The following is a 57470-nucleotide window of genomic DNA, read 5'->3' on the forward strand; positions in this document are numbered from 1 at the left end:
ACGCTCCGCGTCCCACCCTCTAAAGCCGAACGCGGAGCGTCCGTTGAGGCATTCCCACGCGGAGCGTGGGAACGATCATCTAGACCAGGTAGTTCTTGAGTTCGCGGGCAATCACCATCCGCTGTATCTCGCTCGACCCTTCATAAATCTGCGTGATCCGCGCATCTCGGTAGTAACGCTCCACCGGGTAATCCTCCAGATACCCATACCCGCCATGAATCTGTATCGCCGAAGAGCAGACCTTTTCCGCGATCTCCGAAGCAAACAGCTTGGCCTGTGAAGCCTCCGACAGGCACGGCTTGCCGGCACTGCGCAAGCGCGCGGCGTGCAGGATCAACAGGCGTGCGGCGTTCAGCCGGGTCTGCATGTCGGCCAGCATATTGGCGATGCTTTGGTGTTCGATGATCGGCTTGTCGAACTGCACCCGATCCCGCGCGTAAGCCAACGCCGCTTCGAACGCCGCCCGGGCGATGCCCAAGGCTTGCGCAGCGATGCCGATGCGGCCGCCTTCGAGGTTGGAGAGGGCGATGGCCAGGCCTTTGCCGCGCTCGCCCAGCAAGTTGGCCTCAGGGACCGTGCAATTATTCAGGGTGACGGCGCAGGTATCGGAAGCGCGGATGCCCATCTTGTGTTCACTGCGGTCGACGATGAACCCCGCTGTTTCGGTCGGCACCAGGAACGCCGAGATGCCACGCTTGCCCAGTTCCGGATCGGTCACCGCGAAAACGATCGCCAGCTTCGCCCGTTTGCCGTTGCTGACGAATTGCTTGGCGCCGTTGATCACCCACTGGCCGTCGCGCAGTTCGGCGCGGGTGCGCAGGTTATGGGCTTCGGAACCGGCTTGCGGTTCGGTCAGACAGAAGCAACCGATGGCCTGGCCGCTGGCGAGGTCCGGCAACCATTGCTGCTTCTGTTCTTCGGTGCCGTAATTGAGCACCGGTCCGCAGCCGACAGAGTTGTGGATGCTCATCAGCGCGCCGGTGGCGCCGTCACCGGCGGAAATCTCTTCCACCGCCAGCGCATAGGCCACGTAGTCGACATAGGTGCCGCCCCATTCCTCGGGCACCACCATGCCCAGCAGACCCAGTTCACCCATCTTCGCCACCAGACCGTCATCGATCCAGCCGGCCTTTTCCCAGGCTTGTGCGTGGGGCGCGATTTCGCCACGGGCAAAATCCCGGGCCATGTCGCGGATCATCACTTGTTCTTCGCTCAATTCGATATCGTGCATGGCTCAGCTCCCGCTCTGGTCAAACCCGGTGAAAAAACTCGCGACGTGCTCGGCGTCCAGCGCCTGCAAGGTCGGCGGGTTCCAGCGCGGGTTCTTGTCTTTGTCGATCAGCAAGGCGCGCACGCCTTCGATCAGGTCGCCGCGTTCGAACCACTGGCGATCCAGGTGCAGTTCGAGGGCGAAGCACTGTTCCAGGCTCAGGTGCCGACCGCGCCGCAGCATTTCCAGGGTCACGCCCATGGCCAGCGGTGAACGGCTTTCCAGCAAGTCGGCGGTGGCCATGGCCCACTCATGGCTGTCGGCGACGGTTACTGCTCGTAGTTGTTCCACCATACTCGGCACATCGGGCAAGGCGAAGAAGTGGTCGATGGCCGGCCGCAGCGCTGCGAGCGGGGCGACCGGCAGTTGTTGCACGGCGAGTTTCGCCAGCGCGCCTTGCAGGTCTTTGAGCGGCGTGTCGTGCCATTCCAGATGGTCGAGTCGCTCGTCCAGCTCGTCCAGGCTGGCGCTCTCCAGATACCAGTCGGCCAGGCCGCAATAGAGCGCATCGGCGGCGCGGATCTGCACGCCACTGACGCCGAGATAAATGCCCAGCTCACCGGGAATGCGCGGCAAGAAATAACTGCCGCCAACGTCCGGGAAATAACCGATGGCCACTTCCGGCATTGCCAGGCGGCTGCGCTCGGTGACCACCCGCAAATCGGCGCCTTGCACCAGCCCCATGCCGCCGCCCAGCACAAAGCCGTCCATCAAGGCCAGGACCGGTTTGCGGTAGTGATGGATTGTGAGGTCGAGGGCGTATTCCTCGACGAAGAAATCTTCGTGCAGTGTGTCGCCGCTTTTGAAGCTGTCGTACAGCGAGCGGATATCGCCGCCGGCACAGAAAGCTTTCTCGCCAGCACCGCGCAACACCACCGCATGCACCTGCGGATCCTGTGCCCAGGCATCGAGCTGCTGTTGCAGGCTGCGGACCATGTCCAGGGTAATGGCGTTGAGGCCGGCGGGGCGGTTGAGGGTCAGGTGACCGATGTGATTGCGAACCTCGGCCAACACTTCGTTTTGCGTGGCATCCATGGACCGTGTCCCCGGGGATGAAACCTGAGCAGTCATCACTAACTCCCTGCTTTTATTGTTCTTTATAGAGAAGCTCGCGCGCGAGCGATGCAGGATCGTAACAGTGCAAATTTGTGATGTACAACCGGGATACGTGCAGGTTCTGTCTGCATTTTTACCTTAGTGCAAAATCAAAAGATCGCAGCCTTCGGCAGCTCCTACGTTGACCGAGTTCACCGCGAATTTTCGGTATGAACACCGATTGCGTAGGAGCTGCCGAAGGCTGCGATCTTTTGATCTTTCTTTTGATCTTTCCTTTGCGCTTTCTTTTGATCTTTAACCCCATCCAGCAATCAACGACAGATTCGGCTGTGAAAGCCCTTCGTTCAGCGCAGTTGAGCTGTCTGGACAGGGGCTTACGACACCCGTGCCCTCCAGGTAATTGGCATTCTGACGGTCCATTTCAAGCACTTGCGATCAAGCGCCTGGAATGGACTGCACCCCGACGACTGGCCCAGGTCAGTTGAAAACAACAACAAATACGGCTGCGGTGAATGCCGCATCGACTCTCTGCCCCTGTCAAAAAGTGTGGTGCGGCGCAGGCGCCAAGCCGCGATAAATCCAAATAATCCGGGACCTTAGAAGATGAACATCAAATGGCTGACCTTACCGGCATTGGCTTTGCTGTGCTGCTCCACGGGTGCTAGCGCCAAAGAGTGGAAGGAGCTGCGCTTCGGCGTTAACCCCAGTTATCCGCCTTTTGAATCCACCACCGCCGATGGCGGCGTGCAAGGGTTCGGCGTGGACCTGGGCAATGCGATCTGCGCCGAGCTGAAAGTGAAGTGCGTGTGGGTCAGCAATGACTTCGACGGGCTGATCCCGGCGCTCAAGGCAGGCAAGTTCGACGCCATCGAATCGTCGATGACCGTCACCGACGCACGTAAAAAACAGATCGACTTCACCGATCGCCTGTACGCCGGCCCGACCGCTATCGTCACCCGCAAGGATTCCGGCTTGTTGCCCACCGCTGAATCGCTGCAGGGCAAGACCATCGGCTACATGCAGGGCACGATTCAGGAAACCTACGCCAAGGCCAAACTGGCACCGGGCGGCGTGAAGTTGCGCGCTTATCAGAACCAGGATCAGGTCTACGCCGATCTGGTTTACGGGCGTCTCGATGCCTCGATCCAGGATAAGCTGCAAGCGCAGATGAGCTTCCTGACGTCGCCGCAAGGGGCGGACTTCAAGAACAGCGAAGGTATCAGTGACCCGCTGGTGCCGTCGGAAATCGCCATTGGCGTGCGCAAGGATAACGAAGAACTCAAAGGCATGCTCAACGCCGCCATCAAGGCCCTGCATGAAAAGGGCATCTACGCACAGATCCAGCAGAAGCATTTCGGCGATCTGGACCTCTACAACAACTGATCCTCGCGCCCCGAGCGCTGCGTCCTGGTAACAGGCGCAGCGCTTGCAAGCGGGCGCCTCAAGACAGGTGACTGGCGTGAACTCCTTCCTGAATCTGATCGGGGTCGATCTTTCGGCCTTGCAAGGCTATGGCCCATTGTTGCTGCATGGCACCTGGGTCACCCTAAAACTGTCGGCGCTGTCACTGCTGGTGAGCATGGCGCTGGGGCTGCTCGGTGCGGCGGCCAAGCTGTCGCCGCTGAAGCTGTTGAACCTGCCTGCCACTTTCTACACGACGCTGATTCGCGGCGTGCCGGACCTGGTGCTGATGCTGCTGATTTTCTACAGCCTGCAAGGTTGGCTGAGCAGCCTGACCGAGGCCATGGGCTGGCCTTACATGGAAATCGATCCGTTTGTAGCCGGTGTTGTCACCCTCGGCTTCATCTACGGCGCGTATTTCACCGAGACCTTTCGTGGGGCGATCCTCAGTGTGCCAAGTGGTCAGCAGGAAGCCGCCGCGTGCTTTGGCTTGAGCCGCTGGCAGCGTTTTCGCTTCGTGGTGTTCCCGCAGATGATGCGGTTCGCCTTGCCGAGCCTGGGCAATAACTGGCTGGTGCTGCTCAAGGCCACGGCGCTGGTGTCGATCATCGGTTTGTCGGACCTGGTCAAGGTGGCGCAAGAGGCCGGTAAAAGCACCTTCAACATGCTCGATTTCCTGCTGCTGGCAGGGGCGCTGTATCTGCTGATCACCAGTGCGTCGAACTACGTTTTGCGCGTGCTTGAACGACGTTATAACCAAGGCGTGCGGGGGATGGCGCGATGATCGAGTTGATTGCCGAATACTGGAAACCCTTTCTGTTCAGCGACGGTTATAGCCTCACTGGATTAGCGATGACCTTGTGGCTGCTGGTGGCGAGCATCGTGATGGGGTTCTTCCTCTCGCTGCCCCTGGCGATCCTTCGAACCTCACGCTGGGGCCTGCTGCGCTGGCCGGTTCAGCTGTTCACCTATGTGTTTCGCGGCACGCCGTTGTATATCCAGCTGCTGATTTGCTACAGCGGGATTTATGGCATCGCCGTGGTCCGCTCGCAACCGCTGCTTGAAGCGTTCTTTCGCGATGCGATGAATTGCACGTTGCTGGCGTTCACACTCAACACCTGTGCCTACACCGTGGAAATCTTTGCCGGGGCGATTCGCAGCATTCCCTACGGTGAAATCGAGGCGGCCCATGCCTATGGCTTGAGCGGCTGGCGCCTGTACCTGCGGCTGATCCTGCCGTCGGCCTTGCGCCGGGCGCTGCCGTATTACAGCAACGAAGTGATCCTGATGCTGCACGCCACGTCGGTGGCGTTCACCGCGACTATTCCCGACATTCTCAAAATCGCCCGGGACGCCAATGCCGCGACCTTCATGACCTTTCAGGCCTTCGGCATTGCCGGCCTGTTGTACCTCGCGTTGTCGTTCGGTCTGGTCGGCGCGTTCCGTCTGGCGGAGAAGCGTTGGTTGAGCTTCCTCGGGCCGGCGCACTAATTCCTCTTTTCATCCAGAGCAGCGCCGAGGCCGGCGCTGCTGCAGGAGACTCATGCATGTACAAACTCACGGTTGAAAATCTGTACAAACGTTTTGGTGACAATGAAGTGCTCAAGGGCGTCTCGTTGAACGCACGGGCCGGCGATGTGGTCAGCATGATCGGCGCCAGCGGCTCGGGTAAAAGCACCATGCTGCGCTGCATCAACTTTCTGGAGCGGGCGGACGAAGGCGCCATCGTGCTGGAAGGCGAGCGCATCATCACCCGCCCGGGCGCTGGCGGCATGCGCGTTGCCAACCCGGCGCAGTTGCAGCGCTTGCGCACACGTCTGGCGATGGTGTTCCAGCATTTCAATCTGTGGAGCCATCTGACCGTACTGGAAAACATCATACTGGCGCCGTGTCGGGTGCTGGGTGTCAGCCGCAAAGCCGCTGAAGACAGCGCGCGGGCGTATCTGGACAAGGTTGGTTTGCCGCAACGAGTGGCCGATCAATACCCGGCTTTTCTGTCCGGCGGCCAGCAACAGCGCGTCGCAATTGCCCGGGCGTTGGCCGTGGAGCCGGAGATTCTGTTGTTCGACGAGCCGACCTCGGCCCTCGATCCGGAACTGGTAGGCGAGGTGTTGAAGGTGATTCAGGCGCTGGCCGAAGAGGGCCGGACCATGTTGATGGTGACCCACGAAATGGGCTTTGCCCGGCAAGTGTCCAGCCAGGTGTTGTTCTTGCATCAAGGGCGGGTCGAGGAGCAAGGTGATGCAACCATCCTCGACCAGCCAAAGAGTGAACGGTTACAGCAATTTCTATCGGGTCGTTTGAAGTGAGGCAAGACGTACATGGCGGATATCCGCGATATGTCGATTGTGCTTGATCGTATTGATCAGGCCATCATCGAAGTGCTGCGCCACGAAGGGCGCATCACTTATCAAAAGCTGTCCGAGCGCGTGCACCTGACGCCCAGGCCGTGCCTGGAACGGGTGCGCAAGCTCGAACAGCTCGGGGTTATCCGTGGTTACGGTGCGATTCTCGATGAAAAGAAACTGACACCGGGGCTGTCGTTGCTGGTGTTGGTTGCGTTGTCGAACCAGAGCGGGCGGGCGGCGCAAAAGGCTTTTGAGGCCAAGGTCCGTGGTTGTCCGCAGGTGCTGGAATGCCGCTTGATCAGCGGCGCGTTCGACTACAGCCTGCGCATGCGTTGCCGCGACATGGAACATTACCGGGTGCTGACTGAAGTCTGGTTCGATGACCCGGAATTGCACATTGATAAGCTGGTCAGCCATCCGGAATTGGCGATGGTCAAGACCACGATGGAATAAGCGCCGAAAGATCAAAAGATCGCAGCCTTCGGCAGCTCCTGCAGGGACCGTGTTTACCGCCATTTTCGGGTATGAACACCACCCTCCGCAGGAGCTGCCGAAGGCTGCGATCTTTTGATTTTAAGCCCTCGCCGAATCGGCTGACCCAACCACGTTTTTCAGCCATTTCCATCACATCGCCGGCCCTTAACAACCGGGTTTTTCCGCCGCCGAAACAGACAATGAGCACCTCTCAACCCTCATTGAATCTGTGCCCATGCAAACCACCAATACCGTTTTGATGATTCGCCCGACACGTTTCTCGTTCAATCAGGACACGGCGGCGAACAACCGTTTCCAACGCCCGGCCGATGTGTCCGAGGACGTGCAGCTCAAGGCCTTGCAAGAGTTCGATGGCTACGTCGCCGCGCTGCGCAGCCACGGCGTCGAAGTCCTGGTGCACAACGACCGCGAAGCGCCGCATACCCCCGATTCGATCTTCCCCAACAATTGGTGGAGCAGTCATCCCGACGGCACGTTGGTGCTGTACCCGATGCAGGGCCACAACCGCCGTCTGGAACGCGACAAAGGCGTGCTCGACTGGTTGCGGGACGAGTACCGGGTCGAGCAGATGCTGGATCTTTCCAGCCTGGAACAGCAGGAAGTGTTCCTCGAAGGCACCGGCAGCATGGTGCTGGATCGCGAGCAGCGGATTTGTTACGCCGGCTACTCCACCCGCACCCACGCTCGGGCGCTGGACCAACTGGTCGACCATTTGGGTTACGAGTTGTGCGCCTTCAATGCGGTGGACCGCCAGGGCGTGGCGATTTATCACACCAACGTGATGATGAGTGTCGGTACTCGGCTGGCCATTGCGTGCCTGGCCTCTGTCACTAACCCGGCAGAACGCCTGGCGCTGCGTAAACGGCTGGAAGACAGCGGTAAAAAAGTGATCGCCCTGGACTGGGCGCAACTGGAGTCGTTCGCCGGCAACATGCTGGAAGTCCACAACGCCGCGGGCGAACCCTTGCTGGTGATGTCACGCACCGCCTGGAAATCGTTGGATGCCGATCAGCGCCGCTTGATCGAAACCCACGTCACGCCGCTGCCGGTGAACATCGACACCATCGAACGCATCGGCGGCGGCAGCGCCCGCTGCATGTTGGCTGAAGTCTTTCTGTCCAAACGTCAATCTGAACGTCAGCCGAAAGCTGCCCAGGAGCAAGTGCGATGATCGTCCGTCCTGCAACACCGGCAGATTTGCCAGCACTGTTGGCCCTGGCCCATAGCGCCGGGACCGGTTTGACCACCTTGCCGGCCGATGCGGCGCGCTTGAGTCATCGCCTGGAATGGGCGGCGAAAACCTTCGCCGGCGAGGCCGAACGCGCGGATGCCGACTACCTGTTTGTGCTGGAGAACGACCAGCAGCAAGCGGTCGGTATTTGTGCCTTGGCGGGCGCTGTCGGCCTGCGTGAGCCCTGGTACAACTATCGACTGGGCCTGTTTGTCGCCGCGTCGAAAAACCTCGGGATCAATCAGCAACTGCCGACGCTGTTCCTTGGCAACGACATGACCGGCCACTCGGAATTGTGTTCACTGTTTTTGCACGCCGATCACCGCAGCGGTCTGAATGGCCGCTTGCTGTCCAAGGCTCGCTTCCTGTTTCTGGCGGAGTTTCGTCAGCACTTCGGTGAAAAAGTAATCGCGGAGATGCGCGGTTATTCGGACGAAGAGGGCGTATCACCGTTCTGGGAAGGTTTGGGCCGACATTTCTTCAAGATGAATTTTGCCGACGCCGACTACCTCACGGGCCTTGGCAACAAAACCTTCATCGCCGAACTGATGCCCAAGTTTCCGCTGCCGACCTGCCTGCTGCCTGAAGCGGCACGCGCGGTCATCGGCCGCGTTCATCCCAACACTGAACCGGCCCTGGGCATGCTCAAGGCTGAAGGCTTCGAGCATCGGGATTACATCGACATTTTTGATGGCGGGCCGCTGATCGAATGCGCCACCGGCGACATCCGTGCGGTGCGCGACAGCCAGGTGTTGCAACTGAGCATCGGCACCCCAGGAGAGCACGCGGCGACCTACCTGATTCACAACCGCCAGTTTGCCGAATGCCGGATTACCGCAGCCCCCGCGCGAGTTGCTGCCGGGACCTTGATTGTCGATGCGCAGACGGCGAAGACATTGGGCTTGAGTGTCGGTGCTTCGGTGCGCGCAGTGAGCCTGGCGGTGCCGGCGCGGCAGCAGTCTGCGGCCTGAACTGTTGTCGAGTCCAACTTCAACCTGTGGCGAGGGAGCTTGCTCCCGTTCGACTGCGCAGCAGTCGCAGGCTCTGTGAAGGGGCCGCTTCGCAGCCCAGCGGGAGCAAGCTCCCTCGCCACAAAAGCCTGCTGCTGCCGTTGATGAACTCAGACTCTGCTGCTCAGCACTTCACCGATACTGCGCCGCTTGGCATGCAACTCACTGGCATGAATCAACTGCTCGAGGTCTTCAGGGGTGACGTCGTAGAAGGCCTCCATGTCGGCGAGTGCGCGTCGCAGATCTTCGGCGGTGATCGCCTGGCTGTCGGCCGCGGGCATTAGCGGGGCCGGTTCGGCGGGACGCTTGGGGTAACGAATGCGCGTGAAGTTGTTGTACGCCAACGCGCTGAGCAGCATCGTCGAACCGCTGAGCATCACGGGGCCGAGGGCTTTCCAGTCCATGGCGATGGTCGCCGGGTCTGCCAACACCATCAGCAGCGCCAGCGCCCCGGCTGGTGGGTGCAGGCAACGCAGCCAGCACATCAGAATCAGCGCCATGCCCGCCGCGAGGCAGGCGCTGCCGAGGGTGCGGCCGAGTACGTGAGCGACCAGCAGCGAGATCACCCCCGCGCACAGATAACCGCCAAGAATCGACCACGGCTGGGCCAGCGCGCCTGAGGACACGGCGAACAGCAATACCGCCGAAGCGCCCAACGGACCAATCAGGTGCAGCGCCACATCGATGCCGAACACCTGGCCGCACAACCAGACACTGAACATCGTCCCCATGGCCATGCCGATGGCGGCACGGCTCCATTCGGAGGGGCGGGTGTTGATGGCGGCGGGCAACCAGTGAGCGAGCATGACGAACATCGATCCTTTGACAAAAACCAGGGCAAAAAAAAGGCTTGTCCGGATACCCGGAAAGCCCTTGAAGTGGTTCCAACTATTGGGGGAGAAACGGCGCACAGTGTGCCGGTCATTACCGATGCTGACAAATTCATATTAATGCAGCTTCAATGCATTATTTTTGCAGCATCGCGACGCGTCGACCGCTCATGAAACAGAGAAAACCGCCCATCGCCGTCAACGCGCTCAGGGCATAGAACATAGTGGGCGCGGGCGTGTGCATCAGCAGGAAGCCGCAGATCACCGGGCTCAGCGCACCACCGAGGGCTGCGAGGTTCTGCGCGCCGTAGTAGCTGCCGCGCAGCTCTTCCGGGGCCAGGGTGTCGACGAAGAGGAATTCGGCCGGGTAAATGATCATTTCGCCGAGGGTGAAAATGAACATCGCGATGCACCAGCTCACCAAGCCGTCGGCCAGGCTGAAACCGATCAAGCCGAGGATGAACAGGCTGCTGCCGCCGACAATCCAGTACCGCAGTTGTTCGCGCTTGAGAAACCGGCCGATCTGGTATTGCAGCAGGATCACGCTGATCGCGTTGCAGGCGAGCAGGGCGGCCATGGTTTCCAGCGCTCGTTTGGAGTCGTGGGTCACCAGCAGGTATTGCGACAGGTACAAGGTAAAACGACCGTGGACCACGGTGCTGAGCAGGCAGCCGCAGGTGAACATGATCAGCGTGCGGTCGTTTTTCAGGGTGACCAGGGTTTTGAGAAAGCTTTGGGGCTGGCCGATGGCGGGTGTCTGGGCCGGGTCCTTGGGAATGCCGCTCATCAGGAAAATGCTAAAGAACGCGATGCCGCCGGCAATCAGGAACGGCGCAATCGGGTACACGCCGGCGATCACCACACCGAGCATCGGGCCGGTGGCATAGCCGATGTTGGTCAGGGTGTAGCGCAGCGAAAAGGCCTTGGCGCGCTGACCCATGGGCAGGTTTTCGCTGAGGATCGCCTTGGAGCCGATCAGAAACAGCGCCGAGGCGGTTTCGGTGATCACCAGGGTCGCGGTGGTCAGGTAGAGGTTTTCGGCGAAGGTCAGCAGCACGAAACCGATGGCGCTGGAGAGCATGGCCAGGATCAACAGCCGACGCTTTTCGAGGCGGTCGATGATGTAACCGCCATAGAGCGCGAGCAGGGTCGCGATGAACACCGCGATGCCGAGCAACAGGCCGACGTCCTGTTGGTTGAGGCCGAGCTTGGTGCTCAGGAATAGCGTGAGCAACGGGCTGGTGATGGCGCGACTGACGACGATGGTCAGCGAGCAGATCATCAGCCGGCGGATAACGAGCGAGTAAGTGGCCACGGTGGAACACGAGTCCTTGTTTTAGAGTTGATCGTTCCCACGCTCTGCGTGGGAATGCAGCCAGGGACGCTCTGCGTCCCAAGAGCGGACGCAAAGCGTCCGGTGAGACATTCCCACGCGGAGCGTGGGAACGATCACTGTGTGTTCAGCCATTGCTCCAGTGATTCGACAGCACTCAAATTTTCCAGTCGCCACAACTGTTCCAGCAGTTGACTGGCCTGCTGTCGCGGTATCACCCGCCCGGCCAGGCTGAAGAATTTCTCCTCCAGCGCCGCATCGCTCAGCGGATTGCCCGGCGCCCCCAACGGCACCTCAACGCACAGACTCGCTTGCCGACCGTCCACGGTCCGCACGCTGACGACAGGCTCACCATCCTCGGACAGTTGCGGGTCGACTTCAAGGCGAATACGCAACATCCAGTGTGCAATCTGCGGGTGGCGGCGCTGTTCTTCGTCATAGGCTTCCAATCGGCAATGACCGTGGTTCAGCCGGGCTGCCAGGGCATAGCGCAGACTCATCTGCGCCGCCGGCAACGTGCTGATGTCCTGACCGCCACACATGTCCTGAAGGAATCCGCACAGCGACACCTGAACGTCCTCGACCTGATCGGCGCTGATCTGCAATTGATCGAGCAACAGGCCCAACGCGTCGATCGCCGAATGCGTCCCCCGGCATGCCGCATAGGGCTTGATCGAGCAGCGCGCGAGTTTCCATATGTGGCCCAGTTCGGCGTCCAACGCCTCGGGCACGGCGGTGTCCGCCGCGAGGGTCTTGAGGAAACCGCCCCAGACGTCATCGAACAGTTTTGTCGGCCCGGTGATGCCTTGTTGGGCAAACCGCGTGGCCAGCAATCCACCTTCGGCGGCGCGTCCGCTGTGGAGTCTTTTGCTTTGCGAACCGTCATGGATAAACGCCCACAGACCACCGCTGAAGCTGCCGGCGATGCCGAGTGCCGACAAGGTTTGTTGTGCATCCAGCCCCAGAATCCGTGCACTGGCCGCCGCCGCGCCAAACACTCCGCACGTCGCCGTGGAGTGCCAACCGGCGCCGTTGTGGGCCGAGTAACTGCCGCAGGCTTCGAGCACCCTACGGCCGATTTCGTAGCCGATCACCACGGCAGTGATCAGTTCGCGGCCGTCTACTGGCTTCGTTGACATCGACAGCGCCGCCATCACCGCCGGCAGCACCACCGCGCCGGAATGGTCGCAGCCGCCGGTATCGTCCAGCTCCAGGGCATGCGCGGCGATGCCGTTGAGCATGGCGGCTTGCGCCGCGCCGACTCGCTGACCGGTGCCCCAGACCAACGTGCTGCCGGCTTCTCCCTTGAACACCTGACGCGCCTGTTTCGCCACATCGCTGCCGGCTCCGGCCAGGGCTGCGCCGAAGGTGTCGAGAATGTGTCGCTTGGCTTGCTCCACCAACGCGCCGGGTAAATCGTCGAAACGGGTATCGACGCAGAACTGCGCCAGCCGCGCCATTCGCATAACCCCATCCTGATCTCTCATACGCCGTAATCCCGATAATGACGCTCGTACACAGCGGCCGGGTGATCCTCAGTCACCGGCGCTGCCGACTCGGCCCACCACTGAGCCACTTCGGCACCGGTGGCGATCCACACGTCATTGTGCTGCTGAATGCTTTGCAGCAATTCACGCAACACGCCGATCCGCCCTGGCGTGGCGATGATTTCCGGGTGCAGCCGCAGCACGTAACACAAGCCGAACCGGTGAAACCCGGCGAAGTCCATCTTCAGATTGCCAAGGGTGTGGCTGTAGGAGGCGATGCGCGATTGCGCCGGTGGCACCGCCGGGCTGAGGTTGAAGGCGAAATAGGGCTCGTCTTCCAGTTCGTAGTGCAACGGCAGTTCGATCACCTCGGGAGCCGTCGGATGGGCGAAGGGCAAATCATCGCCGCGCCATGACGAGGACCAACGGATACCGTGCTCGCGCAACGCCTCGATGAAGCCCGGTGCGCCATTGCCGGCCGGGATGCGAAAGCCTGTCGGACGCTGACCGGTCAACGCGTTCAAGGCCGCGCAGCCCTTGGCGATTTCGGCGCTTTGCTCAGCCAGGGTCAGGTTGTCGTAGTGCTGATGGCGATAGCCAGCGCAGGCAATCTCATGCCCGCCGGCCTGGATCGCCCGGAGGTGTTGCGGTTTTTCCTCGGCAACGATGCCGGGCACGAACCAGCTGCTGGAAACCCCCAGTTCTTCTAACAGGCCCAGCAAACGCTCGACCCCGCGCTGGGTGCCATAGCGCCACACCGACAAGGTCTTGTCGCGCCCGGCGACTTCCGGCGCCTGGGTGAGGATGCCGTGGATGTCGTTGTAATCGACGGTCAGCACCACGGCGCAGCGGTAGCCGTTGGGCCAGACAATGGAATCAGCCATGGTGATGCTCCTTCAGCCACCAGTGGGCGACATCGCGGCAGGTGGCGAACCACACGTCGTCGCGTTGGCGCATGTGTTCGAAGAGTTTTTCCAGCAACAGGATGCGCCCCGGTTTGCCGGTGATCTTGGGGTGGAACAGGGTGGTCAGGCACAGGCCTTCAGCCATGGCGCCATCGAACTCGCGGCACCAGTTATCGAGGGTGAGTTCGTAGCTGGCGGTACGGTCCAGCCCGGAAGGAAAATCCGGCGCACGGGTGTAGGCGAGGGAGGCGTAGTCGTCCATTTCCCAGCGGCCGGGGATCTCCACCAGTGGTGTATCGAAGCCCGGCACCTTGACCAGGTAGGGCCGGTCATCGCCGCGCATGCTGCTGGAATAGGTCACGCCGGCTTCCACCAGCATGGCCGGCGTTTCGGCCCGCCAGTCGCCGGACGGAGTGCGGAAACCTTCAGCGCGGATGTTCAGGTACTTCCAGAACACCTCGCGGGATTGGTGCATCACGTCCTTCTGCTGCTCCAGCGTCAGGGCGTAAAAGGATTCGTGTTTGTAGCCGTGATAGGCCACCTCATGCCCGCGCTCGACAATCGCCTGGCATTGTTTCGGCCAGTTCTCCACGACCCAGGCCGGAACGAAAAACGTGGTCGGGATCCGGAACTCATCCAGCAGGTCGAGAATCCGCGGCAGCGCCCGATAGGGGCCGTAACCGCCGAAACCAAAATACTCGGGCTTGCGCCAGATCGAGCCATTGAGCATGGCATCGCCGGTGGGGCCATCGAGGTCGAAGGCCAGGGCGAGACAGGCCTTGTGCTGGTCGGGCCAGGTGGGTTGCAGCGAGGAGGACATCGTGGCGCTCCCTTCATCCATAGATAAAACACAGACCCTGTAGGAGCGAAGCTTGCTCGCGAAAGCGGTGTGTCATTCAACGTCAAAGTTGACTGGCAGGGCCTCTTCGCGGGCAAGCCTCGCTTCTACGGGGCAAGCATTACTTGCCGGCGTTAATGGTCACGGTCTTGATCGCGCCCAGTTCCAGGTCCCATTTCTTCAGGATTGCCTGGTAGCTGCCGTCATCGATCATGCTTTGCAACGCGACTTTCACCGCTTCGCTCAGCTCAGGTTTTTTCTTGCTCACACCCATGCCCGAGAACTGCTTGGAGATTGGCAGCCCCACGGTTTTGTACATGTCCTTTTCCTGGGTCTTGAGGTACGGCAGGGTTTCGCTGCCCTGCATGGCCGCATCGATACGGCTCTGACGCAGTTGCGCACGGGCGTCGGCCGAGCCTTCGGTGCCGATCACGTTGATCGCAGGCTTGCCGGCGGCTTCGCAGTTGGCCTTGCTCCACTCGGCGATTTCCGCCGGGAAGGTGGTACGGCGGCTGGTGCCGACTTTCTTGCCGCACAGGTCGACGATCTCGTTGGTGTCCTTGTTTTTCTGCAAGGTGTAGAACTGCGGACCGCTGGTGAAATAGTCGACGAAGGTCACGCTGGCCTGACGCTCGGCGGTGTCGGTCATGCCCGACAGCACCATGTCTACGCGGTCAGTCGTGAGCGCGTTGATCATTTGCTCGAAGCCGGTTTCCTGCCATTTGATCTTCACGCCCAGACGTTCGGCCAGGGCGTTGCCCAGGTCATAGTCAAGGCCGGTGAGGGTGTTGGTGGCCGGGTCCTTGAAATCCATCGGCGGGTAGTTCGGCATGATCGCGACAACGATCTCGCCCTTGTCCTTGATGCTGGCCGGCAACTCGGCAGCGAAGGCGAAACCGGATGCCAGGACGCTGGCAAGTACTGCAGGGATTACTAGGTTCTTCATGGTCGTTCTCTTATGAGTGTTGTGAGCGCCAAAGGGCGCTTAGGTTCGAACGGCAGAAATGAAGCTTTGGGTGCGTGGGTTTTGCGGACTTATTAGTATTTCTTCGGGGCTTCCAGCCTCCACGATCTGCCCGCCGTCCATGAACACCATCCGGTTGGAAACCTCGCGAGCGAAGCCCAGTTCATGGGTGACGACGATCATGGTCATGCCGGTTTGCGCCAGATCGCGCATCACCGACAGCACCTCTCCGACCAGTTCCGGGTCGAGTGCCGAAGTGGGTTCATCGAACAGCATCAGCTTGGGGCGCATGGCCAATGCACGGGCAATGGCGACACGTTGTTGCTGACCACCCGACAGTTCGATCGGGTAGCTGTTGCGCTTGTCGGCCAGACCGACGCGAGCGAGCAGTTCCACGGCTTCTTCGTGCGCCTCTTTGGGCGAACGCTTGAGCACCTGGCACGGCCCTTCGATGATGTTTTGCAGCACAGTCATGTGCGGGAACAGGTTGAAACGCTGGAACACCATGCCCGTGGCCAGGCGCTGACGAGCGATCTGCGATTCGTTGAGCTCGTGCAGTTTGTTGCCGACGATCCGGTAACCCACCAGTTCGCCGTCGACCCACAGGCCGCCCTTGTCGATTTTTTCCAGCTGATTCACGCAGCGCAGCAGGGTGCTTTTGCCGGAGCCGGACGGGCCGATGATGCACAGGACTTCGCCTTGCTCGACTTCGATGTTGATGTCCTTGAGCGCGTGGAAATGGTCGTAATACTTGTTCAGGCTCACGGCCTTGACGATGCTTCTCATGTTGGGCTCCTCAAGAACGCTTGCCGGCGCCGCGAGCGAAACGACGCTCCAGACGGCTTTGACCAAAGGACAGCACGGTGACCGTGGCCAGGTACCAGATACCGGCGACGATCAGCAGCTCCATCACACGGGCGTTGGCGTAGTAGATGTTCTGCGCGTTGTAGAGCAGTTCCGAGTACTGGATGACGCTCGCCAGGGAGGTCATTTTCACCATGCCGATGAATTCGTTACCGACTGGCGGAATGATGATCCGCATGGCCTGAGGCAGGATGATCCGGCGCAGCGCTTGCAGGCGCGGCATGCCGATCGACTTGGCGGCTTCGTACTGGCCGGTGTCCACCGACAACAGGCCGGCACGCACCACTTCGGCGGTATAGGCGCCCTGGTTGATGCTCAAGCCGAGGAGGGCGGCGACGAAGGGCGTCATCAGGCTCACGGTGTCCATTTCGAACAGGCCGGGGATACCGATGGTGGGGAAGATCAGCGCCAGGTTGAACCACAGCAACAGCTGCAGGATCAGCGGCGTGCCACGGAACAGCCAGGTGTAGGTCAGCGCCACATAGCGCAGGATCGGGTTGGCCGACATGCGCATGATCGCCGTGATCACCCCGAAGACAATGCCCAGCGCCATCGCCAGCACCGCCATGACGATGGTGTTGAGCAAGCCCCACATGATCGCTTGCGAAGTGAGGAACTGGCCGATGTACGACCATTCGATCTTGCCTTCGGCGAAGGCCCGAACCAGGCCGACGATCGCGATCACGATGACGCTGGCGAAGAAAATCCGCCCGTAGTAACGCCGTGGCACGTGTTGGTACTGGGTGATATCGAACTGGTTTTCCGCCAGTTTGCGCTCCGCCTGGAGTCGTTCTGCCTGTGTCTGGCTCATGTTGGTTCTCCGTACGCCGCCCTCGATACGGGCGGCGTGTGTGGTTTATCAGTTGCAGCGCTCGCGCAGGGTTTTCGCCCTGGATCAGAGGCGGAAGCCCTGATAGTTCTCGGTCCACTCTTGCTGCGCGACAAGGGCGGTTTTCAGTCGGCCGATCTGCTCGCGCACCTGTTGCGGCGCAGTACCGCCCCAGCCACTGCGGGCAGCGATGGCGGCTTCGAGGGTCAGGCTGTCGCGCACCTCAGGCGTCAGACGCGGATCGATCTCGGCCAGTAGCGCTGGCGAGGCTTCCCACAGTTCGATGTCATGTTTCTCGCAGGCTTGGACCAATGCGCCGGTGATTTCATGAGCTTCCTTGAACGGCACACCGCGCATCGCCAACCAGTCGGCGACTTCGGTGGCAAGGGTGAAACCCAGCGGTGCCTGACGGCGCAGTTCTTCGACGTTGACCTTCATGGTCGCGACCATCCCGGCCATGGCCGGCAGCACCAGCAGCAGGGTGTCGATGCTGTCGAGCACGCCGTTCTTGTCTTCGCTCAAGTCACGGTTGTAGGACAGCGGCAGGGATTTCAGCGTCGACAGCAGACCGGTCAGGTTGCCGATCAAGCGGCCAGCCTTGCCCCGGGCCAGTTCGGCGATGTCCGGGTTTTTCTTCTGCGGCATGATCGAGCTGCCGGTGGCGTAGGCATCATCCAGCGCGACCCAGCGAAATTGCCGCGACGACCACAGGCAGAATTCTTCGGCGAGGCGGGAAATGTTGATCCCGAGCATGCTGGCGATAAACAGGAATTCGGCGACGTGATCGCGGCTGGCCACGGCGTCGATGGAGTTTTCGCACACGCCGCTGTAGCCCATTTCCTTGGCCGACTGCTGGGGCAGGCGAGCGATGGCGGAACCGGCCATGGCCGCCGCACCCAGTGGCGACAGCGAGGTGCGCGCGTCCCAGTCCACCAGACGCTGCACGTCGCGCAGCATCGATTGGGCGTGGGCCAGCAAGTGGTGAGCGAAGACGATCGGCTGGGCCTGTTGCAGGTGAGTGAAGCCCGGGCAGATGCTTTCGACGTGTTGCTCGGCCTGCTCCACCAGCGCTTGCTGCAAGGCCAGCACTTCAACGGCCAAAGTACGCACGTGATCACGCAGGAACAGCCGCAGGTCGTTGGCGGTCTGGTCGTTGCGCGAACGGCCGGCGCGCAGCTTGCCGCCCAGTGCGCCGAGGCGTTCGGTCAGCAGGCGCTCGATGAAGGTGTGCACGTCTTCGTCGTCCAGGGTCGGCGCGATGCTGCCGGCACGGAAGTCATCACCGATGCGCTGCAGGGCGTCGAGCATGGTCTGGGTTTCCTGCTCGCTCAGAAGACCGGCGCGCTGCAATTCCCGGGCATGCGCCTTGGAACCGGCGAGGTCGTACGGGGTCAGGCGAAAGTAGCGCTCGGGGCAACGGGACAGGGCCGCCAGGGCTTCGGACGGGCCGCTCTTGAAGCGGGCACCCCAGAGACGGTCGGTGGTTTGAGACATTGTTGTTTTCCTCGTCGGTAACGCGAACTGATATCGGTGTGCAGAGCCTGAAACACTTCCGGAAATTATTCGGGTGTGGTCATGGCCGAGCAGTGTTCAAGAGGGCAGTTGCTAAAGGGCGAGAGCTGATCGAAGTGTCAGCTTTTAATAGTTCGAAATCAGTGAGTTGGCACTGATTGGCGGGATTTATTAACGGTTGCCAAGCCTTGTTTTCTGTGTTCATTATTATTAGCCAGCACTGTTTTTGTTGTTGGACACAGGTTGTTGAATACGGCGCCAGAGGTAAATAAGCATTATGGAAACCCCACTTTCCAATTCCGGAAACCCGCCGCTGAAAACGGTACATCGGGCGCCGCTGGCCCTCAGCGGTCTGGACTTCAAATTGCTCAAAGTATTCAAGGCCGTGGTCGAGGCCGGCGGTTTCAGTGCGGCGCAGAATGAGCTGAATGTGGGCTTGGCGGCCATCAGCAAACAGATTTCCGACCTTGAGATCCGTATCGGTATGCGCCTGTGTACCCGGGGACGGGAAGGGTTTCACCTGACCGAAGAAGGGCGTCTGGTGTATCAGGCCTCGATCGATTTATTTGCCTCGGTCGATAACTTTCGTGATCGGCTTAGTTCGGCGCAGAACGAACTTATTGGCGACCTTGGAGTGGGCGTCATTGATAATACAATTACGGACTCAAATTCGCCGTTAGTTACGGCGCTCAGAAGGATAAATGAAGAGTCGCCGAAAGTAAGGTTTCAACTTCAGGCGTCGCAGTTAGATGAAGTGGAAAGAGGCGTGGTCGAGGGGCGGTTAGTGGCCGGGATCGTGCCGGTTTATCAAAAAAGAGAAGAGTTCGATTACTTCCCGCTTTATGAAGAACGCTCATACGTGTATTGCGCCGTCGGTCATCCGCTGTTCTCGGTGCCGGAAGCGGAAATGGGTGGCAATGTGCTGCAGGATTACGAGTGCATCAACCACCGTTACGCGATCCATCGGGACAAACTGAATTTTGCCCGCTACGACAGCTTTTCCGCCTCGGCGACTCAAGTGGAGGCCGTGGCGCTGCTGGTCAAGACCGGCCGTTTCGTCGGCTTTCTGCCCGAGCATTACGCGGCAAACCTGGTGGCTCAGGGAGAGTTTCGGGCGGTGCGTCCGGACCTGATCAACATCGTCACGCCGTTCAATCTGATCCTGCGCCACAACACCGTGCGCAGTCCGTTGGTGAAGGCATTCGCCCAGGCGCTGGGTGTGGATTTGAAGGCGCCGGTTTGACCTCGAACGTAGGTGTTCAAGTGTGGCTAACAGTAACTAACGGACAATACATGCCTACGTACGAGCTGCTGAAGGCTGCGATCTTTTGATCTTGCTCTTCAGCAACATCGAGACCATCAAAAGATCGCAGACTGCGGCAGTTCCTACAAGGGAGGCGTGTGCAGCAATACGAAATCGTTTTTATCGAAACGTCCGCTCAATACCGGTGGCTGGGCACCCAGCGGAGTACCTTGCAAGGCGTTGTAGTCGTTTCGGTCCATCATCAGCCAGGCCGGCCCCGAGAGGGCTTCCAGTTCCTGTGTCGATTCAGTGAACACCGGTTGCAAGTCCTGCTCGATATTGACCATGAACTTGATCGCCTTGGCGTCTTTGCCCATGCCGTGCAGCACCAACGGCGCCGGGGCTTTTTGAATCTCTGCGAACGCGGCCCGGCTGAAGGCTTGCGTGTCGTAAAGCTGACGTTCGACCGGTTCAAACACCAGGATATAAACCGACCACAGCGCCAGGACTGCGCAACAGGCCAGCACCTCGGCTCGCCAGTGAGCGCGGAACCAAGCCGCCAGCGTGATGACTTGCAGAGCCGCAAGCACGATCAATACCGGCACAAAGGCAGGTGGTTGTGCTGGCAGACGCCGCTGAATGATCAGCAATGCGACAATCAACACCCCCGGTATCACCAACCACAGCCCTTGCATCAAACCCCGCAACCAACCGAACACCCGACCCTGCGCCACCTGAAACGGGTACGCCGCAATGATCGCCGCCATGGGCAGCATCGGCAGCAGGTAACGGGCCTTTTTCGCCTGGGGAATCGATAAGCCAATCATCACGATCAACCCGGCCGCCGTGCAGTATTGCAACAGGCGTAATGCCGGACCTGCCTGCCGTGGATTCGTCAGCCAGACCGCGGCCAATACCAGCAGCGCCAATGGATAGGCGAGCGCATAGTTGCCAAACGAAGCGGTGAAGTAATACAGTGAACCACTGACGCCTTCACTGCCGTCCATGCGCCCCATGAACTGCATGCGCACCACATCATGCATGAAGGCCGTTCCACCACTGGCTTCGGCCAGCCACAGCAGTGCGCCGACGCACACCACCAGCAACACCGCCGCCAACAGCCCAAAACCGAACAACCGCGACCATTGGCGATTGAGCAGGTAGTAGCTGCACAGCATACCGGTGGGGATCACCAGCCCGATCGGCCCGCGAATCCCGAAGCCCAACAGTAGCAGCACAAAAATCAGCGGCCACCGACGGGGCATCGCGAAATGATCGGCGGCGTACCCAAGGTAGAACACCGAAAAGGCCACGGCCGCCAGCATCAGGTCCTGGGACACGGCACGGGTTTCAGTGACAAACGTACTGGTGAGCAACATCAACGCGATGCTCAGCAGCGCCCAGCGTGTGGAGCAGGGCGCGAGCAACCGGTACATCAACGTGACGATCACCGCGGCGCCGATGGCGCTCGGCAACCACGCGGTGAGGCTATTGACCTGACCGAACGGCAGGGACAGCAGCCAGACAAACACGGTAGACAGCGCCGAGTAATCGGCATAGGGCTGGCCGTAGGTGGTCGGGAAAAACGACGGCCCGTGGCGCAGCATTTCCTGGGCGAACAGCACGAACCGCGAATCGAAACCGATCGCCGTTTGCTGATACGCCCCTGCGATGAACAGCATCAGCGTCAGCAGCCCGAACCCTAAGGACTGCCGACGAATGCCGGGCGATAGCGTACTCACGCGACGACTGAGGCGGCTGGAATCGGTAACTTGCACGATTCACCACGGCCCATCGGGAAGTACAGGAAACCGCTACGGGCCAAGCGCTCTGCGTCGTACAGGTTACGTCCGTCGAAAATCACTGGTGCATTCAGACGTTGCTGGATCAGGTCAAAATCCGGCGCCTTGAACTGCTGCCATTCGGTGCAGATGATCAACGCGTCGGCTCCTGCAAGCACCGATTCCGGTGTGCCCATGAGCATCAGCTTCGGTTCGTCAGGATAAAGTTGTTGGGTTTCCTGCATGGCTTCCGGGTCGAACGCGCGCACATTGGCCCCCGCAGCCCACAACGATTCCAGCAGCACCCGGCTCGGCGCGTCGCGCATGTCGTCGGTGTTGGGCTTGAAGGCCAGGCCCCACACGGCGAAGGTCTTGTCGCGCAAATCACCTTTGTAGAAGGCGTTGATGCGTTCGAACAGTTTGTGTTTCTGCCGCTGGTTGATGGCTTCCACCGCTTGCAGCAGGTCGCTGTTGCAATGGGCTTCTTCGGCACTGTGAATCAGTGCGCGCATGTCCTTGGGGAAACACGAGCCGCCGTAACCGCAGCCGGGGTAGATGAAGTGGTAACCGATGCGCGAATCGGCACCGATGCCCAGTCGTACCGATTCGATGTCGGCACCCAGGTGCTCGGCCAGCTCGGCGATCTGGTTGATGAAGCTGATTTTGGTCGCCAGCATGCAGTTGGCGGCGTATTTGGTCAGCTCGGCGCTGCGCAGGTCCATGAACATGACGCGGTCATGGTTGCGGTTGAACGGTGCATAGAGGTCGCGCATCACGTCGCGCACTTCATCGCCTTCACAGCCGATGATGATGCGGTCCGGGCGCCGGCAATCGGCCACGGCCGAACCTTCTTTCAAAAATTCCGGGTTGGAAACGATATCGAACTGCAACTGCCGGCCGGCCTTGAGCAGGTAATTGTCGATATGGACGCGCAGCGTATCGCCAGTGCCCACCGGCACCGTGGATTTCTCCACCAGGATCACCGGTTGTTCACGATGACGCGCCACCGCTTCACCCACGGACAACACGTATTGCAGATCCGCCGAACCATCCTCCCGGGACGGCGTGCCAACAGCGATGAACAGCACCTGGCCATGTTGCACCGCGAATTTTTCGTCCGAGGTGAACTGCAGCCGCTTGGCGTCCAGGCTTTCACGCACCAGGCTGGCCAGCCCCGGCTCGAAGATGCTGACGTGGCCTTGTTGCAGCAACGCAACTTTTTTCTCGTCAATGTCCATACACACTACGTCGTGGCCGACTTCAGCCAGGACGGCGGCTTGCACCAGACCAACGTAACCGCTACCAAATACACTGATTTTCATGATGCACTCCTAAGTTCGGGCGCGCGAGCAGGTCGAGAATTAATAGTGATAACACCCAGGATGACCAGCGCCACTCCCAGGGTTTTTGAAAGACTGAAGGATTCGTTGAACAGCGGCAGGCTGGCGGCCAGCACATACACCAGCGCGTAGCTGATGCTCAGTAGCGAATAGGCACGCCCCAGGGGCACATCCCGCAGGGCGGCGAGCCAGGTGAGCATCGACACGGCATAGGCGAGGATGGCGGCCAGCACGACAATCACCGCGGGCATATCGACGCTGCCGCTGCTCAAGGCCGCTAACCATTGTTCGGGATGTGGCAAGCGAGTCATGCTCCAGCGCATGCCCAGCTGCGCGACGGTGCCCAACAGCACGCTGCCCAGGGCGAAAGCGATTCCGCGACGCAGACTCATGCGTGTTGCCCCAGCAGCGCCACACCACTGATCACCAGCGCCACGCCCAACCAGTGACGGCGGTCGATGACTTCGTGAAAGACGAAACGGGCGACCAGTGTGATCAGCACGAAATTCAGGCTGAGCATGGGATAGGCGATACCGACTTCGAGCCGCTGCAACACCAGCAGCCAGACCAGCAAGCCCAGCCCCAGAGAGACGAGCGCCAGCCACAGCCAGGGCGAACGCAGTTTCTCGCCCCAGCCCGAGGTCTTGCCACGCCAGCTTTCCACGGCGTACTTCTGGGCGATCTGGCCAAGGCAAGTCAGCAGGCAGGCGGTCAGTAGCAACAACAGGCTCATGATGCATCCTGAGGGAAGATCAGAATCACCAGGTTGCCTTGTTCATAACGTTTGCCATCCTTGGGCAGCAGTTCGATTTCTTGCAGTTCGTCATCCCCTTTGACCCGCATCACCACGCCGACCGAACCACTCTGGCGCGCTTCGCGCATCCACTGTTGCACGTGCTCCAGATCGACCCGCTGCTGCATTGCATCAGGATCAGGATCAGGATAGTCGAGGCCGTATTTCAATTCGCCTATCGTGTTGTACAACGCCACCTCGGGGCGTTTCAAGCGCCAGGCCAGGGCCGAGGCAGCGCCCAGGTCGTTGCTCAACAGCTTGTCGGTTTGCGCCAGTTCCGGAACGTGCTGGAGGATGAATTGGTCGGGCATCTTGTTCGCCACCACCGAATCCGGCATGCCGGCCGGCAGCACGCCGATCAGCAGCAAACTGCCAAAGGCCGGTGCCGCCCAGCATTGCAAGGGACGGAAGGCCTGCAGCAGGTTGGCCATGATCCAGCCGATCAACCCGATGAACACCAATACCAGGTTGTGCAGTTCGTGGGTGTACAGCGGCTTTTTCAGTTGCAGATAGACCAGCGCAATCAGGACGATCAGGCCCAGCGTCATGTTCAGCAGGCCATTGATCCCCAGCACCCGGCCCTGTTCCAGCTTCAGTCGGTCCGCCAGGGCATGGCCCAGCAACAACGCCAGAGGCAGCAGGCAGGGCATGATGTAGGTCGGCAGCTTGCCGTTGCTCAGGCTGAAAAACAGCAAGGGCATCAGCAACCACAGCAGCAGGAAAGCGATGTTGGCCTGACGCCGGGTCTGCCAGGCCTGTTTCAGCGCCGATGGCAGCAACGCCGCCCATGGCAGGCTGAACGCCACCAGCAGCGGCAGGTAGAACCACCATGGCGCATCGTGTTGGGCGTCATCTCCGGCGAAGCGGCGGATGTGTTCGTGCCAGAAGAAGAACCGCCAGTAATCGGGTTCCTGCGCGTGCACCGCCAAGACCCACGGCAGGCTCACCGCGATGGCCACGACAATCGCCACAGGGCCGTAAGTCAGCAGTTCCCGCCAGCGTTTCTGCCAGAGCACCCAGGGCAGGGCGATCAACACCGGCAACGCCCAGGCGAGGAAGCCTTTGGTCATGAAACCCATGCCGCAGGCCAGCCCCAGTAATGTCCAGCCGAGCAGGCGTTGGCCACGGCTGGTGCTGTCAAACGCAAACCACAAAGCCACCAGGCTCAGGTTGACCCAGAAGGTGAATTGCGGATCGAGGTTAGCGTAGCCGGCTTGCCCGGCGACGATCGCAAAACTCATGTACAGCAGCGCACAGGCAAAACTCTTGCGCGGCTCGTTCCACAGCCGGTGAGCGATCAGATAACATAACAACACGCTCAGCCCGGTGCTCAGCACCGAGGCAATACGTACGCCAAACAGATTGTCGCCAAACAGCGCCTGGCCGATAGCGATCATCCAGTAGCCCGCGATGGGCTTTTCGAAGTAACGCAGGCTCATGAAATGCGGCGACACCCAGTTACCGCTCAGGAGCATGTCCTGGCTGATCTGGGCGTAACGGGTTTCGTCGGGAATCCATAGGCCGTGAGAGCCTAGCGGCAGCAGGTACGCCAGCGCCAGAATGACCAGTAATAACGGCAATGCCCAGGGTTTGCTCATGCGCCTTGAACCCCGAGCCAGCCTTCGCGACCCTCAAGGGTGCCGCGTACCACCCGGCCCTTTGGCAAGATGGCGGGGGCGTCGGGAAGCAAATTGCCCAAGGGCTGGAAATGAATATCACGTTGGCGAGCATCGGCCAGTAATTGGCGAAAATCGTTGGCCATCAGAATCCCTTCTACTTCGGCATGGACAGTGTAGACATTGAGTTTTTGCGGGGAGAACCGCTCAAGAATGAAGGTGTTGAAGTCTTTGGCCGCAACGGTCGGGCCAACCACTTCGTCGAAGGTCGGCAGGTCCACCGGAATCTGCGGTGCCCCCAGACTACCATTGGTCAGGATCGGCTGGAACAGGTGCTGGCCTCGACAATCGCTGTTGTAGCGAAAGCCGAAACCTTGCTTGGCTTCGATCACACGCTCGTCCGCCCGCCAACCGGCGGACGCCGAGCATTCGACTTTTTGCCCGAGGATGTCACTGAGGCTGTCGACGCCGCGGCGAATCTGCTCGATCAGTTGCGCCTGGCTCCAGCGTCCGGCATTGGCCTGCCAGCCGTGGTGATCCCAGGCGTGCAGGCCGACTTCATGCCCGGCCGCCTGCGCCTGACGCATCAGGTGCCCGAGATCGCGACCGATCGGTTTGCCCGGCCACGCGGTGCCGGCCAGCAAAATGTCCCAGCCATACAGGCCGGCAGCGTTGGAACGAAGCATCTTCCAGAGAAACTGCGGACGGATAAGGCGCCACAAGTGGCGCCCCATGTTGTCTGGCCCGACGCTGAAGAAAAACGTCGCCTTGACCTGTGCTTCATCGAGCATTTCGAGTAACCGCGGCACCCCTTCACGGGTGCCTCGGTAGGTGTCGACATCGATTCGAAGGCCTGCCTGCATCAACGTTTTTTGTCCGCGATTTCGAGCATGGCCTCGCGCAGGAAGAAGTCCAGCGTGTTGCCGATGGTTTCCTTCATCTCCACGGTTGGTGCCCAGTCAAGCAGACGCTTGGCGTTGGCGATGCTCGGTTTGCGGTGAGATACGTCCTGATAGCCGGTGCCGTAGAAGGCCTTGCTTTCGATATCGCGGAAACCGGCGAATGGCGGGAAGTTGTCGCGCAACGGGTGAGCCTCGAACTGACGCAGCAGTTCTTCGCCCAACTGACGAATGCTGGCTTCGTTGTCCGGGTTGCCGATGTTGATGATCTGGCCGTTGCAGACATCGTTGTCGTTGTCGATGATCCGCGCCAGGGCTTCGACGCCATCGGCGATGTCGGTGAAGCAGCGCTTTTGCTCGCCGCCGTCGAACAGGCGAATCGGCGTGCCTTCCACCAGGTTCAGGATCAGCTGGGTGATGGCCCGGGAACTGCCGATACGCGCCGAGTCCAGACGGTCCAGGCGTGGGCCCATCCAGTTGAAAGGGCGGAACAGGGTGAAGTTCAGGCCTTTCTGGCCGTAAGCCCATATCACTCGGTCAAGCAGCTGCTTGGAGATCGAGTAGATCCAGCGTTGCTTGTTGATCGGCCCAACCACCAGGTTGGAGCTGTCTTCGTCGAAGTTGGCGTCCTGGCACATGCCATAGACTTCGGAGGTCGACGGGAAGATCACGCGCTTGTTGTATTTGACGCAGTAGCGAACCAGTTTCAGGTTCTCTTCGAAATCCAGTTCGAACACACGCAGCGGATTGCGGGTGTATTCGATCGGCGTGGCGATCGCCACCAGCGGCAGGACCACGTCGCATTTCTTGATGTGGTACTCGATCCACTCCGAGTGGATGCTGATGTCGCCTTCGACGAAGTGGAAATTCGGATGGCTGCGCAGGCGCTCGATGGCGTCCGAGCCGATGTCCAGACCGTACACTTCATAGCGATCGTCACGCAGCAGACGCTCGGACAGGTGATTGCCGATGAAACCGTTGACGCCGAGGATCAGCACTCGGGTGCGACGCGGTGCACGGCCCGATTCGGCGCCCCGCAGCACAGAACCGTCGACCAGTCCCAGCTCGTTGGCCAGTTGCGGGCCGCTGAGGTACAGGCCGTTGTCGTTGCGTTGGCCGGCGTTGATCACCAGCGAGTCTTCGCCGCAGGCGATTCGCAGCGGATCGACGCTGATAACCCGGCCCGGTGCCTGGCCTTCGTTGCCCTTGACGACATCCGCGCTCCAGACAATCAACTTGTGCTCGCCCACGGCACAGAACGCGCCCGGGTAAGGCTGGGTCACGGCGCGGACCAGATTGAACAGTTCTTCGGCCGGTTTGCTCCAGACCAGTTTGCCGTCCGCCGGGGTGCGACGGCCAAACACTGTGGCTTTGGATTCGTCCTGCGCAGTCTCGCTGATTTTGCCTTGAAGCAGTGCAGGCAAGGTGTCGCGCAGCAGATCGCTGGCGGCCTGGCGCAATTTGCCGTGCAGGGTCAGCGCGGTGTCGGCGCGCTCGATCGCCACCCGTTGCTGGGCAATGATTGCGCCGGCATCGGCACGTTTGACCATGCGGTGCAGGGTCACGCCGGTTTCGGTTTCACCATTGACCAGCACCCAGTTGGCCGGTGCGCGGCCACGGTAGCGAGGCAGCAACGAACCGTGCAGGTTGAAGGCGCCTTTGCTAGCGGTGGCCAGCAGTGGTTCGCTCAGCAGATTGCGGTAGTAGAACGAAAACAGGTAATCGGGGTTGAGCTTGCTGATGCGCTCGATCCACAGCGGGTGGTTGGCGTCTTCCGGGGCGTGCACCGGGATGCCTTTGCGGGCGCACAGTTGCGCAACCGAGCCATAGAACGCATTTTCCTTCGGGTCATCGGGATGGGTGAACACGGCTGCAATCTCGAAACCGCTGGCAAGCAGGGATTCGATGCCGGCACAGCCAATATCGTGATAAGCGAAGACAACAGCTTTTGCACTCATGAGAGAACCTGATCTGAAGAAGTGGAAGTGAGACCGTCAACGGTGACAACGGGGGCTGGAGCGGAGGGGGTGCTGCGCAAAATCTTTTCGATAAAGAACCGTGGACGCGCCCGGACGTCGCTGTACATGCGGCCCAGGTACTCGCCCAGCAGGCCCATGCCAATGAATTGGCCACCGGTGAAAACGAACAGCACGGCGAACAGGACGAACGTACCGCCGCCGGCCCAGCCGGCACCGAAAACCATGCGCAGCACAACCAGCGCGATGGCGAACAGCACGCCGAGCGCCGCCATGCCGAAGCCGACGATGCTCAGTAACCGCAGCGGTGTGGTCGTCATGCAGGTGACCAGATCGAACATCAGATTGATCAGGCGCATCGGGCTGTATTTGGATTCGCCGTGTTCACGCTCGGCGTGGGTCACCAGAATTTCCGTGGTGTGCCGGGCGAAGCTGTTGGCCAGGATCGGGATGAAGGTGCTGCGTTCGCGGCAGGCGAGCATGGCGTCGACGATGGTCCGGCGGTAGGCGCGCAGCATGCAGCCGTAATCGCTCATGGCAACGCCGGTAGAGCGTTGCACGGCGAGGTTGATCAGCTTCGACGGCCAGCGACGCAAGGCCGAGTCCTGACGGTTGTTGCGCACCGTGGCGACCACGTCATAGCCCAGTTCGGCCTGAGCCACCAGCCGCGGGATTTCTTCCGGCGGGTTTTGCAGGTCGGCGTCGAGGGTAATCACCACATCGCCCTTGCACTGTTCGAACCCGGCCATGATCGCCGCATGCTGGCCGTAGTTGCGGTTGAGAATGACCGCCACCACCGGGCTGCAGTCGCGACTGGCGGCCTCCTCGAGGATTTGCGCCGAGTTGTCGCGGCTGCCGTCGTCGACCAACACAATTTCGTAGTCATGGTGCAGTTGCTGGCACGCCGCTTCGGTGCGCCTGAGCAACTCGGGCAGGCTGTCCTGCTCGTTGTAGACCGGGATGACGATTGATACGCAACGGATCGGATAAGGTTTCACAGGCTTCTGTCCAGTGTTTTTTCAATGGCGCCGACGACACGATCGACATCATCGGTGGTCATGTCGGGGAACAACGGGATCGAACACAGCCGCGCCGAGTTCCATTCGGTGTTGGGCAGGTAGATGTTGGGGAAACGCTGCCGGTAGTAAGTGTGCAGGTGGGTGGCGATGAAGTGAATACCGGTGCCGATGTTTTGTTCCTGCAAGGCCTTCATGAACGCCTCGCGATCCAGCCCACAACGTTCGGCGTCGATGCGCAGGATGAACAGATGCCAGGCGTGCTGTTGCGCATGAGCCGGAATGGCCAGCGGTTGCACCGGCAGGCCTTCAAGGCGTTGCAGGTAGGTCTGGGCCAGCTCTGTGCGCTTGGCGTTGATCGCGTCCAGGCGTTCCAGCTGCACCAGGGCGATGGCGGCATTGATGTCGGCCAGGTTGTACTTGAAGCCGGGTTCGATCACCTGCGCCTGGGGTTTGCGGCCGTGGGTGAGGCGGTCGTAGGCGTCGACGCCCAGGCCATGGAACTTGAGCATGCGTACCCGATTGGCCAGGGCTTCGTCGTCGCTGACGAACATCGCGCCTTCGGCGCAGGTCATGTTCTTGATCGCGTGGAACGAGAAGATCGCCGTGCCCTGGGCGCCGACGTGCCGACCTTTATAGAAAGTGCCCGCCGCGTGAGCCGCGTCTTCGATGACGGCGATGCCATGTTTGTCCGCCAGAGCGTAGAGCGGATCGAGGTCGAATGCCGCGCCGGCGTAATGCACCGGAATGATTGCCTTGGTGCGAGGCGTGATCGCCGCTTCGATGCTCTCCACGTCGCTCATCAATGTGTCGCGGTCAACGTCGACGAATACCGGCGTCGCGCCAAGCAGGCAGATCATGTTGGCGGTCGACACCCAGGTCTGCGACGGTGTGATGACTTCGTCGCCAGGTCCGATACCCAAGGCCAATAAAGTAATGTGCATGCCACCGGTGGCCGATGACAATGCGACGGCATGCCGACAGCCGACATAGTTGGCGAAGTGTTCTTCCAGTTGCTGGTTTTTTGGCCCGGTAGTGATCCAGCCAGAGCGCAGTACTTGCTCTACCGCAGCAATTTCTTCGTCGCCGATACTCGGGCGAGAGAAGGGGAGAAACGCCTGACTCATGGGCACCTCGGAACTGAAAAAAAATTAGACTATCAGGCTTATGCGTTGGATCCAACATCAGCGTAGACGCTAAAACAAACGCTGCATCAAGCAGTTGCCAGAAATTTGTGACAAATTACATCGGGTAACTTTGCTTGTCATGCCCGGCGGATTGGACGCTATCAAGACGCCATCTCTGGTCCGTTGAGGGTAAGCGCGATTTTGTGAAAGGAACATGAAAAACCGGTAGGTGATTCGTTTTATTTCAAGCCCATACAGGCACTGTTCAGGCTTCTACCGGCTCATCGCACTTTTTGTAGGTAAAGGCGTACAGAAGTGTCCGCCTTAGTGGACTAGTGTTGCATTGTTTAGTTGTTTTTTTGAATTGTTATATTCAGGGCGTTTTCGTTTGATTGACTGACCTGTTACCGATTCAAAAGCTTAAGGTTCGCCCAGTACATGAGCATGGCCGATGGTCGACACATGAACCTCGCTGCCAGCGGGTGGCGCATGCATGCCGGAGCTGCGCACCAGCAATGAACGCCCTGGACGTTCATCAGCTGCCAACGTCTGCAATTCCACAGTCAAGGTGCAGGTATTACCGCCGAAATCACATTCGGTGACCACGCCGCGACAGCCATCCGATTGTGCCAGGCCGTGGGGCGCGCTGATCAGCTGAAGTTGCTCGGGGCGCAGCATGATTTGCGCAGATTGGTTGTTTCTGTGGTTGTTGACCGGTATACGACCCAGATCGCAATGAGCCCAACCCGCTTCGATTTTGGCCGGCATGACCACGGCATCGCCGAGAAACAGGGCGGTTTGTTCATCGGCGGGATAGCGGTAAAGGTCCAGCGGATGTCCGGATTGCACTAACCGGCCCTGACGCATCACCGCCAACTGATCGGCGAAGGACAACGCCTCACTTTGATCGTGTGTCACCAGAATGGTGGTGACACCGGCCTCAGCCAGAAGCCTTGCGACCAATTTGCGCATGGCGGCGCGCAAACCGGTATCGAGCGCGGAAAATGGCTCGTCCAGCAACATCAACCGTGGTTGTTGCGCCAGGGCCCGGGCCAGCGCGACACGCTGTTGCTGGCCGCCGGAGAGTTCATGCGGCCAACGGTTGGCCATGCTTGAATCCAGCGCCACGCTGTCCATCAACTCAGCGACACGTTCCTGTTTGGCAGCGCCCTTGGCCGCAAGCCCGAAACCGATGTTGGCGGCTACGGTCATGTGCGGGAACAATGCACCATCCTGCGGAACATAGCCAATCAGGCGTTGATGCGCGGGCACCTCGCGGGTGCCGTCGACCAGCGTCTGACCGTTGAGCGAGAGACTGCCCGAGTCCGGGAATTCGAAACCGGCGATCATTCGCAGCAAGGTGGTCTTGCCCGAACCGGACGGGCCGACGATAACCGTACGGCTTCCCGTCGGCACCGACAGGCTGATGTTCTCCAGGGCTCGTTGAGAACCGTAGGATTTGCAGATCGAGTGGAGTTCAAGAGCGTTCATCGGCCAGCCGTGCGTTTGGATTGGTGATAAAGAAGTCCGGTCAACGGAAGCGACAGCAGAATCATGAGCAAGGCATAGGGCGCAGCAGCGGCATAGTCGATTTCACTGGTCATTGCCCAGAAACCGGTGGCCAGGGTGCGCGTGCCATTGGGGGCGAGCAGAAGGGTCGCGGTCAACTCATTGGTGACCGCCAGAAACACCAGCGCAGCGCCAGCGGCTGCACCGGGTGCGGCCAGACGCAGAGTGATCAGCCACAACGCCCGACCGGGCGAACGGCCGAGGCTGCGGGCCATGTTCTCCAGTTCCACCGGCGCCTGGGCGATGCCCGCGCGCAAACTCACCAGGGCGCGGGGCAAAAACATCAGTAAATATGCCAGCAGCACCGTGACGGTGGTCTGGTAAATCGGCCGGGCAAAATGAATCGTCAGGGTCACCAATGCCAGCGCAACGACAATCCCCGGCAACGCGCTGGTAATGTAGTTGCAGCTTTCCAGCACGCGCTGCAACCGGCCCGGCGAGCGAATCGACAGCCAGGCAATCGGGATGGCCGCGCAGGTGGTAATGAGCGCGCCGGCGGCTCCGAGCATCAGCGTCTGTTCCAGCGCCGGCAGCAGTTCGCTCAGTTGCCAGACTTGCGCGCCACCGGCGATCAGCCACTTGCCAAGGGTGATCAACGGCACACCGAGTGCCAGCACACAGGTCACGCCTTGCAGCGTGAGCGCGAGCAGGGTGGTGCGCCAATTCAAGCGCACGATTCTTTGTTCGCGCGCGCTTCCCGACCCGACCCGGGCGTAGCGCGCCGTGCCGCGAGCAGCCGACTCGGCCGTCAGCATGGCCAGGCAGCAGAGTGCGAGGACGCCGGCCAGCATATTGGCGGCGGGCCCGTTGAAGGTGGACTTGAACTGATCGAAGATGGCCGTGGTGAAGGTGTCGAAGCGGATCATCGCGTACAGACCGTACTCGGCCAGCAAGTGCAGCCCCACCAGCAAGGCACCGCCGCAGATGGCCAGACGCAATTGCGGCAGCACCACGCGAAAAAACACCGCCCAGGGCTTGAGCCCCAACGACTCGGAGACATCTTCGATGGCCGGATCGAGCCGGCGCAAAGTCGCCGCTATCGGCAGGTAAAGAAACGGGAAATAGGCGATGACCGAAACCAGAACACCGGCAAACAGCCCATGAATCGGTGGCACCAGACTGACCCAGGCATAGCTGTGCACGAATGCCGGCACCGCCAGCGGCGCCGTCGCCAACAGCGACCACCAGCGCCGCCCCGGCAAGTTGGTGCGTTCCGTCAACCAGGCCAGCGCCAGCCCCAGTGCGATGCACAAGGGAATGGTGAGCAACACCAGCAACACGGTGTTGATCAGCAACTCGCCGACGCGTGGGCGCCATACCAGCGTCACAAGCGTCGCCCAGCCTGTCTGCACCGACACGCCGATGACGAAAGCAATCGGCAGTAATGCCAGCAACGACATCAGCACCGACAAACCAATCACCCATGCGCCACCGCGGCCCGCGAAGACACCGCGAGAGCGCGTGCGCAAGTGTGCAGAGGACGCCGCAGCGACCTCTGCCGGTAGAGTTTCAGGAAGCAATTAGAGCAACCCGGCCTGGGTCATCAGCTCTACAGCCTTTTTGCTGTCGAGTTTCGAGACGTCGACAGTCGGGGCGTCGAGTTGCTGCAGCGGTACCAGTTTCGGGTTGGACTCTGCGTTCTTGCCCACGGCGTATTCAAACGAGTTGCCGGTCTTGAGGATCGCCTGTCCGTTTTTGCCGGTAATCCATTTCAGGAAGGCCTGGGCCTGTTCCTTGTGTTGACTGGAAGCCAGAACGCCGCCACCGGACAGGCTGACAAAGGCACCTGGATCCTTGTGTTTGAAGTAGTTCAGCGAGGTGTTCTTGCTGTTCTCGCCGGTTTTGGACTGATCGACGAAGCTGTAATAGTGATAGATCACGCCGCTGTCGATCTGACCGGCATTGACGGCCTTGAGCACGGCGCTGTTGCCCCGGTAGGCGGTGAAGTTGGTTTTCATGGCTTTCAGCCAGTCGAGGGTAGCGGCTTCACCCTTGAGTTCCAGCACGGCAGCGACGATAGCCTGGAAGTCGGCACCGGCCGGCGAAGCGGCCCAGCGGCCTTTCCAGTTCGGTGCGGCGAGGTCCATCAGCGATTTTGGCAAGTCTGCTTCGGTCAGCTTGCTCGGGTTGTAGACGAACACCGTGGAGCGTGCGGCAATCCCTACCCATTTGCCATGCGCCGGACGATAGGCCGCGCCCACTTGTTCCAGCGTGCCCGGCGCAACCGGTGCAAACAGCCCCGCGTTGTCGACCAGCACCATGGCCGGGGAGTTTTCGGTCAGGAACACGTCGGCCGGGGAGGCTGCACCTTCTTGCACGAGCTGATTGCCCATCTCGGTGTCGTCGCCATTGCGCACGGTCACTTTGATGCCGGTTTCCTTGGTGAAACCTTCGATCCAGGCTTTGGTCAGGCTTTCGTGTTGAGCGTTGTAGACCACGATACCGTCAGCCTGCGCAGCGGCATACACGTGACCGGCGGCGAGGAATGCAGTGGTCAGCAATGCTTTTTTAAGGAACGAGGGGATGCGGGAAATCATTCTGTCGACGGCTCCTGTTTTTTTAGTCAACATGCGCGGATTCATTAGCGGAACAATGCGAATCATTTGCATGTTTAAGTCGCCGCGAATGTAGAGTGCCAAATGAGAAAAAAACGTCAAAAAAACCGTTAATAGATGTCATTTTAATATCGATGGAAAACCCGAGCCGACGCTGTGGTGGGCAACTTTCAGACGATATCGTCGATCAGAATGTGGTTTTGGGCCTGGCTGCACTTCTCGATCCGTGCTTCGACCTTGTAGACCTCGCGCAGCATTTGCTCGGTGATCACTTCATCGCTGGGCCCGCTGCCGTGGCTGGTGCCGTTGGCGATGACCAGCACCTGATCGGCGAAACGCAGGGCCTGATTCAGGTCGTGGATCGCGATGAATACAATCACCTCGCGTTTGCGTGCGAGCGCACGCATGAAGTTCAGCACCTGCACCTGCCGATGCATGTCGAGGGCGCTGGTGGGTTCGTCCATCAGCAGGATTTCCGGTTCGCGGACCAGGGTTTGCGCAATCGACACCAGTTGTTGCTGGCCCCCGCTGAGTTCGCCGAGGTTGCGAAAGGACAGTTCGGTGATCCCCAGCGCACCGAGGATATCGTCCACCAACTTCAACTCCTCGTCATGCACGACCCAGCCCGGCGTCAGCTGTTTGCGCGCGAGCAGCACCGATTCGTAAACCGTCAGGCGGGCGCTGGCATTCAGGCCCTGAGGCATGTAGCTGATGCCTTGGGGGCCTTTTTTCGAGTCTTGCAGAATGACCTGTCCCGGCCCGTCGATCAGCCCGGCCATGCGTTTGAACAGGGTCGACTTGCCCGCCGCGTTCGGCCCGACCACGGCGACCACCTGGCCACCGATGAAGGTCGCCGTGTTCACTCCGGCAATGATTTCGCGCTGGCCGTAGCGGGCGCCAAGGTTCTCAAGCTGAATCTTCACCATGAGTTTTTTTTCCCGCCGAGGATCAGAGAAATGAAGAACGGCACGCCAATCAGCGAGGTGACCACGCCAATGGGAAATATCGCGCCCGGAATCAGGGTTTTACTGACCACCGAACTGGCAGACAGAATCAGTGAGCCGGTCAGCAGTGAGGCGGGCAGGAAGAACCGCTGATCTTCACCGATCAGCATCCGCGCGATGTGCGGCCCGACCAGTCCGATGAAGCCGATGGTGCCGACAAACGCCACCGGAAACGAGGCGAGCAGGCTGACCATGATCAGCGTCTGAAAGCGCAGGCTGCGCACGTTGATCCCGAAACTCGCGGCCTTGTCATCGCCCAGGCGCAGGGCGGTGAGGGCCCAGGCGCGTTTGGCGAAGATCGGCAGGGTGATCAGGATCACCAGGCAGATTACCCCCAGTTTTGGCCAGGTAGCTTTGGTCAGGCTGCCCATGGTCCAGAACACCACCGCCGCCACGGCTTGCTCGGTGGCGAAAAATTGCACCAGCGCCAACAGCGCATTGAAGGTGAACACCAGCGCAATGCCGAGCAATACGATGGTTTCTGCCGTCACGCCGCGCCGCATGCTCAGAAAGTGGATCAACAACGCGGACAGCATCGCCATGATGAAAGCGTTGACCGGCACCATGTACTGCGCCGCCAACGGGAACAGCGCCACGCCGAAGGCCAGGCCCATGGCCGCGCCAAAACTGGCGGCGGCGGAAATACCGAGGGTGAACGGGCTGGCGAGGGGGTTGTTAAGGATCGTCTGCATCTGCGCACCGGCCAGGGACAACGCCGCGCCCACCGCCACCGCCATCAGGGCTACCGGCAGACGGATTTCCCACATCACCACTCGCACTTGCGCCGACGCGGTGTCCGGTGAAAACAGCGCATTGAGCACTTCGCCCAAGTTGTAACTGGCGGGCCCCAGGGCCAGATCCAGCAACACGCTGCACACCAGTAGCACCACCAGTGAGGCGAGGATTAACTGTTTGCGCAGCACCAATTGGCGATACGTGTCGCGCTGTACGATGTGTGCTTGGCCCAGAGAATTCACGGCTTGACCTCCGTTTCTTTCAGGCTGACGAAGTAACCCGATTCATACGGCACCGGCAGGAAGCGCTCATGCAGTTCGCGAAACGAGGCGTCGGGATCGAGGTCGGCAAACAGCGTCGGGTGTAGCCATTTGGCGAGTTGCTGGATGGCCACGAATTGGTAAGGGCTGTTGTAGAACTGGTGCCAGATGGCATGAAAGGTCTGAGCATCCTGCGCCTTGATCCCGGCATACGCCGGACGCTGGGTGTACCAGGCCAGTTTGCGTCGGGCCTCTGTCAGGTCCGCGCCCGGGCCGACGCCGACCCAGCGACCGTTGGGCGCAAAGGCTTGCCAGTTGGCGCTGGTGACGACCACCTGATCCGGGTTGGAGACAATCACCTGTTCCGGGTTCAACTGGCCAAAGGTGCTGGGAATGATGCCTTTGGCGATGTTATTGCCACCGGCCATCTCGACGAAACGCCCGAAGTTCTCGTTGCCGAAACTCAGGCAGCAGTCGTCGGTGTAACCGCCGATACGCTCGATGAACACATTGGGGCGCGGCGGTTGGCTGGCCTCTATGACGTCGGTGACGCGGCGGATCTGTTGCTTGCGAAAATCGATGAACGCTTCGGCGCGAGCTTCCTTGCCAAACAGTTTGCCGAACAGGCGCATGGTCGGCTCGGTGTTGTCCATCGGGTTGTTGCGAAAGTCGACATAGACCACCGGAATTCCCAGGGCGTCGAGTTTCTCGATGTAGCGAGCGTCTTCGGTGGCGTGCTGGGCTTCGATGTTGAGGATGATCACATCCGGCTGTTGCGAGATCGCTTGCTCGATGTCGAACGTGCCGTCTTCAAAGCCGCCGAAGGTGGGAATCTTCGCGATGTCGGGAAATTTGCGCAGGTAGGCGCCGTAGGTGTCCGGGTCGGACTGGATCAAGTCTTTGCGCCAACCGACGATGCGCTCGATGGGGTTTTGCGTATCCAGCGCGGCGACCAGGTACAACTGACGGCCTTCGCCGAGAATCACCCGTCTGACCGGCAGGTGAACCTTGACCACGCGACCCAGCAAGTCGGTCACGGTGACCGCCGCAGGATCCTGAACCGCGGCCACCGCGTTGCGTGGCGCCAGAGAAAAAAACAACGCCATGCCCAGCAATCCTGCCAATAGCAGGGCAACGAAGGCGTGGCTGTGTCGATGAACAGATGCCATGGTTGAAGCCTTTTACAGGGGACCGCCCGAGCAGCGGCTCAGGCCACTGCTCGGGCTGAACGTTTTCAGAAGTCGACGGTGGCCGACAGTTGCAGGGTGCGCGGCGAGCCTTGGGAGAAGGCTCCGTAGGAGGCGACACCGGACCAGTACTCACGATCGAACACGTTCTGCACCGTCGCCCGGAACGTGGTCGGGCGTTCCGCGATGCGGGTGGCGTAACGCGCGCCGACATCGAAGCGGGTCCACGGATCGAGTTCCTGGGTATTGGCCTGGTTCACGTATTGGCTGCCGGTGTAGATCGCGCCGCTGGTCAGCGTCAGACCTTCGACCCACGGAGTGTCCCATTCAGCCCAGAGGTTGGCCTGAACTTCGGGTACGCCCACCGGTTTGTTGCCACGATTGGCGGCGGTGCCGGTTTTGGTCAGTTCGGCATCGAGCAGGGTCACGCCACCGAGCAGGCGCGTGCCCTGGGCGACTTCACCGAACACGTTCAACTCAACGCCACGGTTACGTTGTTCGCCTTGCACCGAGAACACGCCGGTAGCCAGTTCGCCGCTGGGCTTCTTGATCTGGAACAGGGCGAGTGTCGAGGTGAAGGTGCCGTAGTCGACCTTGACCCCGACTTCCTGTTGCCGGGAGATGTAAGGCGCGAAGATCTCGCCCGAGTTCGAGGCCGTGGCCGGTGCAATGTCGCCTTTGCTCAAGCCTTCGATGTAGTTGTAGTAGAACGAAACGTGATCCCAGGGTTTGACCACCACCCCGAACAGCGGCGTGGTCTCGCTCTCATCGTAAGAGGTGGTAACCACGCCGGCGGTATTGAAGTTATCGGACTTGATGTTCTGCTGGCGCAAGCCGAGGGTGACCTGCAAGCGCTCTTCCATCATCGAAAGCGTATCGGCGAGGGCCACGCCGGACAGTTCGGTTTCGGAGACTTTCAGCGCGTCGGGTGTGGCAATCGACGGTTTCGGACGGTCGACCGGGTGATACATGTTCGACAGAACCGCAGGACCGGAGTTGATGCCTCTGGACAGCTCGTCGCGGTAACGGGTGACTTGCAGCGTGGTGCTGTGGCTGATCGGGCCAGTCTCGAAGCGCACGCGGGCACCGGCGTCGACGGTGTAGCGCTCGACTTCGAATTTGTAATAGCCGGGGATCGACCGCGTATCGCCTGCGCTGTTGAGAATGGTCGGGGTCTGGTCGGACATCCGCGCCACGTCCGACTTGCCGCCGCCGGCGTGGGCGAACACGGTCAGGGCGTCGTTGAGGTCATACTCGGCGCCGAGCAGGGCCGACTTGTCACGGGTTTCGGACCAGCCCCAGTCCTGGCTCACGTTGGTACGGCCGTTGGCGGCAGAGGGAATCTCCACGCCTGATGCAATCAGGAACGGCCGGGACGCCCCGTCGAATTGCTCTTTCTGGCTGATCAGGTCCAGGGTGGTGCGCAGGCGTTCGCCCTGGTAATCCAGCGCGATCGAGCCGATATCGACATCCCGGGACTGATCGTCGATGGCGGTGTCGCCTTGCTGGGTGCTGCCGTTGATGCGCACGCCGAACTGGCGTTCCTCACCGAAGCGCCGGCTGACGTCGATGTGCCCGCCGATCTGCGAGTTCATGGCGTAACTGGCGGTGAACCGGGTCAAGTCTTCATCGAGAGAGCGCTTGGGCACTACGTTGATCACGCCGCCGACGCCGCTGTTGGGCGACATGCCGTAGAGCAGGGCGCCTGGGCCCTTGATCACTTCGATGCGCTCGGCGTATTCGGTGAACACCCGGTAGTTGGGCGCCACGCCGTACACGCCGTCGAAGGCCAGCTCACCGAGGTTGCCTTCACCCACCGGGAAGCCGCGGATGAAGAAGGAGTCGACGATGCCGCCAGTCTGACCAGTGGAGCGCACCGAGGAGTCGCGCTCCAGTACGTCGGCGACGGTGACCGCTTGCTGGTCTTTGATCAGCGTCGAGGTGTAGTTGCTGACGCTGAAGGGTGCGTCCATCACATCCGTGTTGCCCAGCATGCCAAGGCGCCCGCCACGGGCAACCTGACCGCCGGCATAGGCCGGCGGCAAGCCGTTCATGCGGCCGTCGGTGCCGTTGACCGTGGTTTCGTCAAGGGTCAACCCGCCCGCACTGCCGGCCGGACGCGGCGCCAGGGTGTAGCTGCCGTCATTGCGCGAGATGATTTCCAGACCGCTACCGGCCAATAGTTTGCTGAGCGCTTCCTGCGTCGAATAAGTGCCTGACAGGCCCGGACTGGTCAGGCCATCGGTCATCGAGGGTTTGAACGACAGGGCAATGCCGGCATCCACGGCAAATCTCGACAACGTTGCACCCAATGGCCCCGGCGCGATGTTGTAGACGCGGGTGGCCGCGGCATCCAGTTGCGTCGGCGCGGCAGCCGAGGCAAATGGGCTGGCGGCTCCGGTCAGGGCAAGGCTTAGCAGCGCGCTACGGACAGCCAGTTTCAATGAGCGATCCGAACACAGAGGGCGTGCAACGAACATGGAGTGATGACCCTTTCGACGAGGTTGAGGAGTTCTTCCTTTCCTTGCCAGCCGAGATCAAAAAAAGTATCACCGGCGCAGCATTATTTTTTGCGAGGCTTTTGGGGGCCGCTGTAGCAGCTGTAGCAGCTGTAGCAGCTTGCGAGGCTGCGTTCGGCTGCGAAGCAGTCGTCAAACCATCGCTTGCGGTGTGTCGGGCAGACCGCGTCAGCCGGATTCACGACTGCTCCGCAGCCGAACGCAGCCTCGCAGGCTCGACAGCTGCTACAGCGAACGCAGCCTTCGGCAGCTGCTACAAAGAGTGCGTCGTGGCTTGACTGACTGGCATCAGGTTTTTCGGGGCTTTTTTGTGAGGAGTTCAGGCGGGAGAGAGCGTGACCCAATAACCGCTTAAATGGCCGGTGGCGATCACCGGGTAGGTTTGCACCAGCATGTTCAGGGTGCGTTGGGTGTCGCTGATGGGGAAGGCGCCGGAAATGCGCAGATCGGCAATCGCCGGATCGCAGCGCACGAAGCCTCTGCGGTAGCGCGCCAGTTCGGCGAGGAAGTCGGCCAGGCGCAGGTTGTCGGCCATCAGCATGCCTTGGGTCCAGGCGCTGACGGAGCGGTCCACCGGGTTCAATTGGCCAAAGGCTTGCGCGGAAAAGTCGGTGCGTTGCCCGGCATTGACGATCAGTGCGGCGACACGACTGTCACGGGGCAGTTCGACCCTGACCGCGCCGTCCAGCACCGCAAGATGGGTGCGGGTCTGCCATTCACGAACGGTAAACCGCGTGCCCAGTGCATGCATTCGGCCCTGACGCGTGCTGACCAGAAAGGGCCTGGCCTGGGGCCGCACATCCGGCGCGGTTTGCACCAGAATCTCACCTTCGCGCAGGTTGATCAGCCGCTGGTTAGCGTCGAACAGCACATCGATGGCGGTGTCAGTATTCAGGGTGATGAGCGAGCCGTCGGCCAGGGTCATTTCGCGACGTTGGCCCACGGTGGTCCGGTAATCGGCCGACCATTGCTGCGATTCCACCAGTTTCCAGCTGCCCCAACCGGCGGGCAGCACCGCCAGGATCATCGCCAGTTTTGCCAGCGCGGTGCGCCGTTCAGGGTTGCTCGGGCGATCCAGCGCCGACATCGCCAGTGACGGCGGCAGCCCGCCGAGCTTGCTTTGCAGCAGTTGCGCACGAGCCCAGGCGCGATGACGCTCGGGGCTGCTGACGCGCCAGCACTCCCATTCGGCCCGCTGGGTTTCGTTGAAGTCGCTTTCGCCCAGACGTATCAGCCACTCGGCGGCTTCTTCTAGAATTCCTGGATCAATCTGCGCATCAGTGTGGCGATTCGACATTCACTCCACCAGCATCAGGCATTGGACGAAGGCCTGCTTCATGTAGCGCTTGACGGTAATCAGCGAGACGCCCAGTTGTGTGGCGATGTCCTCGTACTTCAACCCGCCGATTTGCGACAGCAGGAACGTACGCTTCACCAGCGGGGGCAGGGAGTCGAGCATCGTGTCGATTTCGTGCAGGGTTTCCAGCACCATGAAGCGCAATTCGGGGGAGGGCACCTCAGGCGCGGGCAGCAACGCAAGGGCGTCCAGGTAGGCGCGTTCGAGTGCCTTGCGCTGATACCAATTGACCAGAATGCCCTTGGCCACACAGCTCAGGTAAGCCCGAGGCTGCTCGATGACGGCGACCCGGGAAGCGAGTATGCGGGTGAAGGTGTCCTGTGCAAGATCGGCCGCATCCATGGCGTTGCCCAGTTTTTTGCGCAGCGTGGCGTACAGCCAGCCGTGATGGCCGCTGTACAGGGCCTCGATCGCGCGCAGATGATTGTTATAGGTAGCGGGCGGGGTATCGCTCATGGAGGATGATTTTATGCAATTGAGAAGTATTCCCAATCCTAATTTACTGTGACCCTGCGACGCAAGAGGGGGCTGCCGGATCAGTCGCCGGGGCGCGACTCGCTCGGCTGCATCGCCACCGGCCAATAACGCAGGGCGACAATTGGAATCAGCGCGACCGCGTAGGCCAGGCAAACAAACAGATAGGTGTATTGCAAACCATAGACCTGGCTGAGCAATCCACCGGCCGAGATGCCCGCGATGGAGGCGAATTGCGCAGTGCTTTGGGCAATCCCCAGCACGTAGCCCTGTTGTGAGCTGTCGGCGGTTTTCGAGATCAATGCCATCAGCACCGGTGTGGTGGCGCCCAACAGCACGCCCCAAACGAAGTAGGCAATCACGAACACCGCCGGGTTGCGGGTGATGCCGGCCACGGCGGTCAGGCCGACGCAACCGATGACAATGTAGGTGATGCGGTGCAAGGTTTCCTGCTGGCTGCGGTGTTCGAAATACCGCGACCACGGCGTGGCCGAAATGATGAAACCCAGGGCCAGCAAGCCGTAGCACAGGCCGACCACCGAGTTGCTGACCTCGAACACCGAGCTGACATACAGCGAGAACGACGTTTGCGGCAGCATCCGTGCCAGCAGCAGAATCCCCATCACACCCAGCAACGACAGCAGTGGCGAACCTTGCCAGACACTGCGAGAACGGCTGGCCGGCGCCGAGGCATCCACCATCGGTGCTTTCTTCACCGGCGGTACATTCGGCAGCGTCACGGCTGCCACCACGGTGCAGATTGCACAGAGGACCGAGGCAATGATGTTGATCCAGAAGAACGTCGCGTAATCGAGGATCAGCCCGCCGACCACTGCGCCGAGCAACGAGCCGACGTTGGTGGATATTTGCAGGATCGCGAACAGCCGCGCCCGTCGCGAAGGCGCTTCAATACTGACCCCGTAGGCCTGGGCCGGGGCGATGTACCCGGCGAACGCGCCCTGCAAAAACCGTAGGAGCAGAATCACCCAGATATCGCTGAAAAGCGCCAGCCCAAGCTGGGTCAGCGACAAACCGGCCAGGGCACGGATCATCATCAACTTTTGGCCGTAGCGGTCGCCGATACGGCCCCAGAATGCGCTGGTCAGAATAATGCCCAGCATCGGCCCGACATAAACGGCGATGCTGGCGAAGCTGAACAGCGACTCCGAAGCAGTCAACCCACGCAGGTGGACAGGCCAGAACGGCCCGCTCATTTCCATCGCGCCCATGGAGATGAGCTGGATCGCGAACAGAAGATAAATCAGGATTCTTACGCTCGAACCCTGGGTGGCACCTGCATGGAACATGAATCAGCCTCGGTGGTTAAACGGCATCTGCGGCCAGCACAAACATGCGCAATTGGCCCGGCATGAGGCCGGGCTCAAGGCTTATAACGCATAATGGCAATGGTCACACGAGTCCCTGTCTGCGGCGTACTTTGAACCGTCAGATCTCCACCCAGTCTTTCGACGATGCGCTTGCAGTGGGCAAACCCAAGCCCGAACGAGGATGGTTGCGACCGTGCGGCGTCGGCACGAAAAAACACTTGCCCCAACTGCCGGACCTCTTGCGCGGACATGCCTGCACCGTTATCGCTGATCCGGATGGTCAAACCGCTGCCCGGTTGTTCGTCCAGCGTGACGTCAACAGCGCCGCCGGCCGGGGTGTACTTGATGGCGTTGTCCAGCAGGTTGCCAAACACCACTTCCCATTGTTCCGGACCTCCGGCGACTTGAGCCTGATGATCCTCCAGCAGATGCAGGGAGAGACTGACGCCTTTGAGTTCGGCGGCCTTGCGCCAACGCTCGACGGCATTGAGCGCATTGTCGTTCAACCCGCTCGCCTGCCCGGCAATGTCTGTGGTGCCCTCCAGTTGCGCAAGGTTCAACAGACCGAGAGACAGACGTTTGAGCACTTGCATTTCGGCCAGAACATCACGACAGGTCTGGGCGTAATCTTCTGCATGCCGTGGCCGCGCCAGAATGACCTCCAGTGCAGAGGTCACGGCAGCAATCGGCGTCTTCAGTTCATGGGAGGCGTTGGCGATAAACAGCCGTTGATGTTCCAGCACCTCCTGAACCGCCGTTTCCATTTGCGCGTAGCTGTCGAACAGCAGTTTTTCTTCCGCCGAATGCGCCTCGAACACCACCCGGCGGGTGAATTCCGGCGGCTTCAATGTGCGCAATTGTCGAGCGAAATGGCGAAGGTTGCGGGTGGAGAGCGATACCACGATAAAACTGCCAAGCGCCGTCAGCAGCAGTATCCCTATCGCGGCCAGCGCCACCACACGTTTGAAGGCGGCGACCGCATTGAGTACCGGTTGCGCGTTGGTGGCCACCAGCAGCCTGGCCTTCAGCGGGCCTTCAGGGCTGGCGCGCTCAAGGTCGCCCATCTGTGCGATCCATTTCTCGTGATCGACATCGAACAGGAACGTCTCTTCGTTGCCGGCGCGAACCTGACTCATGGCCTCGCGAAGCGCTTTGCGCATGGGCGGCGTCGGCCCCCAGGAGTCTTGCAGCAACTCGCCGGAAACCGATGACAGATCAAAGTACAGGTCGTGATCGTGATCCAGTTCCGAGGCGAATTCACCCTGGCGCTGATAGACCAATTGAGCGTTTTCGACGCCGATCAGCGACTCGATGACGTCCGACTGGGTATCGAGATGGTGCCGCAGTTCATCGAGCCGGGTGGTTTGCACCCAATGACTCAGCCACACATAGCCAATCAGCAACACGCACGCCTGCACCACGAACAGTGTCAGCGCGATTTTGATGTTCAGCGCCAGGTTACGCCACACGAAGGATCAACCCTTTGCCGCGAATGGTTTCAATCTCGACATCGGCCCCGGCCAACTTGCGTCGCAGGCGATTGAGCAGCACGTCCAGGCTGTTGCTGTCCGGCTCGCTGTCGAAAGGGTAGAGCAGACCCAGCAACACGGTGCGGGTCTGCAATTGATTCGCCTTGCCGGCCAGCGCCACCAGCAGATCGTATTCCATGCCGGTGAGCTCCAGCGGACGGTCGCCGATGCTGACCCGCAAGGTGTCGAGTTGGATGTTCAGATTGCCCAGAACCAGCGATTTCGAGCCACGGGCGATCGAGCGTCGATAGAGGGCATTGAGCCGCGACACCAGCTCGATCATTTCGAAAGGTTTGGTCAGATAATCGTCGGCGCCGCGATCCAGGCCCTGCACCCGATCCACCACCTCGCTTCTGGCCGTGACCATGATCACCGGCACTTCGTTGCCCTTGCCGCGCAGCACGTGGAGTACGTCCAGACCCGATATCTGCGGCAGCATCCAGTCCAGCACCAACACGTCGTACTCACTGGCATCGGCATAGTACAAGGCCTCTTTGCCGTCCCTGGCCAGATCCACCACCCAGCCTGCTTCCTCAAGCCCGCGCTTGATGCTGTTACCCAGCAGGGTATTGTCTTCGGCCACCAGAACCTTCATTGCTCGCTCCCTGTTCAGGCATCGCAGGCGTGCATTCATTGCATGTCCGGCACGCGCTGGCAAGCCGTCGCGCAACCATACGGCTTCGTTAACAAGCGGTTCATTTTCGCTTCTTTAGACTGCCCGCCAGTGGTGAATGGGCCCTTGGGCGTCGATTCGCTTTTCAGTCCCTTATCTGGATTTCTTCCATGAGCCTTTCCAGTCGACGTCTGTCGTTCATCCTCCTGACGGGGCTTCTGGCCTGTCTGGTGGCCGCGACATTTTCCAGCCTGGCCACTCATGTGCGCTTCGGGTTGGAATTTCGCGGTGGTTACGAGATTTATTACGTTGTGAACCCGGCACCGGGCAAAGCCCAACTCACCAAGGATGACCTGTTGCAGACGGTCGCGATCCTGAGCAAGCGCGCCGACAGCATTGGTATTACCGAGCCGGACATCCGCGTCGAGGGCGCCAACCATATTCGGGTGAAACTGGCAGGCCTGACGTCCGCCGAAGAGTCACGCTCGCTGCTCGGCAGTTCGCAGGGCTTGCCCACACAGTTGACCGAGAAATACACCCAGACCGTCGGCAGCGTGCTGGGCAAAACCGCGCTGGCGGAAACCGTTCAGGCAGGTTTGATCGGCATCGCCTGTATCTTTTTGCTGCTGGTGGGGCTGTACCGCACCGGTGGTTTGATTGCCGCGTTTTGTACGCTGGTGTACCTGTGGCTATTGCTGATTGTGTTCACCGCCTCGGGTGCCACTTTGTCGCTGTCGGCGGTGGTCGCGTTTGTGCTGGGCATTGGTATGGCGGCGGATGCGAGCATCATTTGCCTGGAACGCATTCGCGAGGAAATCGACCTCGGCCGGTCTCTGCGCGAAGCCGTGGAAAACGGCTTCAAAGGCTCGCTGCCGACGATACGTGATGCCAACCTTGTGACCGCGCTGGCGATGATTGCCTTGTTTGCGGCCGGCATCGGGCCGATTCAAGGATTTGCGCTGACCATGCTGGTGAGCATCGTGATCAGTGTCGCCACTAACTTCTTGCTGATTCGCCGGCTGATGCTGTGGCTGGTCGATACCCAGTGGGTCAGCCAGCGCTGGTTGATCGGCAAGGGCAAGCCGCGCGCCACCAAGGCCCGCCGTTTCAACTTCGTGGGCCTGGGTAAAACGGCGATTGTGGTCTCGTTGCTGACCATCGTTTCCGGCTCGCTGTACTACCGCGCTCACGGCTTGAACCTGGACATCGACTTTACCGCCGGTACCGCGCTGGACATCGACGTCGACCGTGCGATCACTCAGGAAACCGCCACGCAAATCATGACCGAGGCGGGCACCATCCCGGCCACCGTGGCCGTGGGCGGCGCACAGAATCAGCACATCGCCGTGCGCTTCGATGAAGTGCTCAAACCGGCTGATCTGAAGCAAATCATTACTGCGTTCAAGGGCAAGTATCAGACCGTAGAGTACGAGGAAAACACCGCAGACCCGGGCGTTGCACGGGATTTTGCCACCCGGGCGATCTATGCGGTGATTGCGGCATTCGCCAGCATCGCGATCTATATCGGCCTGCGTTTCTCCTGGGCCATCGCCTTGGCAACCTTGCTGCCGATCGTTCAGGACATCCTCATCGTTTCGGCGATCTTCTCGCTGTTCAAGCTGGAGATCGACGTCACTTATATCGCTGCACTGTTGACGATCATCGGCTATTCACTGAATGACAAGATCGTGATCTTCGGACGCATTGTCGAAAACGTGAAAAAGTCGCCGCCGGTGGATGCGCTGGCCTTGTGGAGTTTGATCAACCTGAGCATCAGCCAGACCCTGGGGCGTTCGCTGTACACCGTGCTGACGGTGGTGATGGCGTCGACCTGCCTGTATCTGTTTGCCTGCGAACCATTGCAGATGTTCTCGCTGGCACTGGTGCTGGGGCTGATATCCGGCGCGGTGTCGTCGATTTTCATGTCCAGCGCTATCTGGCTGACGCTGTCCCGGCGAAAACTTCAAGTGGCGAAGGTTGGCTCGACGCTGAAAATCAGCCCAAAACGCATCCCACATCTGGCGTCCACGCCGTTCCTGGGGGCACTGCTGGTCGTCTGCATGGTCGGCGTTGGTGGATGGTTCTGGGTGCCGGCCCAGGCAACGGCCGGCAAAACGGCGGTCAGCGCCTCGACTTCACTCGGCGATTTGTCGAGTTTCCGGACGATTACCGTAGACACCGCCCGTTTGGTGGACGCCGGCGACCTGAAGGCGGCCAAGGCCCGTATCACCGATCTGGAAACAGCCTGGGATCAGGCCGAAGAAACCTTGCAGCCGAAGTCACCGGCATCCTGGACCTCGGTCGACAAATCGATCGACCGTGCGCTGTCCCAATTGCGCTCCGGCAAACCGGACCCGAAAGCCTGTGCCGACGCCCTGAAAACCCTGCTGGCCAAGCTTGATAGCCAGCAGAGCAGTGCCGCCACTCCTGTAGCGGCACCTTCCGCGGGGTCGATGGGCGACTTGTCCTACCTGAAGGTGATCATCACTGACACTGAAAAACTGCTGAGCAGTGGCGACATGAAAGGCGCACGGGCCAGGATCACCGACCTGGAAAGCACCTGGGACCAAAACGAGGAAAAGCTGCGGGCGATTGATCCTGAAGGCTGGACCTCCATCGACAAGTCCCTGGACCGAGCGTTGAAACAAGTCAGGACCGGGTCGCCGGATCTGGCGGCGTGTACCGAGGCACTGAGCACCCTGGCGACAAAGATCGACAGCAAAAGCGTGCACTGACGCCTATTCGACCCGGGGAATGAACGCCACGCTCTGGTCTTCACGGGCGTGGAATATCCGTTCGCCGTTGGTGGGCGTGGTGGTGATGACCTGATGGTCGGCACTCAGGTAGTCCAGCGGCAACGCATCACCGTTGCGGTACTGAACGATAACGATGGTGCGCTGGGGATCCCAGCGCTGGCCGCTGGTGTTGTCCAGCCAGGTCATCAGCGCGGCGGTATCGCCGCTGCGAGGAAAGTCCTGGGTTTGCTGCACGTAATAGAAGGGTGCGCCGCCGGTTTGCAGGTACATCGGTACTTTGTTGTCCACCTCGATCATCACCATGCGCCAAGTATTGAGGGGCGCGCGTTTGCTGGCCTCAAGCCTGACCGTCTCACCGAACTGAACCACGCCGCCACCGCCATTGGTCCAGGGATAGAACACACCGAGTATCGCCATCAACAACGCGGTGGTCAGGCCGAAACCGATTTTCAATCGGCGACCGCCGAACCTGCCTGCGGCGTTGCGTTCGGCCATTCGCCGGGTGATCCACCAGGCGCCCAGCAACTGGGCGAAAGGCACCAGGGGCAACACGTAGTAACTGCGTCGACTGCCGGCGGCGGTGAAAAACAGCATCAGCAGACCCAACCCCCAAACCAGCCAGCGCGTATTGGGTTCGATGTTGCGCCAGTGGCGCAGCGCATACCATAACGCCAGCAGCCAGCAAGGCGCCCACGGCAGGGTGTAGATCGGGAGATAAAGCAGATAGGTGTAGATCGGTCCGATGTTGTCGAAGGGCTGGAAAAACCGCACGACGTTTTCCCGTAACACCAGGCCCAGGCCGCTTTCGCCATAAGTCGGCGTGCCATAGAGGTGCGACAATATGAACGGCGTCATGTAAAACGCCCCGGCGATGACCAGGGCTACGCACAGTCGCAGATTGAGGTGGCTTTTCCAGCGGCCGTCCTGCATCACATGCGGTAACAGCAGCAAGCCCGGCAGAATGAAGCCGATCAGGCCTTTGAACAATGAGGTCAGGGACAACAGCAGGAAGAACACCAGGTAACGGCTCAAACGCGTGTCTTGCGGCCCGCGCCAATACCACCATACCGCCGCCAGGACACCGCAGACGGTGAGGATGTCGGCGGTGGCGACCCGCGCCCAGAACGCGAAATAGAAGGTGGTCGCGAGCATCCAGCCGGCAATCAACCCGGTGCCTTTGCGCATCAGCTGCTCGCCGATCAAGTACACCAGCCAGACGCTCAACCAGGCAGCAATCACCGAAGACAAGCGTAATGACCAGTGTCCCAAACCGCCGGCCAGCCAGGCCGTGGCCGTGATCAGCCAGTAGGAGGGCAGCGGTTTGTCGTAATACGCTTCGCCCTTGAGGTAAGGATCGAAATAGTCACCGCTCTGCAGCATTTGCAACGCGATGTTGGCCCAGCGGGTTTCCGCGCCCCATAACTCCCGCGTGCCCAGACCCAACAACAAAATCAGCGCAGACGCCCCCAGCAGGAGCGCCAATGCGCCCCTGTCACTTGCCCAAAACTTCATGACGGGTTTCCTGTAGGACGGACAGCGTCAGGGTTGGCTCTGCGGGAATATCAGAATTTCCAGTTGGCCGCGCTGATAGCGCTTGCCATCGATGGGCAACATCTCGACTTCCTGCGTTTCCACGACACTGTTAACCCGCATCACCACACCGACCGCGCCTTTTTTGCGGGCCTCGGTCATCCATTGCCCGACGTTATCCATGGTGACTTTACGTGAAGCCATGGCGGGATCATCGAGGCCATATTTCAGCTCGCCGATAGTGTTGTAAAGATCGACCTGTGGCCGCTTCAGTCGCCACGCCAAGGCTGACGCCGCACCCAGATCGTTGCTGAGCAACGATGTCGTCTGACTCAAGGCATCCAGATGCTCGGCGATAAACTGGTCAGGCATTTGGCTATTGACGATCTGTGCCGGCATCGCTGCCGGCAACAACGCTACCAGCAGCCAGATGCCGAATGCCGGCATGGCCCAGAACACCAATGGACGCAGCACCTGCAAGGCGTTGGTGATGATCCAGCCGAGCAACACGATGAACGCCAGGGACAGAGCGAACATCTCGGTGTTGCCGTAGACTTCTTTGGTGGCTTGCAGATAAAGCAAGGCGATCAGGGCGCTGGTGGCGATGATGACGTTGATCACGCCGTTGATGCGAATGACCCGGCCTCGCCCCTGATTCAACAGCTCCATCACTGCGTGTCCCATCAGCAATGCCAAAGGCAACAGGCACGGCATGATGTAGGTCGGCAGTTTGCCGATACTCGAGCTGAAGAACGCCAGCGGCAACAGCATCCAGAGCAACAGAAAACCGATCACGGGCTGGCGCTTTTGCTGCCAGGCCTGAACGAACGTCGTCGGCAACAAGGCGGCCCACGGCAGGCTCGAGGCGACCAGCAGCGGCAGATAGAACCACCACGGGCGCGCATGTTGCGCATCTTCGCCAGCGAAACGGCGGATGTGTTCGTGCCAGAAGAAAAACCGCCAGAAATCCGGTTCCTGATGATGAATGGCAAGCACCCACGGCAGGCAGACCACCGTCGCCACGACCATCGCCAGCGGTCCGTAGCGCAACAGTTCGCCCAGGCGTCGCTGCCAAATCATGTAGGGCAGGGCGATCAACACCGGCAACAACCAGGCGAGAAAGCCCTTGGTCATGAAGCCCATGCCGCAGGCAAAACCCAACAGCGCCCAGGCGCCGAGTTTGCCGCGGGAGGAATGGCTATCGATGGCAAACCACAACGCGACCAGGCTCAAATTGACCCAGAGCGTGAATTGCGGATCGAGGTTGGCGTATCCGGCTTGCCCGGCGATCAGGCCAAAGCTCATGTAGAGCAAGGCGCAGATAAAGCTCTTGCTCGGGTCATTCCAGAATCGGCGGGCAATCAGGTAAGTCAGCCAGACGCTCAGCCCGGTGCTCAGCGCCGAAGCGATACGCACACCAAACAGGTTGTCGCCAAACACCGCTTGACCGATGGCGATCATCCAGTAACCGGCGATGGGTTTTTCGAAGTAGCGGATACCCATGAAGTGCGGGGACACCCAGTTACCGCTCAGCAGCATTTCCTGACTGATCTGGCCATAACGGGTTTCATCGGGGATCCATAGACCATGGGTGACTAGCGGCAGCAGATAGAAAACCACGTAAGCCAGCAGCAGGCCGGGCACTATCCAGCGTTCGGTGATGGGCAGCGCACGCGCGGTGCCACGCAATAAAGAGCCATCGGGGTGGGGCAACAAGTTATTGGACGTCATGACTCGACCTTGGCGCAGAAGGATGTTGCTCCGCTAGATGCACGCGTGCACTAGCGGAACTTCTTACATAAAGCAACACAATAGCGATGTGGACTACAGAAGTTGCGTCAGCCATCTAATGGTGACGGACTAGTTATAGCCCGCCCGAGCAAAAACGCTTTCTCGGCATCGACTTTTTTTGCCGCGATTATTGTTTCAAGGCTTTGCCGTGCAACAGCGTCTGCCAGTCAGTGGCATTCACAATGCCGAGCACCTGAGGTTGCCCGTCGGCGGCAATGTGCACGAACAAGGCACTGCCATATTCACTGGTCTTCGCGTGCTCGAAACCGGTCTGGGCTTCGAAATCGCTGATGCAACCGCTGTGCGTGACCAGCACCAGATTTCGATGGGCTTGCTTGTGCGCCACCACATCGTCACGCAGGGTTTTGCCACAACTGACCAGCCAATCCTGGGTCACCGCGTCTTTGCCAAACATGTAGTGCGAGGTTTGCGCCGTGCGGGTGGTCGGGCTGCTCAGCACATCGGTCTGCTCCATGCCCAGCTGCATAAAGCCTTGACCCACGGCTGTTGCGGCGGCGCTGCCGATTTGGGTAATGCCATCGGCAGGACCAAGGCACGGGTTGCTGGACTGGTCGCAACGCTCGGCATGACGAACCAGCGCCACGACTTCGCCGGCTTGCCAGCGATGAACCAGGCTGCTGGTCACCTCGGATCCGGCAGACCCCAGATTGACCGGAGATCTGGGCCACCAGACAAACCCCGTGACGAGTGCAGCGATAACCAGAGCGGCCGCTGCTGCGACCAGTTTGCCGAGCCGCGATGTAATGATTCGTGCCGTTGGCGGTTTGCGCGATACATGATTAACCACGTTTTGTTTACCCGTCGGTACGCAATAGAGAACAACTTTCAAATACAACCCAGCGTAACAGCGCTAAAAGGGCCATGGAAGGACACTAGTTCAAGGCAGGTGTCGGAGTAGTGAAAGGGATGTGAAAATTTTGCGTAGAAAAATTTCAGTACTTATTTAGTTGATTATTGCAACGCTTGTCTTGAACACCACGTACAGTGGTCTATCTTTGCTTCGCGTCTCGGCACTGCGGCATCGGCCCGATTCAGCAGATGGCGCGGTTTGAACCGGCAGTGGAGCCAAGCAACAGAATGGATTTCAAACAGAGCCTGAATAAACGAATTGTCATCGTATTTGCCTTGATGAGCACCTTGGTCGCGGGCGTATTTGCGATGGGCATCGTCGCGACCGTGCATGTGGTGGAGCGAAATCTCACGGCTTCCCGCCTGGTAGGAGGGCTGCATCGCTTGCTGTCGATGGAAAACAGCGCCGGGTGGAGCCATCGGCCGGAGAAAGACGAACTGTTTTTCATCCAGGACGGTCAGGGGGCGATGGCGTTGGACACGGAGCTGGCGGCGCTTGCACCGGGTTTTCAGGAAACGCTCTACGCGGGTTCGAAGTATTACGCCATGGTGAACCTGGTGGGCGGTCGCAAATACGTTCTGTTGCGAGACCGGCGAAGCGTCGAACAGCGTGAACAGGTGTTGTTCTCGGTGGTCGTCGTCGGGTTCGTCTTGAGCATCCTGCTCGCGGTTTTGTTGGGCCGGTTGCTGGCCAGACGGGTGATGGCGCCGGTCATTCGTCTGGCGCACCAGGTGCGTCAACGCGATCAGTTGCTGGAACTGGCCCCTGCGCTTCATCCCGACTACGCGGCCGACGAAGTGGGAGCGCTGGCGCTTTCTTTCGATCAGACCCTGGGCCGGTTACGTGAGGCACTGGGCCGGGAAAAACTCTTTACCAGCGATGTCAGCCACGAACTGCGCACGCCGCTGATGGTATTGGGCAGTTCCTGCGAATTGCTGCTAGCCAATCCTTCGCTTGATCGGCGATCTGTGGCTCAAGTCAGTCGAATCGCCCGCGCGAGCGACGAAATGCGCCAGTTGGTCGATACGTTTCTGATGCTGGCTCGCGACCGGGAAGACTCTGATACCGCAGCAAGCGCGACGCTGAAAGAAGTCGCCGATGCGCTCGTGGATATCTGGGCGCCGCTGATCCGGGAAAAGGGCATCGAGTTTATCTACGACGATGAACAGGTTTCGTCGGACCGCCATAACCTGACGTTCCTGCGATCGGTCATGGGCAATTTGCTGCGCAATGCCTGGCATTACACCGATCACGGCTACATCCGCCTGACCCTGCGGGCGCGCGGCTTCAGCGTCGAAGACAGTGGCATAGGCATTTCGGAAGAAAAACGCCATTCGATGTTTCAACCGTTCGTTCGCGGTGACGAGCGTCGGGGAGAAGGCCTGGGACTGGGCCTTTCATTGGTACAACGGATTTGCACCCATCAGAATTGGCGAGTGGAACTCAGCAGCCTTCAGCCCAACGGCTGTTGTTTCACCATTGAGCTGGAAGGCGCCTGATGACTGTTATTTAGCTGCCGGGCAGCTTCTCGATGTGCCGGCGGTGGCCTGGCTGATGGTGGCGGCCAAGCGCTTCACATTATTCTGATGAGCCACCACCAACTCATCGATACTCATGCCGGAAGGCGTCTGCAAGGTGCTGCGGCAGGTGACCAATGCAGTATCGCCTTCGCCGAGTTTACGCAGGCGCCATTTGACGTCGATCAATGCGTACTGACCGGGTATCGAATCAAAACGCTGAACTACCAGGCGCAACGACACTTTGCGCTGCGGGTTACTGTTGACCAGTTGATCGACCAGGGCACTGCGCAGTTCTTCCGACAGGCTTGCGCCCCACCATTGTGTTTCGAGGATTGCCAGGCCGGCGTTGCCTTGACGAATGACGATCTGTGGACGGTCGACCTGGGGCGGCACGGTGATGCTTTCGATCTGGATGTCCGCGCCGCCGCTTGCACCGCTCGGTTGAGCCGGAGTCAGGGTGTGGAATTGAATCGGTTCACTGCGGCAAGCGGTGAGCAATAACAACGCAGTGACCAGCGTGATCTTCAGCGGAAATGCCATGGGGTAGCTCCTGTGGTCAGTTGCGCGGTGGCCCTTGCAGATCCATCGGCGCGGCATTGTCGGGGCGGCCGCGAATCAGCGATTCCGGATGCCGACCCATGTAGTCCGAGAGTTCACGCAACGAGCGCGACATGCGTGCGAGTTCGTCCAGGGTCTGGCTCAGTTGTTCCCGTTGCGGCGAATCTTCGGCGAGGGTCGAACTGGCCGATTGCAAGGTCTTGCTGACGTCCGCCAGGGTGGTTTGCACGCCAGGCAGGGTCTTGGCGTTGAACTGTGCGAGGCCTTTGCGCAGTTCGACGAGGTTGCTGTCGAGGTTGCCGGCAATGCGTTCGATGGGCAGCTGGTTGATCTTGTTGACCATGCTCTCGAGTTTTTCCTGCAACTGCTCGAGGCTGCCGGGAATGGTGGGAATAACGACGGGACGAACGGTCGGATCGAACGCGACTTTCTCTGCTTTGGGGTAGAAGTCGAGCGCGATGTAAAGCTGGCCGGTCAACAGATTGCCGCTACGGGCCTGGGCTCGCAGGCCATTTTCGATGAAGGAGCCGATCAGGCGCACGCTGGCGGCTTCGTCATTGGGGTCATGTTTCAAGGCCTCGAGCAATTTGAGATGAGCCTTACCGAGGCGTTGCGGGTAGATCACGATGCCGACATTGACCGGGAAGCTGCGTTTGTTCACGTCGAAATCCAGATTGACCGCCACCACCCGGCCGATCTCCATGCCGAGGAATTCCACCGGAGCATCGACCTTGAGCCCGCGCAATGCCTGATCGAAACGCAAGCTCAGGTACTGCGCCTTGCCGTTGGGCGGGGCGAGGGCGGTTTGCTCATCCTCGAACAGGTCGAAGGCATTATCCTCGGCCGCCACTTGATCGGCAGGGCTGTATTCCGGCGCGCGAAACGCAATGCCGCCCACCAACAGGGCCGACAGGGACTCGGTCTTCACCGCAAAACCGTTGGCGCCGACATTCACATCAATACCGCTGGCGTTCCAGAACCGGGTATTTTCGGTGACATAGGCATCGTTGGGCGCGTGTACGAAGATTTCGATGTTCACCCCTTTGCCGTCGGCATCCAGCGCATACGCCACCACTTGCCCGACCGGGATCTTGCGGTAGTAGACGGGCGAGCCGATGTCCAGCGAGCCGAGGTCCTGAGTGTGCAACATGAAACGTTTGCCCGGCTCGCCATAGGTAATGGGCGGCGGGTTTTCCAGCCCGGTGAAGTGTTTGGAACGGGCATCGGCCTGGCCGATGTCGGCGCCAATGTAGTCGCCCGACAGCAGGGTATCGATGCCTGAAACGCCGCCGGCACCGATGCGCGGCCGCACGACCCAGAATTGCGAGTCTTCTCGGGTAAAGCTTTCAGCCTGTTTGTCGAGCTGGATCGTGGCGTTGACGCTTTTCTGGTCGTCGCTCAGTTTCACCTCCGAGACATGGCCGATCACCACATTGCGGTATTTGACCTCGGTTTTGTTGGCCGTGAGACCGCTACCGGTCTTGAACGTGACGGCGATGGTCGGGCCCTCCTGCAACCAGCTGTGCACCACCAGGGAAATCCCCACCAGCACCGCGACGATCGGCACGATCCACACCAGCGAAATGCTGAAGCGACGAGTCTTGATCGCGGCCTGGCCAGGGGCTTGCGGCCCGTCAGTGGCTTGGGACTTCATCCATGGGCTCCTCATCTTGTGGGGTATGCGATTCTCTATCCCGCTCTTTATCCCATTCTTTATCCCAGATCAGCCTCGGATCGAAACTCATCGCCGACAGCATGGTGAACACCACCACCAGACCGAAGAACAGAATGCCCGGGCGCGGTTCGATATCGCCCAGGGCCTGGAACTTCACTAGCGCGGCGACCAGCGCGACCACCAGCACATCGAGCATCGACCAGTAGCCGATGAGTTCGACGAAACGGTAAAGCTTCGAACGTTCCTTGCGCGCCCAAAGGCTGTCGCGCTGCACGGTGACCAGCAGCAGCGTCAAGGCGACGAACTTGATGCCGGGCACCGCGATGCTGGCGATGAAAATGATCAGGGCAATGTCCCACGCACCGTGTGCCCAGAACTCCAGTACACCGCTCATGATGGTGCTGTCGTCGCCGCTGCCGAGCATCTTGGTGTTCATCACCGGCAACAGATTGGCCGGCACGTAAAACGCCAGTGCGGCGAGCATGTAGGCCCAGGTGCGGGCCAGGGAGTTGGTTTTGCGTCGGTGCAACGGCGCGCCGCAGCGTTCGCATTCGTGAGGCTCATCGGTCATGTCGCAGGCCATGCCACAACTGTGGCACAGGCACAGGTTGAGTTCGCTGGCGAGCGGAGGCCTGTTCATAGGGTGTCCCACAAATCACGTACATCGCGCCCGGCGATGCGGATCAGCAACAGGCTGAGGACCGCCAGGGCAAACATGCCGATACCCGGCAGCACATCCAGCAACCCGGCGAGTTTGAACACCGCGACCATCGCCCCCAACAAGCACACTTCCAGCATGCTCCAGGGCCTGAGGGTTTCCAGCCAGCGCATGCACAGTTTGAAGCCTGGCGAACGGCGGGAGGTGAGGGCGAAGCTCAATACCCAGATCAGCAGGAGCAACTGGAACATCGGCGCGATGATGATCGAAATCGCCGCCACCAGTGCAATGAAAGTGATCGGCCCCTGACTCAGCGCCAACACCGAATCCCACAGCGTTGCACTGTTCTTCAAGCCCTTCAGGCTGATGCTCATGACCGGATAGAAATTGGCGAAAGTCCACAGCACTGCCGCCGTGAAGCTCAGCGCCAGGCGCTGTTGCACCGATAAGCCGTTGTAGCGCGCAAGCACGCCGCCGCAACGGGTGCACAGGGCCTTTTGATGTTTGGCGAGCGTGACTTTTTCATACACGCAGTCGCAGTGCTCGCAGATGATCAATGGGGCAGTCGTCGCCATGGGCCGCACTCGCCGGAAGGCAGAAGAGTCAGAGCACTCCTTCAATATAGAAGTGACTTGCGATTGAGCAAATTAAATGGCGGGTAACGATCGTTCCCACGCTCTGCGTGGGAATGCAGCCCGGGACGCTCCGCGTCCCAAAGTGGACGCGGAGCGTCCATTGAGGCGTTCCCACGCGGAGCGTCACTAGTGTCCGGTAAAACCTTTTCAGAGCTGAAGGCTGCCTTGGGCAGCCTTCAGCT

The 57470-nt window shown here is 60.2% G+C and carries 50 protein-coding genes; 11 read left to right on the forward strand and 39 right to left on the reverse strand.

Features of this window, described 5'->3' with window-relative positions; all coding sequences use genetic code 11:
• Nucleotides 1–79: 79 nt before the first annotated feature.
• Nucleotides 80–1231: an acyl-CoA dehydrogenase family protein gene (locus AC1RO5_RS28430; RefSeq protein WP_258674020.1), complete on the reverse strand. Its 1152-nt coding sequence runs from the start codon at nucleotides 1229–1231 to the stop codon at nucleotides 80–82.
• A 3-nt stretch (nucleotides 1232–1234) separates the two neighbouring features.
• Nucleotides 1235–2341 (reverse strand): enoyl-CoA hydratase/isomerase family protein, encoded by a 1107-nt coding sequence (locus AC1RO5_RS28435; RefSeq protein WP_493178984.1) that lies wholly within the window; start codon nucleotides 2339–2341, stop codon nucleotides 1235–1237.
• Nucleotides 2342–2929: 588 nt separating this feature from the next.
• On the opposite strand from AC1RO5_RS28435, the gene AC1RO5_RS28440 reads away from it, so the two are divergent.
• The 7 genes from AC1RO5_RS28440 to astA all read left to right on the forward strand — a co-directional run bounded on the left by AC1RO5_RS28440 (nucleotide 2930) and on the right by astA (nucleotide 8772).
• Nucleotides 2930–3709, forward strand: coding sequence for a transporter substrate-binding domain-containing protein (locus AC1RO5_RS28440; protein ID WP_007939684.1), 780 nt, complete (start codon nucleotides 2930–2932; stop codon nucleotides 3707–3709).
• A gap of 76 nt (nucleotides 3710–3785) precedes the next feature.
• A complete protein-coding gene (locus tag AC1RO5_RS28445) occupies nucleotides 3786–4511 on the forward strand; it encodes an ABC transporter permease (protein ID WP_007939683.1) in 726 nt (241 codons plus the stop codon).
• Nucleotides 4508–5218, forward strand: a complete 711-nt coding sequence (locus AC1RO5_RS28450) for an ABC transporter permease (RefSeq protein ID WP_019649666.1) — start codon at nucleotides 4508–4510, stop codon at nucleotides 5216–5218. Before AC1RO5_RS28445 ends, AC1RO5_RS28450 begins: the two co-directional genes overlap by 4 nt.
• A gap of 56 nt (nucleotides 5219–5274) precedes the next feature.
• Nucleotides 5275–6036: an ABC transporter ATP-binding protein gene (locus tag AC1RO5_RS28455; RefSeq protein WP_007939681.1), complete on the forward strand. Its 762-nt coding sequence runs from the start codon at nucleotides 5275–5277 to the stop codon at nucleotides 6034–6036.
• Nucleotides 6037–6048: 12 nt separating this feature from the next.
• Entirely contained in the window at nucleotides 6049–6528 is a 480-nt protein-coding gene (locus AC1RO5_RS28460) for an Lrp/AsnC family transcriptional regulator (protein ID WP_007939680.1), read from the forward strand.
• A gap of 256 nt (nucleotides 6529–6784) precedes the next feature.
• Complete coding sequence (gene ctlX / locus AC1RO5_RS28465) at nucleotides 6785–7741, forward strand: citrulline utilization hydrolase CtlX (RefSeq protein ID WP_493178988.1); 957 nt, start codon at nucleotides 6785–6787, stop codon at nucleotides 7739–7741.
• A complete protein-coding gene (astA, locus tag AC1RO5_RS28470; protein WP_493178990.1) occupies nucleotides 7738–8772 on the forward strand; it encodes an arginine N-succinyltransferase in 1035 nt (344 codons plus the stop codon). Before ctlX ends, astA begins: the two co-directional genes overlap by 4 nt.
• Nucleotides 8773–8921: 149 nt before the next feature.
• Here astA and AC1RO5_RS28475 read toward each other — a convergent pair whose 3' ends face one another.
• The 9 genes from AC1RO5_RS28475 to argH form a co-directional block, all read right to left on the reverse strand.
• On the reverse strand, nucleotides 8922–9617 hold the full coding sequence (locus tag AC1RO5_RS28475) for an HPP family protein (RefSeq protein ID WP_413696934.1): 696 nt from the start codon (nucleotides 9615–9617) through the stop codon (nucleotides 8922–8924).
• 160 nt (nucleotides 9618–9777) lie between these two features.
• On the reverse strand, nucleotides 9778–10956 hold the full coding sequence (locus tag AC1RO5_RS28480) for an MFS transporter (RefSeq protein WP_493178992.1): 1179 nt from the start codon (nucleotides 10954–10956) through the stop codon (nucleotides 9778–9780).
• Nucleotides 10957–11090: 134 nt separating this feature from the next.
• Entirely contained in the window at nucleotides 11091–12440 is a 1350-nt protein-coding gene (locus AC1RO5_RS28485; protein WP_493178994.1) for an MmgE/PrpD family protein, read from the reverse strand.
• A 17-nt stretch (nucleotides 12441–12457) separates the two neighbouring features.
• Nucleotides 12458–13345, reverse strand: a complete 888-nt coding sequence (locus tag AC1RO5_RS28490; RefSeq protein ID WP_493178996.1) for a polysaccharide deacetylase family protein — start codon at nucleotides 13343–13345, stop codon at nucleotides 12458–12460.
• Nucleotides 13338–14186: a polysaccharide deacetylase family protein gene (locus AC1RO5_RS28495; RefSeq protein ID WP_493178998.1), complete on the reverse strand. Its 849-nt coding sequence runs from the start codon at nucleotides 14184–14186 to the stop codon at nucleotides 13338–13340. The genes AC1RO5_RS28490 and AC1RO5_RS28495 overlap by 8 nt, the downstream gene beginning before the upstream one ends.
• A 139-nt stretch (nucleotides 14187–14325) precedes the next feature.
• A complete protein-coding gene (locus AC1RO5_RS28500) occupies nucleotides 14326–15150 on the reverse strand; it encodes an ABC transporter substrate-binding protein (RefSeq protein ID WP_019649676.1) in 825 nt (274 codons plus the stop codon).
• A 39-nt stretch (nucleotides 15151–15189) separates the two neighbouring features.
• Complete coding sequence (locus AC1RO5_RS28505; RefSeq protein WP_018929141.1) at nucleotides 15190–15954, reverse strand: amino acid ABC transporter ATP-binding protein; 765 nt, start codon at nucleotides 15952–15954, stop codon at nucleotides 15190–15192.
• 10 nt (nucleotides 15955–15964) lie between these two features.
• Nucleotides 15965–16843 carry an amino acid ABC transporter permease gene (locus tag AC1RO5_RS28510; protein WP_253423049.1) on the reverse strand — a complete coding sequence of 293 codons (879 nt, stop codon included), beginning with the start codon at nucleotides 16841–16843 and terminating at the stop codon, nucleotides 15965–15967.
• Nucleotides 16844–16927: 84 nt separating this feature from the next.
• Entirely contained in the window at nucleotides 16928–18355 is a 1428-nt protein-coding gene (gene argH, locus AC1RO5_RS28515; RefSeq protein ID WP_493178999.1) for an argininosuccinate lyase, read from the reverse strand.
• Between the two features lie 295 nt (nucleotides 18356–18650).
• On the opposite strand from argH, the gene AC1RO5_RS28520 reads away from it, so the two are divergent.
• Nucleotides 18651–19616, forward strand: a complete 966-nt coding sequence (locus AC1RO5_RS28520; protein ID WP_493179000.1) for a LysR family transcriptional regulator — start codon at nucleotides 18651–18653, stop codon at nucleotides 19614–19616.
• A gap of 143 nt (nucleotides 19617–19759) precedes the next feature.
• On the opposite strand, the gene AC1RO5_RS28525 is transcribed toward AC1RO5_RS28520, so the two are convergent.
• The 16 genes from AC1RO5_RS28525 to AC1RO5_RS28600 all read right to left on the reverse strand — a co-directional run bounded on the left by AC1RO5_RS28525 (nucleotide 19760) and on the right by AC1RO5_RS28600 (nucleotide 39954).
• Nucleotides 19760–21298 carry an ArnT family glycosyltransferase gene (locus AC1RO5_RS28525; RefSeq protein ID WP_493179045.1) on the reverse strand — a complete coding sequence of 513 codons (1539 nt, stop codon included), beginning with the start codon at nucleotides 21296–21298 and terminating at the stop codon, nucleotides 19760–19762.
• 56 nt (nucleotides 21299–21354) lie between these two features.
• Entirely contained in the window at nucleotides 21355–22719 is a 1365-nt protein-coding gene (locus AC1RO5_RS28530; protein WP_493179001.1) for a UDP-glucose dehydrogenase family protein, read from the reverse strand.
• Nucleotides 22716–23129 (reverse strand): 4-amino-4-deoxy-L-arabinose-phosphoundecaprenol flippase subunit ArnF, encoded by a 414-nt coding sequence (arnF, locus tag AC1RO5_RS28535; protein WP_493179002.1) that lies wholly within the window; start codon nucleotides 23127–23129, stop codon nucleotides 22716–22718. Before arnF ends, AC1RO5_RS28530 begins: the two co-directional genes overlap by 4 nt.
• On the reverse strand, nucleotides 23126–23470 hold the full coding sequence (gene arnE, locus AC1RO5_RS28540) for a 4-amino-4-deoxy-L-arabinose-phosphoundecaprenol flippase subunit ArnE (protein ID WP_493179004.1): 345 nt from the start codon (nucleotides 23468–23470) through the stop codon (nucleotides 23126–23128). Before arnE ends, arnF begins: the two co-directional genes overlap by 4 nt.
• Nucleotides 23467–25128, reverse strand: a complete 1662-nt coding sequence (gene arnT / locus AC1RO5_RS28545) for a lipid IV(A) 4-amino-4-deoxy-L-arabinosyltransferase (RefSeq protein ID WP_493179006.1) — start codon at nucleotides 25126–25128, stop codon at nucleotides 23467–23469. Before arnT (AC1RO5_RS28545) ends, arnE begins: the two co-directional genes overlap by 4 nt.
• Nucleotides 25125–26009, reverse strand: a complete 885-nt coding sequence (gene arnD, locus AC1RO5_RS28550; RefSeq protein WP_477743121.1) for a 4-deoxy-4-formamido-L-arabinose-phosphoundecaprenol deformylase — start codon at nucleotides 26007–26009, stop codon at nucleotides 25125–25127. The genes arnT (AC1RO5_RS28545) and arnD overlap by 4 nt, the downstream gene beginning before the upstream one ends.
• On the reverse strand, nucleotides 26009–28003 hold the full coding sequence (arnA, locus tag AC1RO5_RS28555) for a bifunctional UDP-4-amino-4-deoxy-L-arabinose formyltransferase/UDP-glucuronic acid oxidase ArnA (RefSeq protein WP_493179008.1): 1995 nt from the start codon (nucleotides 28001–28003) through the stop codon (nucleotides 26009–26011). Before arnA ends, arnD begins: the two co-directional genes overlap by 1 nt.
• Nucleotides 28000–29019: an undecaprenyl-phosphate 4-deoxy-4-formamido-L-arabinose transferase gene (arnC, locus tag AC1RO5_RS28560; protein WP_493179009.1), complete on the reverse strand. Its 1020-nt coding sequence runs from the start codon at nucleotides 29017–29019 to the stop codon at nucleotides 28000–28002. The genes arnA and arnC overlap by 4 nt, the downstream gene beginning before the upstream one ends.
• Nucleotides 29016–30164 (reverse strand): UDP-4-amino-4-deoxy-L-arabinose aminotransferase, encoded by a 1149-nt coding sequence (gene arnB, locus AC1RO5_RS28565; RefSeq protein WP_493179011.1) that lies wholly within the window; start codon nucleotides 30162–30164, stop codon nucleotides 29016–29018. The genes arnC and arnB overlap by 4 nt, the downstream gene beginning before the upstream one ends.
• A gap of 420 nt (nucleotides 30165–30584) precedes the next feature.
• Nucleotides 30585–31655, reverse strand: coding sequence for an ABC transporter ATP-binding protein (locus tag AC1RO5_RS28570; protein ID WP_493179012.1), 1071 nt, complete (start codon nucleotides 31653–31655; stop codon nucleotides 30585–30587).
• Nucleotides 31652–33253, reverse strand: a complete 1602-nt coding sequence (locus AC1RO5_RS28575; protein WP_493179014.1) for an ABC transporter permease — start codon at nucleotides 33251–33253, stop codon at nucleotides 31652–31654. Before AC1RO5_RS28575 ends, AC1RO5_RS28570 begins: the two co-directional genes overlap by 4 nt.
• The gene (locus AC1RO5_RS28580) at nucleotides 33254–34270 is read right to left on the reverse strand and encodes an iron ABC transporter substrate-binding protein (protein WP_493179015.1); all 1017 of its coding nucleotides are present in this window, start codon (nucleotides 34268–34270) and stop codon (nucleotides 33254–33256) included.
• Between the two features lie 188 nt (nucleotides 34271–34458).
• On the reverse strand, nucleotides 34459–35214 hold the full coding sequence (locus AC1RO5_RS28585; RefSeq protein WP_493179017.1) for an ABC transporter ATP-binding protein: 756 nt from the start codon (nucleotides 35212–35214) through the stop codon (nucleotides 34459–34461).
• A complete protein-coding gene (locus AC1RO5_RS28590) occupies nucleotides 35208–36269 on the reverse strand; it encodes a FecCD family ABC transporter permease (RefSeq protein WP_493179019.1) in 1062 nt (353 codons plus the stop codon). The genes AC1RO5_RS28585 and AC1RO5_RS28590 overlap by 7 nt, the downstream gene beginning before the upstream one ends.
• A complete protein-coding gene (locus tag AC1RO5_RS28595) occupies nucleotides 36266–37456 on the reverse strand; it encodes an ABC transporter substrate-binding protein (protein WP_493179021.1) in 1191 nt (396 codons plus the stop codon). Before AC1RO5_RS28595 ends, AC1RO5_RS28590 begins: the two co-directional genes overlap by 4 nt.
• A 65-nt stretch (nucleotides 37457–37521) precedes the next feature.
• The gene (locus tag AC1RO5_RS28600) at nucleotides 37522–39954 is read right to left on the reverse strand and encodes a TonB-dependent siderophore receptor (protein ID WP_493179023.1); all 2433 of its coding nucleotides are present in this window, start codon (nucleotides 39952–39954) and stop codon (nucleotides 37522–37524) included.
• Between AC1RO5_RS28600 and AC1RO5_RS28605 the strand changes: the two genes are divergently transcribed.
• A complete protein-coding gene (locus AC1RO5_RS28605) occupies nucleotides 39918–40271 on the forward strand; it encodes a hypothetical protein (protein ID WP_493179047.1) in 354 nt (117 codons plus the stop codon). The two genes, AC1RO5_RS28600 and AC1RO5_RS28605, sit on opposite strands and share 37 nt — an antisense overlap.
• Nucleotides 40272–40312: 41 nt before the next feature.
• Here AC1RO5_RS28605 and AC1RO5_RS28610 read toward each other — a convergent pair whose 3' ends face one another.
• The 5 genes from AC1RO5_RS28610 to AC1RO5_RS28630 form a co-directional block, all read right to left on the reverse strand.
• Nucleotides 40313–41290, reverse strand: a complete 978-nt coding sequence (locus AC1RO5_RS28610; protein ID WP_493179024.1) for a FecR domain-containing protein — start codon at nucleotides 41288–41290, stop codon at nucleotides 40313–40315.
• Entirely contained in the window at nucleotides 41291–41806 is a 516-nt protein-coding gene (locus AC1RO5_RS28615; RefSeq protein ID WP_493179026.1) for a sigma-70 family RNA polymerase sigma factor, read from the reverse strand.
• A gap of 80 nt (nucleotides 41807–41886) precedes the next feature.
• Entirely contained in the window at nucleotides 41887–43131 is a 1245-nt protein-coding gene (locus tag AC1RO5_RS28620) for an MFS transporter (protein WP_493179028.1), read from the reverse strand.
• A 74-nt stretch (nucleotides 43132–43205) separates the two neighbouring features.
• A complete protein-coding gene (locus AC1RO5_RS28625; RefSeq protein ID WP_493179029.1) occupies nucleotides 43206–44621 on the reverse strand; it encodes a sensor histidine kinase in 1416 nt (471 codons plus the stop codon).
• On the reverse strand, nucleotides 44611–45276 hold the full coding sequence (locus AC1RO5_RS28630) for a response regulator transcription factor (RefSeq protein ID WP_493179031.1): 666 nt from the start codon (nucleotides 45274–45276) through the stop codon (nucleotides 44611–44613). The genes AC1RO5_RS28625 and AC1RO5_RS28630 overlap by 11 nt, the downstream gene beginning before the upstream one ends.
• A gap of 188 nt (nucleotides 45277–45464) precedes the next feature.
• Between AC1RO5_RS28630 and secF the strand changes: the two genes are divergently transcribed.
• Complete coding sequence (gene secF, locus AC1RO5_RS28635) at nucleotides 45465–48029, forward strand: protein translocase subunit SecF (RefSeq protein WP_493179033.1); 2565 nt, start codon at nucleotides 45465–45467, stop codon at nucleotides 48027–48029.
• Nucleotides 48030–48032: 3 nt separating this feature from the next.
• On the opposite strand, the gene AC1RO5_RS28640 is transcribed toward secF, so the two are convergent.
• The 3 genes from AC1RO5_RS28640 to pmrG form a co-directional block, all read right to left on the reverse strand.
• Nucleotides 48033–49562, reverse strand: coding sequence for an ArnT family glycosyltransferase (locus AC1RO5_RS28640; RefSeq protein WP_493179034.1), 1530 nt, complete (start codon nucleotides 49560–49562; stop codon nucleotides 48033–48035).
• Between the two features lie 27 nt (nucleotides 49563–49589).
• Nucleotides 49590–51311 (reverse strand): lipid IV(A) 4-amino-4-deoxy-L-arabinosyltransferase, encoded by a 1722-nt coding sequence (gene arnT, locus AC1RO5_RS28645; protein WP_493179036.1) that lies wholly within the window; start codon nucleotides 51309–51311, stop codon nucleotides 49590–49592.
• Between the two features lie 187 nt (nucleotides 51312–51498).
• The gene (pmrG, locus tag AC1RO5_RS28650) at nucleotides 51499–52179 is read right to left on the reverse strand and encodes a lipopolysaccharide core heptose(II)-phosphate phosphatase PmrG (RefSeq protein ID WP_493179037.1); all 681 of its coding nucleotides are present in this window, start codon (nucleotides 52177–52179) and stop codon (nucleotides 51499–51501) included.
• A 290-nt stretch (nucleotides 52180–52469) separates the two neighbouring features.
• Here pmrG and AC1RO5_RS28655 point away from each other — a divergent pair, with 290 nt between their 5' ends.
• Nucleotides 52470–53741 carry a sensor histidine kinase gene (locus tag AC1RO5_RS28655; RefSeq protein ID WP_493179038.1) on the forward strand — a complete coding sequence of 424 codons (1272 nt, stop codon included), beginning with the start codon at nucleotides 52470–52472 and terminating at the stop codon, nucleotides 53739–53741.
• A 6-nt stretch (nucleotides 53742–53747) separates the two neighbouring features.
• On the opposite strand, the gene AC1RO5_RS28660 is transcribed toward AC1RO5_RS28655, so the two are convergent.
• The 4 genes from AC1RO5_RS28660 to AC1RO5_RS28675 are packed head-to-tail and all read right to left on the reverse strand — an operon-like array spanning nucleotide 53748 to nucleotide 57228.
• The gene (locus tag AC1RO5_RS28660; protein WP_493179039.1) at nucleotides 53748–54302 is read right to left on the reverse strand and encodes a PqiC family protein; all 555 of its coding nucleotides are present in this window, start codon (nucleotides 54300–54302) and stop codon (nucleotides 53748–53750) included.
• 16 nt (nucleotides 54303–54318) lie between these two features.
• On the reverse strand, nucleotides 54319–55974 hold the full coding sequence (locus tag AC1RO5_RS28665; RefSeq protein WP_493179041.1) for a PqiB family protein: 1656 nt from the start codon (nucleotides 55972–55974) through the stop codon (nucleotides 54319–54321).
• Nucleotides 55955–56635 (reverse strand): paraquat-inducible protein A, encoded by a 681-nt coding sequence (locus AC1RO5_RS28670; protein WP_493179042.1) that lies wholly within the window; start codon nucleotides 56633–56635, stop codon nucleotides 55955–55957. The genes AC1RO5_RS28665 and AC1RO5_RS28670 overlap by 20 nt, the downstream gene beginning before the upstream one ends.
• On the reverse strand, nucleotides 56632–57228 hold the full coding sequence (locus tag AC1RO5_RS28675; RefSeq protein ID WP_493179044.1) for a paraquat-inducible protein A: 597 nt from the start codon (nucleotides 57226–57228) through the stop codon (nucleotides 56632–56634). The genes AC1RO5_RS28670 and AC1RO5_RS28675 overlap by 4 nt, the downstream gene beginning before the upstream one ends.
• Between the last annotated feature and the right edge of the window lie 242 nt (nucleotides 57229–57470).

Source organism: Pseudomonas sp. GW822-FHT02G04 (assembly GCF_058802085.1).

Bases quoted from the DNA above. Each gene is read 5' to 3' on its own strand.
- AC1RO5_RS28520 (WP_493179000.1), top strand. From the start codon at position 18,651: ATGGAAACCCCACTTTCCAATTCCGGAAACCCGCCGCTGAAAACGGTA.
- AC1RO5_RS28585 (WP_493179017.1), bottom strand. From the start codon at position 35,214: ATGGTGAAGATTCAGCTTGAGAACCTTGGCGCCCGCTACGGCCAGCGC.
- arnT (WP_493179036.1), bottom strand. From the start codon at position 51,311: ATGACGTCCAATAACTTGTTGCCCCACCCCGATGGCTCTTTATTGCGT.
- AC1RO5_RS28430 (WP_258674020.1), bottom strand. From the start codon at position 1,231: ATGCACGATATCGAATTGAGCGAAGAACAAGTGATGATCCGCGACATG.
- AC1RO5_RS28570 (WP_493179012.1), bottom strand. From the start codon at position 31,655: ATGAACGCTCTTGAACTCCACTCGATCTGCAAATCCTACGGTTCTCAA.
- AC1RO5_RS28505 (WP_018929141.1), bottom strand. From the start codon at position 15,954: ATGAGAAGCATCGTCAAGGCCGTGAGCCTGAACAAGTATTACGACCAT.
- arnF (WP_493179002.1), bottom strand. From the start codon at position 23,129: ATGAGTCTGCGTCGCGGAATCGCTTTCGCCCTGGGCAGCGTGCTGTTG.
- AC1RO5_RS28500 (WP_019649676.1), bottom strand. From the start codon at position 15,150: ATGAAGAACCTAGTAATCCCTGCAGTACTTGCCAGCGTCCTGGCATCC.
- AC1RO5_RS28440 (WP_007939684.1), top strand. From the start codon at position 2,930: ATGAACATCAAATGGCTGACCTTACCGGCATTGGCTTTGCTGTGCTGC.
- AC1RO5_RS28675 (WP_493179044.1), bottom strand. From the start codon at position 57,228: ATGGCGACGACTGCCCCATTGATCATCTGCGAGCACTGCGACTGCGTG.
- AC1RO5_RS28435 (WP_493178984.1), bottom strand. From the start codon at position 2,341: ATGACTGCTCAGGTTTCATCCCCGGGGACACGGTCCATGGATGCCACG.
- AC1RO5_RS28670 (WP_493179042.1), bottom strand. From the start codon at position 56,635: ATGAACAGGCCTCCGCTCGCCAGCGAACTCAACCTGTGCCTGTGCCAC.
- AC1RO5_RS28600 (WP_493179023.1), bottom strand. From the start codon at position 39,954: ATGTTCGTTGCACGCCCTCTGTGTTCGGATCGCTCATTGAAACTGGCT.
- AC1RO5_RS28485 (WP_493178994.1), bottom strand. From the start codon at position 12,440: ATGCGAATGGCGCGGCTGGCGCAGTTCTGCGTCGATACCCGTTTCGAC.
- AC1RO5_RS28665 (WP_493179041.1), bottom strand. From the start codon at position 55,974: ATGAAGTCCCAAGCCACTGACGGGCCGCAAGCCCCTGGCCAGGCCGCG.
- secF (WP_493179033.1), top strand. From the start codon at position 45,465: ATGAGCCTTTCCAGTCGACGTCTGTCGTTCATCCTCCTGACGGGGCTT.
- AC1RO5_RS28495 (WP_493178998.1), bottom strand. From the start codon at position 14,186: ATGTCCTCCTCGCTGCAACCCACCTGGCCCGACCAGCACAAGGCCTGT.
- AC1RO5_RS28620 (WP_493179028.1), bottom strand. From the start codon at position 43,131: ATGTTCCATGCAGGTGCCACCCAGGGTTCGAGCGTAAGAATCCTGATT.
- AC1RO5_RS28475 (WP_413696934.1), bottom strand. From the start codon at position 9,617: ATGCTCGCTCACTGGTTGCCCGCCGCCATCAACACCCGCCCCTCCGAA.
- AC1RO5_RS28490 (WP_493178996.1), bottom strand. From the start codon at position 13,345: ATGGCTGATTCCATTGTCTGGCCCAACGGCTACCGCTGCGCCGTGGTG.
- AC1RO5_RS28450 (WP_019649666.1), top strand. From the start codon at position 4,508: ATGATCGAGTTGATTGCCGAATACTGGAAACCCTTTCTGTTCAGCGAC.
- AC1RO5_RS28630 (WP_493179031.1), bottom strand. From the start codon at position 45,276: ATGAAGGTTCTGGTGGCCGAAGACAATACCCTGCTGGGTAACAGCATC.
- AC1RO5_RS28580 (WP_493179015.1), bottom strand. From the start codon at position 34,270: ATGATTTCCCGCATCCCCTCGTTCCTTAAAAAAGCATTGCTGACCACT.
- AC1RO5_RS28640 (WP_493179034.1), bottom strand. From the start codon at position 49,562: ATGAAGTTTTGGGCAAGTGACAGGGGCGCATTGGCGCTCCTGCTGGGG.
- AC1RO5_RS28660 (WP_493179039.1), bottom strand. From the start codon at position 54,302: ATGGCATTTCCGCTGAAGATCACGCTGGTCACTGCGTTGTTATTGCTC.
- arnE (WP_493179004.1), bottom strand. From the start codon at position 23,470: ATGAGCCTGTTGTTGCTACTGACCGCCTGCCTGCTGACTTGCCTTGGC.
- AC1RO5_RS28610 (WP_493179024.1), bottom strand. From the start codon at position 41,290: ATGTCGAATCGCCACACTGATGCGCAGATTGATCCAGGAATTCTAGAA.
- AC1RO5_RS28595 (WP_493179021.1), bottom strand. From the start codon at position 37,456: ATGGCATCTGTTCATCGACACAGCCACGCCTTCGTTGCCCTGCTATTG.
- ctlX (WP_493178988.1), top strand. From the start codon at position 6,785: ATGCAAACCACCAATACCGTTTTGATGATTCGCCCGACACGTTTCTCG.
- argH (WP_493178999.1), bottom strand. From the start codon at position 18,355: ATGTCTCAAACCACCGACCGTCTCTGGGGTGCCCGCTTCAAGAGCGGC.
- AC1RO5_RS28510 (WP_253423049.1), bottom strand. From the start codon at position 16,843: ATGAGCCAGACACAGGCAGAACGACTCCAGGCGGAGCGCAAACTGGCG.
- AC1RO5_RS28530 (WP_493179001.1), bottom strand. From the start codon at position 22,719: ATGAAAATCAGTGTATTTGGTAGCGGTTACGTTGGTCTGGTGCAAGCC.
- AC1RO5_RS28460 (WP_007939680.1), top strand. From the start codon at position 6,049: ATGGCGGATATCCGCGATATGTCGATTGTGCTTGATCGTATTGATCAG.
- AC1RO5_RS28655 (WP_493179038.1), top strand. From the start codon at position 52,470: ATGGATTTCAAACAGAGCCTGAATAAACGAATTGTCATCGTATTTGCC.
- AC1RO5_RS28525 (WP_493179045.1), bottom strand. From the start codon at position 21,298: ATGCTGTTCATCGCAGGGGCGTATCAGCAAACGGCGATCGGTTTCGAT.
- AC1RO5_RS28605 (WP_493179047.1), top strand. From the start codon at position 39,918: ATGAGCGATCCGAACACAGAGGGCGTGCAACGAACATGGAGTGATGAC.
- AC1RO5_RS28615 (WP_493179026.1), bottom strand. From the start codon at position 41,806: ATGAGCGATACCCCGCCCGCTACCTATAACAATCATCTGCGCGCGATC.
- astA (WP_493178990.1), top strand. From the start codon at position 7,738: ATGATCGTCCGTCCTGCAACACCGGCAGATTTGCCAGCACTGTTGGCC.
- AC1RO5_RS28455 (WP_007939681.1), top strand. From the start codon at position 5,275: ATGTACAAACTCACGGTTGAAAATCTGTACAAACGTTTTGGTGACAAT.
- arnT (WP_493179006.1), bottom strand. From the start codon at position 25,128: ATGAGCAAACCCTGGGCATTGCCGTTATTACTGGTCATTCTGGCGCTG.
- arnD (WP_477743121.1), bottom strand. From the start codon at position 26,009: ATGCAGGCAGGCCTTCGAATCGATGTCGACACCTACCGAGGCACCCGT.
- arnA (WP_493179008.1), bottom strand. From the start codon at position 28,003: ATGAGTGCAAAAGCTGTTGTCTTCGCTTATCACGATATTGGCTGTGCC.
- arnB (WP_493179011.1), bottom strand. From the start codon at position 30,164: ATGAGTCAGGCGTTTCTCCCCTTCTCTCGCCCGAGTATCGGCGACGAA.